The sequence below is a fragment of the Segatella cerevisiae genome, from assembly GCF_024054555.1.
GTDB lineage: Bacteria > Bacteroidota > Bacteroidia > Bacteroidales > Bacteroidaceae > Prevotella > Prevotella cerevisiae.
In genome coordinates this window covers 1-49,725 of the sequence record NZ_JAMXLY010000022.1, presented here as the reverse complement: position 1 = coordinate 49,725, position 49,725 = coordinate 1, and the positions used below count along the sequence as shown (strand labels likewise).

At 42.7% G+C, this 49,725-nt stretch carries 32 protein-coding genes and 1 pseudogene; 24 read left to right on the top strand and 9 right to left on the bottom strand.

The genetic code is table 11. The annotated features are described in order from the left end of the window. Nucleotides 1-1,490: 1,490 nt before the first annotated feature. The gene (locus NG821_RS07220) at nt 1,491-2,552 is read right to left on the bottom strand and encodes a glycosyltransferase family 9 protein (protein WP_252760987.1); all 1,062 of its coding nucleotides are present in this window, start codon (nt 2,550-2,552) and stop codon (nt 1,491-1,493) included. Nucleotides 2,553-2,573: 21 nt separating this feature from the next. Continuing rightward, nucleotides 2,574-3,185, bottom strand: a complete 612-nt coding sequence (locus NG821_RS07215) for a DUF4254 domain-containing protein (RefSeq protein WP_252760986.1) — start codon at nt 3,183-3,185, stop codon at nt 2,574-2,576. A 224-nt stretch (nt 3,186-3,409) separates the two neighbouring features. Between NG821_RS07215 and NG821_RS07210 the strand changes: the two genes are divergently transcribed. From NG821_RS07210 to NG821_RS07185, 6 genes are all read left to right on the top strand, one after another. Beyond that, nucleotides 3,410-3,658 (top strand): acyl carrier protein, encoded by a 249-nt coding sequence (locus tag NG821_RS07210; protein ID WP_252760985.1) that lies wholly within the window; start codon nt 3,410-3,412, stop codon nt 3,656-3,658. Nucleotides 3,659-3,679: 21 nt separating this feature from the next. Next, nucleotides 3,680-4,942 carry a beta-ketoacyl-ACP synthase II gene (fabF, locus tag NG821_RS07205; RefSeq protein WP_252760984.1) on the top strand — a complete coding sequence of 421 codons (1,263 nt, stop codon included), beginning with the start codon at nt 3,680-3,682 and terminating at the stop codon, nt 4,940-4,942. Further along, entirely contained in the window at nt 4,932-6,026 is a 1,095-nt protein-coding gene (gene rnc, locus NG821_RS07200; RefSeq protein WP_252760983.1) for a ribonuclease III, read from the top strand. Before fabF ends, rnc begins: the two co-directional genes overlap by 11 nt. Before the next feature lie 215 nt (nt 6,027-6,241). Beyond that, nucleotides 6,242-7,765, top strand: a complete 1,524-nt coding sequence (locus NG821_RS07195; RefSeq protein WP_252760982.1) for a GH3 auxin-responsive promoter family protein — start codon at nt 6,242-6,244, stop codon at nt 7,763-7,765. Between the two features lie 63 nt (nt 7,766-7,828). Further along, nucleotides 7,829-9,811 carry an Ig-like domain-containing protein gene (locus NG821_RS07190; RefSeq protein WP_252760981.1) on the top strand — a complete coding sequence of 661 codons (1,983 nt, stop codon included), beginning with the start codon at nt 7,829-7,831 and terminating at the stop codon, nt 9,809-9,811. Between the two features lie 28 nt (nt 9,812-9,839). Next, the gene (locus tag NG821_RS07185; protein WP_252760980.1) at nt 9,840-10,655 is read left to right on the top strand and encodes a DUF3108 domain-containing protein; all 816 of its coding nucleotides are present in this window, start codon (nt 9,840-9,842) and stop codon (nt 10,653-10,655) included. A gap of 663 nt (nt 10,656-11,318) precedes the next feature. On the opposite strand, the pseudogene rnr reads toward NG821_RS07185, so the two are convergent. Beyond that, nucleotides 11,319-13,505: pseudogene (gene rnr, locus NG821_RS07180) on the bottom strand (ribonuclease R); the annotation flags it as partial. A gap of 224 nt (nt 13,506-13,729) precedes the next feature. Here rnr and NG821_RS07175 point away from each other — a divergent pair. The 7 genes from NG821_RS07175 (at nt 13,730) to NG821_RS07145 (ending at nt 22,305) form a co-directional block, all read left to right on the top strand. Continuing rightward, the gene (locus NG821_RS07175) at nt 13,730-14,725 is read left to right on the top strand and encodes an NAD-dependent epimerase/dehydratase family protein (RefSeq protein ID WP_252760978.1); all 996 of its coding nucleotides are present in this window, start codon (nt 13,730-13,732) and stop codon (nt 14,723-14,725) included. Between the two features lie 215 nt (nt 14,726-14,940). Beyond that, nucleotides 14,941-15,918 carry a phosphatase PAP2 family protein gene (locus NG821_RS07170; protein WP_252760977.1) on the top strand — a complete coding sequence of 326 codons (978 nt, stop codon included), beginning with the start codon at nt 14,941-14,943 and terminating at the stop codon, nt 15,916-15,918. A gap of 104 nt (nt 15,919-16,022) precedes the next feature. Then, nucleotides 16,023-17,381, top strand: a complete 1,359-nt coding sequence (gene miaB / locus NG821_RS07165) for a tRNA (N6-isopentenyl adenosine(37)-C2)-methylthiotransferase MiaB (RefSeq protein ID WP_252760976.1) — start codon at nt 16,023-16,025, stop codon at nt 17,379-17,381. A gap of 156 nt (nt 17,382-17,537) precedes the next feature. Then, a complete protein-coding gene (locus NG821_RS07160) occupies nt 17,538-19,379 on the top strand; it encodes an ABC transporter ATP-binding protein (protein ID WP_252760975.1) in 1,842 nt (613 codons plus the stop codon). A gap of 122 nt (nt 19,380-19,501) precedes the next feature. Beyond that, entirely contained in the window at nt 19,502-20,437 is a 936-nt protein-coding gene (locus tag NG821_RS07155; protein ID WP_262921871.1) for a lysophospholipid acyltransferase family protein, read from the top strand. Between the two features lie 23 nt (nt 20,438-20,460). Next, nucleotides 20,461-21,498, top strand: coding sequence for a glycosyltransferase family 9 protein (locus NG821_RS07150; RefSeq protein WP_252760974.1), 1,038 nt, complete (start codon nt 20,461-20,463; stop codon nt 21,496-21,498). Between the two features lie 141 nt (nt 21,499-21,639). Next, nucleotides 21,640-22,305 carry a lipopolysaccharide kinase InaA family protein gene (locus tag NG821_RS07145; protein WP_252760973.1) on the top strand — a complete coding sequence of 222 codons (666 nt, stop codon included), beginning with the start codon at nt 21,640-21,642 and terminating at the stop codon, nt 22,303-22,305. Between the two features lie 148 nt (nt 22,306-22,453). On the opposite strand, the gene NG821_RS07140 is transcribed toward NG821_RS07145, so the two are convergent. After that, nucleotides 22,454-23,167, bottom strand: a complete 714-nt coding sequence (locus NG821_RS07140) for a glycosyltransferase family 32 protein (protein ID WP_252760972.1) — start codon at nt 23,165-23,167, stop codon at nt 22,454-22,456. Nucleotides 23,168-23,738: 571 nt separating this feature from the next. Between NG821_RS07140 and NG821_RS07135 the strand changes: the two genes are divergently transcribed. The 7 genes from NG821_RS07135 (at nt 23,739) to NG821_RS07105 (ending at nt 31,726) form a co-directional block, all read left to right on the top strand. Continuing rightward, entirely contained in the window at nt 23,739-24,788 is a 1,050-nt protein-coding gene (locus NG821_RS07135; protein WP_252760971.1) for a galactofuranosyltransferase, read from the top strand. Nucleotides 24,789-25,188: 400 nt separating this feature from the next. Further along, a complete protein-coding gene (locus NG821_RS07130) occupies nt 25,189-26,295 on the top strand; it encodes a DegT/DnrJ/EryC1/StrS family aminotransferase (protein WP_252760970.1) in 1,107 nt (368 codons plus the stop codon). Between the two features lie 90 nt (nt 26,296-26,385). Next, nucleotides 26,386-27,171, top strand: coding sequence for a glucose-1-phosphate cytidylyltransferase (rfbF, locus tag NG821_RS07125; RefSeq protein ID WP_252760969.1), 786 nt, complete (start codon nt 26,386-26,388; stop codon nt 27,169-27,171). Nucleotides 27,172-27,180: 9 nt separating this feature from the next. Beyond that, nucleotides 27,181-27,999 carry a LicD family protein gene (locus NG821_RS07120; protein WP_252760968.1) on the top strand — a complete coding sequence of 273 codons (819 nt, stop codon included), beginning with the start codon at nt 27,181-27,183 and terminating at the stop codon, nt 27,997-27,999. 31 nt (nt 28,000-28,030) lie between these two features. Continuing rightward, nucleotides 28,031-29,119, top strand: coding sequence for an NAD-dependent epimerase/dehydratase family protein (locus tag NG821_RS07115; protein ID WP_252760967.1), 1,089 nt, complete (start codon nt 28,031-28,033; stop codon nt 29,117-29,119). A 31-nt stretch (nt 29,120-29,150) separates the two neighbouring features. Then, nucleotides 29,151-30,446, top strand: a complete 1,296-nt coding sequence (locus tag NG821_RS07110) for a UDP-glucose dehydrogenase family protein (protein ID WP_252760966.1) — start codon at nt 29,151-29,153, stop codon at nt 30,444-30,446. A gap of 137 nt (nt 30,447-30,583) precedes the next feature. Beyond that, nucleotides 30,584-31,726 (top strand): glycosyltransferase family 4 protein, encoded by a 1,143-nt coding sequence (locus NG821_RS07105; protein WP_394802065.1) that lies wholly within the window; start codon nt 30,584-30,586, stop codon nt 31,724-31,726. A 147-nt stretch (nt 31,727-31,873) separates the two neighbouring features. Here the strand turns inward: NG821_RS07105 and NG821_RS07100 are convergent, their stop codons facing one another. From NG821_RS07100 to NG821_RS07085, 4 genes are all read right to left on the bottom strand, one after another. Then, nucleotides 31,874-32,089 carry a hypothetical protein gene (locus NG821_RS07100; protein WP_252760964.1) on the bottom strand — a complete coding sequence of 72 codons (216 nt, stop codon included), beginning with the start codon at nt 32,087-32,089 and terminating at the stop codon, nt 31,874-31,876. Between the two features lie 16 nt (nt 32,090-32,105). Continuing rightward, on the bottom strand, nt 32,106-32,915 hold the full coding sequence (locus NG821_RS07095; RefSeq protein WP_252760963.1) for a glycosyltransferase family 2 protein: 810 nt from the start codon (nt 32,913-32,915) through the stop codon (nt 32,106-32,108). Further along, nucleotides 32,908-33,954, bottom strand: coding sequence for a glycosyltransferase family 2 protein (locus NG821_RS07090; RefSeq protein ID WP_262921869.1), 1,047 nt, complete (start codon nt 33,952-33,954; stop codon nt 32,908-32,910). The genes NG821_RS07095 and NG821_RS07090 overlap by 8 nt, the downstream gene beginning before the upstream one ends. A gap of 270 nt (nt 33,955-34,224) precedes the next feature. Then, entirely contained in the window at nt 34,225-35,142 is a 918-nt protein-coding gene (locus tag NG821_RS07085; protein ID WP_252760961.1) for a DMT family transporter, read from the bottom strand. A gap of 197 nt (nt 35,143-35,339) precedes the next feature. Here NG821_RS07085 and NG821_RS07080 point away from each other — a divergent pair, with 197 nt between their 5' ends. Together NG821_RS07080 and NG821_RS07075 are read left to right on the top strand one after the other, a co-directional pair. Continuing rightward, nucleotides 35,340-37,799, top strand: coding sequence for a beta-galactosidase (locus tag NG821_RS07080; RefSeq protein ID WP_252760960.1), 2,460 nt, complete (start codon nt 35,340-35,342; stop codon nt 37,797-37,799). Nucleotides 37,800-37,901: 102 nt separating this feature from the next. Beyond that, entirely contained in the window at nt 37,902-38,984 is a 1,083-nt protein-coding gene (locus NG821_RS07075) for a glycoside hydrolase family 43 protein (protein WP_252760959.1), read from the top strand. A gap of 285 nt (nt 38,985-39,269) precedes the next feature. Here the strand turns inward: NG821_RS07075 and NG821_RS07070 are convergent, their stop codons facing one another. Continuing rightward, nucleotides 39,270-43,328, bottom strand: a complete 4,059-nt coding sequence (locus NG821_RS07070) for a hybrid sensor histidine kinase/response regulator transcription factor (RefSeq protein WP_252760958.1) — start codon at nt 43,326-43,328, stop codon at nt 39,270-39,272. Nucleotides 43,329-43,850: 522 nt separating this feature from the next. Between NG821_RS07070 and NG821_RS07065 the strand changes: the two genes are divergently transcribed. Continuing rightward, the gene (locus NG821_RS07065) at nt 43,851-46,997 is read left to right on the top strand and encodes a SusC/RagA family TonB-linked outer membrane protein (protein ID WP_252760957.1); all 3,147 of its coding nucleotides are present in this window, start codon (nt 43,851-43,853) and stop codon (nt 46,995-46,997) included. 35 nt (nt 46,998-47,032) lie between these two features. After that, nucleotides 47,033-48,808, top strand: coding sequence for a RagB/SusD family nutrient uptake outer membrane protein (locus tag NG821_RS07060; protein WP_252760956.1), 1,776 nt, complete (start codon nt 47,033-47,035; stop codon nt 48,806-48,808). Nucleotides 48,809-49,725 lie beyond the last annotated feature (917 nt).

The following is a 49,725-nucleotide window of genomic DNA, read 5'->3' as shown; positions in this document are numbered from 1 at the left end:
ACTTCATTTTTGCTTGCTTTTAACACTCAAAGTTACAAATTTTCCGTGAATTGACCAAATGTTACATCATGTATCTTACTGATAATCAATGAAATAAATGTTAAATCAACTTATTCAGCGGACCCTAAATAGACCAATAACTCCCCCATTTTAGCAGAACAAGGCAACAGAGTGCTTAAAATGCGCTTTGTCAGTGTTTATACCAATGAATGTTTCTAAGAATAAACAGAAAAAGTAAGTATTTTCCCCTAATCGACCTAGGAATGGCCAGATAGTATGCTTTTGACATAAACGTAAAAAGTGGGTATTCAACATTCTACTCCAAGCTATAGCGTATCGCCACTTGTCGGCAATGTATCAGAATAATCATCACAGATTCCTCAGTAGTTCTGTTGTAGAGACAAATCAAGAATCAGCCGAAAATGAATCTGTTTTCTGCCAATTCCTCCCTATTCCCTGAACTGTTTGTTCATTCTCCGTTCCCTGTACTGCTCCTTCTCCGTTCCCTATTACGGTTTTAGCTCAAGAATCTGTTGAGACATTCTGTTGACGTGGGTGAACAGGGTGTAATAACGTACGTCCTTAGGAGCTCATGTCGTACGTTCTTACAGTGTAAGGACGTACGTGAACAGAATTTCTTAAAATTCATCAATAGCATCTCATGAAGCGGAGAACGGAACGTATAGTCGTGCGACAACAAAACGGAAGGATAAGTTTTAATAAAATGGATGGACGCAAAACTTCAGATGCTAAGACGTGCACCAATAGAAGCGAAAAAAATCAAACTCTGTCAGACGAAAATCATTTTCAACATCAATGACAGAACTGATCAAGTCTTTCACAATGCCATGAATGTCGAGCAGAAATTTTATAGTGATAGGCCGTATGGATAAGATCGATTTAAAATCCGATTTCTATTAAACTCTTATAGGGTCAAAAGAAAGACGAGAATAATAGCCTTTATGCCTTTTCATTAAAGGATATCCACTAAAAAGAATCACTTCATTATATTATTATCTTATTGTTTTTAATATTTAAAAAAGAATGATGTAAGATAATATCAAGTGGATAAGTGAAAAACTTTCTGTTAAAATATTTTTTATTTGTGTTATCCTTGTTTGATATATGATTATCCACTTTTATGATTTCTTCATATTATTGATATCTAAGACTTTAAATATGTTATCCACAATTTCCTTTATACTGTGCAAAATGATAAGTTCATATCCTTTTAACTGTTGATTTCGTGGAAAAACGCGTTTAAACCTTTTCATAGATTGGGTGTTATACCCTCATAACTTGAGGGAGTCTTGGATATATGGATAACTGTGATTTTATGAATATGTTATGCTGTTATTATACCCAAAGTTATTCACAGGATAAGTGGATAAAAATGGAGTGAATGATATTAGGCATATAATATAAGGATATAAAAGTTATAAGGATTAGTTGAGTCCGATCAACTTACAGAAGTATTGATCGGATCCCTATTATTGCTCTTTTCTCTGTAAATTGATGTCGACACGATCGGCGACCATCTGAGGAAGGATATTCCTCAAACAAGCATAGTCACCCCTGAAGCAGGATTCTTTTCCAAAGATACTGCATGGACGACAGGGTAAGTCTAATTGAATAGCATTATCCGAACTTTGTCCCCACCCCATAAAACCTGCATAAGGATGTGTACCGCCCCAGATGCTGACCACAGGTGTATTGACCAATGAAGCCAGATGCATATTTGCACTGTCCATACTGATCATGACATCAAGATGGCTCATCAGAACGAGTTCTTTCTTTAAATCTTTTAGAAGTGCAGAAGCGTTGACACATGCCGGGTATTTTTCCACCCATTTATCAGAACATGCTTTATCTTCACCTTTTATACCTCCGAATAAGAATATCCGGCAGGAAGGATGACGGGTAATAAGAAGTTGGATGACCTTCTCCATTGATTCTAATGGATAGGTCTTGGTCAGGTGAGCTGAAAAAGGAGCTATACCTATCCACTGCTGGAATTTCTTCTTTATTTCTATACACTCCGGTAAGAGACGAAGATTTCCCCTTTCTGCTGGAAAGATAGACGTAAATTTAACTTCTATAGGATACCCGAGTTTTCTGAGAACATCTGCATAATTCTGTATTTCCGTAGGTTGTTGGATAAGTTGTTTGCCTTTCTTTGCAATCAATTTCCGTCTTCCTTTTCGGTGCTTATCAATATGCTCCACCCTAAAATGGCTGATGTTGAAGCGCAAACGGAGATAGTTGGAGCGGAGAACCTGATGGAAATCAGCTATGGCAGTAAACTGTTTGGCTAATAATCTGCGGTAAAGTGCATTTAATCCTTTTATGCCTTTATATTCATTCTTGACATCTGCACCCATAAAATTGACATTCGGGGCAAGGTTTTCAAAAAACGGTTTGGCAAATGGCCTGCTGAGTACGGTGATCCTTAATTGTGGATATTGTTTAGCCAAAGAATAAACTACAGGAACAGTCATGGCCACATCGCCTATTGCAAAGAAACGAATGATCAGAATATGCTCAGTTTTCATGAAAGATTAAACTTTATCTTCTTATTTTTTCATCCTCTTATAAAGGACCGGATTGGTATCAGCGTCATTGTACATTTTCATTTGGCGGTATACCTTCATCAATTTATTCCCTGCCTGAATGTCATCAAGAAGTTGATCTATGGCTAAAGACAAGTCTTTTTGCTGTTCCAACAGGATTTTAAGTTTATTCTGACATCTGTCCCGGTGTTCTTGTGAAGCGTCTTTCCTTTCAGCCTGCTCCTTCATGTGGTAGATCTTCAGAGCCAGTATACTCAACCGGTCGACAGCCCATGCCGGACTTTCCGTATTGAGGCGGGCGTCTTTCTTCACTTTCACATCTTTATAATAGGCTCTGAAATAAGAATCGATCTGTTCCACAAGGTCAGTCCTGTCTTGGTTGCTTTTATCAATCCGATGCTTGATTTTCATTCCCTTTTCCGGATCTATATTAGGATCCCGAATGATATCTTCAAGATGCCACTGAACCGTATCTATCCAGCATTTCAGATAGAGTTTGTTTTCAATGCTATCATTTGGGTAAGGGTTATCGATAGGTGTATCAACGTTATCTTTAATATGATAATCCAAAATAGCCCTATTAAAAATGTTGTTTGCGATTTTGGTAAATGACATCTGTTTTATGAGAATTTATTGATTTCGCAAAAGTAATTAATTTATTCTGAATATACAACTAAAACTTGAAAAAAGGCTTCGAAAACTGCACAATATCAGTAGGTTTGTGCAAAGAGAAATGCTTTTTTGTGAAAAAAGTTTGCTAATGTGAGGAAAAATTTGTTTCTTTGCACCCGATTTTTAATTAGAAATTATTTATAAACATTATTTTAAAGGTTACAATTATGTCAGAATCAGAAATTGAAAAGAAAGTAAAAACCATTATCGTGGACAAACTTGGTGTCGATGAGTCTGAAGTAAAGCCGGAAGCAAGTTTTACAAATGATCTCGGTGCTGATTCTCTGGATACTGTAGAGCTGATCATGGAATTTGAAAAAGAATTCAACATCTCTATTCCTGACGATAAGGCTGAGAAGATTGCGACTGTAGGCGATGCTATCAAGTACATTGAAGATAATGCTTCTGCCAAGTAATTAGTTACTTATCTACTGTAAATGGAATTAAAAAGAGTAGTAGTAACAGGAATGGGTGCTGTAACACCTTTGGGCAATACTTCTGAGGAAACTTGGAAGAATATTGTGGCAGGAAAAAGTGGTGCTGCACCTATTACCCAGTTTGATACAACCAAATTCAAGACCCATTTTGGATGTGAGGTGAAGAATTTGGATGTGAAGGATTATCTTGATCGCAAGGTTCTTCGTACCACAGACAGGTATACGCAACTGGCTATGATCTCTGCCATCCAAGGTGTAAAGGATGCGGGAATTGATTTAGAGACAGAAGATAAGAATCGTGTAGGCGTCATTTATGGTGTTGGAATAGGCGGTATTCATACTTTTCAGGATGAAGTCATGTATTATGCACAGAATCTTGATAAAGGACCGATGTTCAGTCCTTATTTCATACCGAAGATGATCGCTGATATAGCTTCTGGACAAATCTCTATTCATTTCGGATTTCATGGACCTAACTATACGACGACTTCTGCATGCGCATCATCTAGTCATGCTCTTGCAGATGCTTATAATCTGATCCGTCTGGGTAAGGCGAATATTATTGTAAGTGGTGGTGCCGAAGCTGCCATCTGTGACTGTGGTTTAGGTGGATTCAATGCGATGCACGCACTGTCAACACGTAATGACGACCCCGAGCATGCTTCCCGTCCGTTTAGTGGAAGCCGTGATGGATTTGTCATGGGTGAAGGCGCAGGTTGCCTCGTACTTGAAGATCTTGAACATGCCAAGGCTCGTGGTGCCCATATCTATGCTGAAATGGTCGGTGAGGGTATGAGTGCAGATGCTTATCACATTACAGCCTCTCATCCTGAGGGCTTGGGCGCAAAACTCGTTATGGAGGCTGCGCTTAGTGATGCAGGAATGAAACCGTCGGATATTGATTATATCAATGTTCACGGCACTTCTACACATGTGGGAGATATTTCAGAAGTAAAAGCTATTCAAAAAGTTTTTGGTGATTATGCTTATAAGGTGAATATATCTTCTACAAAGTCTATGATCGGGCATCTTCTGGGTGCTGCAGGAGCTGTAGAAGCGATGTTCTGCGTATTAAGTATCCGTGACAACATCGTTCCGCCTACGATTAATCATCAAGATGACGATATTGATCCTGATCTGGATTATAAAATGAACTTCACGTTCAACAAGGCTCAGAAGCGTACAGTCAATGTGGCTTTGAGCAATACATTCGGTTTCGGAGGTCATAATTGTTGTGTGATATTCAAGAAATATGTTAAATAATTTTTCTGAAAGGATAGGGCTCCTTTTCCGAAAGGAGAAGGAGCTCTATTTATCTTTACACCGTGTTCTTGGTTTTTACCCTCACAATATAACTTTCTACAAAGTGGCGTTGATGCACAAAAGCATCATGCATCGTAATGCAAAAGGAAAATTGATCAACAATGAACGCCTTGAGTTCTTGGGTGACGCTATCCTTGATGCGATTGTAGGTGACATTGTCTATCGCCATTTTCCCGGAAAAAGGGAGGGTTTTCTAACTAATACACGCAGTAAACTTGTACAGCGCAATACGCTTAATAAGTTGGCTGAGGAGATGGGAATCAATCAGTTGATACTTTCGAGTGGCCACAGTATTTCACATAACAGTTATTTGGGTGGAAATGCTTTTGAAGCTCTCGTAGGTGCGCTCTATCTGGATCACGGTTACGATGCCTGCATGAAATTCATGCAGAAACGGATACTGGCGCAAATGATCAATATCGATAAGGTCGCTTATCGGGAAGTGAATTTCAAAAGTAAACTGATAGAGTGGAGCCAGAAGAACAAGGTCAAATTGGTTTTCAACATCCTTTCCCAGACAAAAGACAACAACGGCAGCCCTGTCTTTCACTATCAGGTGATGATAGAAGGTGTCAAAGGCGGTGATGCCGAGGGGTATACGAAGAAAGAAAGTCAGCAAAAGGCTTCCAAGTATACGTTGGATAAACTTCGGACAGATGCTCAGTTCCTGGATTCTGTATTTACAGCCAAAGGCAATCGGACCAAGATGGAGGAGGAACCTGTAGAAAATGTACCTGAGACAAATCAGGACAATGATTTTATCTTATCAGACAAGGGGTCAGAAAAGCATCAGAATGTGTTCAAGGAAGAGGTGTTTCTCGACGAATCTGGAAAAAATTCACGTCATGCGCCAATGTATTCTTCTGATAATGAAGTAGCGGAAAATAAGAAATCAGAAGAGGAAACCAAGAAACAAGAGGCTCTTGATCTGAATGATATCCATATCAATGCTGACGATTCCTCAGATTCCAATGAAGATATTATATCTGCAGCTGAACAAGCCGCTTTTGACAAATCTGAATAAAAGACTTTTTGCTTTGTCCGAAAAGGAAAAGAGGTGATTTTGTGCTTCTTTTCCTTTTCGGTCTTTTCGTTTTAGTAGTGAATCATTGGAATCGATACCATCTGTTCTTGTTTCTCCTTACAAGCTTGTAGACCTCAATTATTAAAATTCGTGAAAACTGCAACTTTATCAAAAGTTTAAGTTACTTTTGTAGTTTAAAGTATAATTGTGTAACAATGAGTCTAACAAGCATAATAAGACCATTTTTTAAGCCCCGGATGAAAGAACTTGAGAAGCATAATTTTGCTGCGGAAGAGTTGCAGCGAAGCGTTCTCTGTCGCATTGTTTCTAAGGGACAAAATACGGAATATGGTATTAAGCATCTGCTTAATACGACTAAAAATTATGATCAGTTTGTTCAGAATGTGCCCCTTAACTCCTATGAAACCCTGAAGAATGACATTGATCGTATGCGCCATGGCGAGAGCGATATTCTTTGGCCTGGAATCGTAAAATGGTATGCTAAATCATCTGGTACAACTAATGACAAGAGTAAATTCATTCCGGTGTCCAATGATGGTCTGCATCGGATTCATTATAGGGGAGGCGCCGATGTTGTGGCGCTCTATTTGAGAAACAACCCTAAGAGCCGGCTTTTTGACGGCCGTAGCCTGATTCTGGGGGGCAGCCATGCTTCCAATTATAATCTGCCTGGAAGTCTTGTAGGAGACCTGAGTGCCATCCTCATTGAAAATATCAATCCTTTGATCAACCTTTTCCGCGTGCCGAAAAAGGGGACAGCCTTATTGAGTGATTTTGAAGTTAAGCGTGACCGTATAGCGCGTGAGACCGTCAATAAGAACGTCACGAATATTTCGGGAGTACCTTCCTGGATGCTGTCTGTTCTGGTCCGGGTGATGGAACTTTCGGGGAAAAAGCATCTGGAGGATGTGTGGCCCAATCTGGAAGTTTTCTTCCATGGTGGAATTGCTTTCACGCCTTACCGCAAGCAATATGAAGAACTGATCACTTCTTCTAAAATGCATTATATGGAGACGTATAATGCCAGTGAAGGTTTTTTCGGCATACAGGATGATCCTGATGACCGTTCGATGCTTTTGATGCTGGACTACGACGAGTTCTACGAGTTTATCCCGATGGATGAATTTGACAAGGAACAACCTACCGTAGTGCCTTTATGGGGCATTGAGACAGGTGTCAACTATGCAATGGTCATCACCACTTCCTGCGGACTCTGGCGTTATATCATAGGCGATACGATACAGTTTACGAGTAAGAATCCTTATAAGTTCATTATCACAGGCCGTACAAAGTATTTTATCAATGCCTTCGGAGAAGAACTGATCATGGACAATGCAGAGAAAGGCCTTGCCTATGCTTGTGAGAAGACAGGTGCCCAGGTTTCAGAGTATACCGCTGCCCCTGTCTATATGGACAATAAAGCCCATTGCCGCCATCAGTGGCTGATCGAGTTTTCCAAAGAACCGGCAGACCTGAAAGAGTTTGCTGAGATTCTGGACAGACGCCTTCAGGAGATCAACAGTGACTATGAAGCCAAGCGCTTTCATAATATTACCCTCCAGCCTTTGGAGATCATTAAGGCCCGTCCTGAACTTTTCAATGACTGGTTGAAATCAAAAGGCAAACTGGGCGGGCAACATAAGATTCCCCGTCTGAGCAATAGCCGAAAGAACATCGATGAACTTCTGGCTATGAATAAGGAACAGAAAGGGAAGTAGAGAGAAAGGGATGAACCGGTTTAAATTGCGATTCAAACAGAAGATTTATAGAATATTAGGTTCATGTTGATATCAGAATATCCTCATTGGAAACTTTTAACAAGAAAACAAGTTCATTGGTTAATTGACTCGTTTTTGTTACTAGTCCTGCCCTTGATTGTCAGCAGTTGCGCAAGAATGGGTCAGCCTGATGGAGGATGGTATGACGAGACTCCTCCGAGAGTGGTGGGAGCATCTCCTGCTGATGGCTCGACGAATGTGAATACCAAGAAGATCAATATCTTTTTCAGCGAATTCATCAAATTAGACAATGACCAAAGTAAGATTGTCGTCTCTCCACCTCAGTTGGAAGTCCCCGAAATAAAAGGTGAAGGGAAAAGTATCCGGGTGACTTTGGCTGATTCCTTGAAGAAAAATACGACTTACACTATTGATTTCAGTGATGCGATAAGTGACAATAACGAGGATAATCCGCTGGGAAACTATACCTATAGTTTTTCTACAGGTGATCATATAGATACGTTGCAGGTTGCGGGATACGTCATAGATGCAGAGAACCTGGAGCCTATCAAAGGCATTCTGGTGGGACTGTACAGTAATCTTGCAGATTCTGCATTTGTCAAACTCCCTATGCTTCGTGTCAGTCGTACGGACAGTAGGGGAAGGTTTGTCGTCAAAGGAGTCGCTCCGGGATCCTATCACGTCTTTGCCTTGCAAGATGCTGACGGTGACTATAAGTTCAGTCAGAAGAGCGAGAAAATCGCCTTCTCCCATGATGTCATTGTTCCTTCCTTCAAACCGGATATTCGGCAAGATACCATTTGGACGGATTCCCTGCATATCAAGAATATCGTCAATGAAAACTATACCCATTTCCTGCCTGACAATATCTGCCTCAGTGCTTTCTCAGAAGAGATGACAGACCGTTATCTGGTCAAGAACCAGAGGCAGGAGGCGGATCATTTTACGCTGTTCTTCAGTTATGGCAATCCGAAACTCCCTGAAATCAAAGGCCTGAATTTCAATGAAAAGAATGCCTTTATCGTAGAACCGACAGAAAAGAAGGATACCATCACTTACTGGCTTCGGGATTCCGCCCTTGTCAATCAGGATACACTCCGGATGGCAGTGAAATATCTCGCTACAGACAGTCTGGGGAAACTCATAGACAAGGCCGACACGCTGACCATCCTCTCCAAAGACCCTTATGAAAAACGGTTGAAACGGGAGCAGAAAACCCTCTCATCATGGCAGAAACAACAGAAAAAACTGAAAGACAAAGGGGAGCGTTATGACAGTATCATGCCTAAGCGTGCAATGGATATGCAGATCAATATCCCTTTCAATATGGCCCCTGACCAGAATATTGCGGTCACATTCCCCAAACCTTTGGCCAAGTTGGATACTTCAGCTGTCCATCTCTATGCCAAGCATGACACACTTTGGTATCGAGCCCCATTCGAATTTAAGAAAATAAGGTCGAGGGATTACCAGCTTTTGGCAGAATGGCGACCTGGGATAGAATACTCCCTGGAGATCGATTCTACGGCATTTACAGATATATACGGTACGGTATCAGGGAAGTACAAGCAAGGTTTTAAAATTCCTGCCGAAGACCAGTTCAGCTCTCTGTTTGTCACAGTGAATGGCATGTCAGATTCGACGGCAGTTGTACAACTTTTGGACCAGTCAGACAAGGTCATCAAGGAAATAAAGACGAAAAACGGCACTGCTGAGTTCTATTACATCAATCCGGGAACTTATTACATGCGGATGTATGTAGACAGGAACAATAACGGACTTTGGGATACCGGGGATTATGACCATGACCGGCAACCTGAACCGGTATACTACTATCCCGAGTCTATAGAGTGCCGAGCCAAATGGGATGTGAGCAGGGATTGGAATCCTATGAGCCGTCCTCTATATCAGCAGAAACCGAGTGCCATCACCAAACAGAAACCGGATTCGGAAAGGAAGATCAAGCATAGGAATGCTGAACGTGCCCATAAACTGGGTATTCCATACGATCCCACAAAAGAATAATGTAGATTAACTGATAATTTTTAATTGTATGAAGAAACTTAGATACTTATTCAGCCTGATGTTTTTCCTGACGGTTATATCAGCTTCAGCTCAGTGCGGATTTAGAAACACCGCATTCAAATCAGGTGAGTTTCTGATATATAATATGTATTATAATTGGAAATTTGTCTGGGTGAAGGCAGGAACCGCCAGTATGTATACCGTCGCCAGCCGTTATAATGGTCGGGAAGCTTACCGGTGCAGTCTGACGTGCAGTGGCAATCATCGTGTAGATGACCTTTATGTCTTGAGAGACACCCTTCTATGCTATAATACTTTGGATCTGGCTCCTCTGTATTACCGTAAAGGGGCCCGCGAGGGAAAGAGATACACTGTAGACCAGGTGTTCTACACCTATCCTAACGGCAAATGCCATATCAGGCAGCATCGGCTTCGCCATGACGGTAGATCGCAATGGCAGGCCAATACTTATAATGACTGTGTATTCGATATGCTGAGCATCTATTTGCGGGCTCGCAGTTTCAATCCCAAGGGTTGGAAGAAAGGATATGAGGTCAAGTTTCCTTTGGTCGATGGCAACAGCCGGAATGTGGCAGAATTGAAATTTGACAAGATCGAGAATATCAAGGCTGATAACGGACATACCTACAGATGCCTTCGCTTGGCTTATCTCGAATGGAACAAGAAAAAGAGAAAGATGGACCGGATCGTTGACTTCTATGTCACTGACGACCAGAATCATCTGCCTGTCGTCTTGGATATGTATCTCCGTTTTGGACATGCCAAAGCCTATTTGGTGGGTATGAGGGGACTCCGCAATCCGACAGCGGCTCAGGTGAGATAATTCGTGCGTTCTATAAGCCAATAGGTCCCTATTGGGCTCTTTGTATGCTGGCACTAAAAGGAGGGCTGAGATAAAGGATTATCCTTTTTCTCAGCCCTCTGACAGTTCTTGATGGAAGACCAATAAAATGATTTTTCAGGTCCGGAGAGACGGGATCTTCTGTTTCGAGAAAGGCAGCGTCTTGTTTCTCGAAAGAGAAGGTCGACTTTCGAGAAACTATCATCTTCTCTTTGCCTATTGTTTCCGGTCCTTTTTCATTCCTGACAGATGTGTCTACTTCCCATAAGAATGAAGTGAAGTTTTTGGTGTTCAAAAACTTATTCTTAAAGGAATTTACCGGACTACATTAAATGAATAAGGCTTTCCTTTCTCATTAAACTGAAAGGAAAGCCTTGATATGGTCTTACTTGGAAGTAAGGATTGCTTTAGAAAAGGCGAGGAAGGTCATTTTTCGGAATGCCTGTTATTTCTGTTATTCCTCTTTTTCTTGTCTTCCTTATTCCTCTTATTTCGATCTTCCTTATTCCTCTTATTTCGGTCTTCGTTATTCCTTTTATTCCGGTCTTCCTTGTGCCTTCTTCTCGCCCTATTGCCTTTCTTGTTGGAATTGTTGTCAGTGGAGGAGGATGATTCTGTCATGCCCTTATCCTTGTTGTTCTTCAAGAGCATGAAATCAAGTTGTTTCTTATCCAGATTAGCTTGTGCCACTTGGATATGGATAGAGTCTCCCAACTGGTATTTATGGTGATGGTGCCGTCCGATCAGACAGAAATTCTTCTCATCGAAGTCATAGTAGTCATCATCCAAATCCCGTATAGGAATCATACCTTCACAATGATTTTCATCGATCTCGGCATAGACCCCATAACTCGTGATACCGCTGATATGGGCATCATATTTCTCACCTAAGTGTGCCCCCATGAACTCGACCATCTTGTATTTGATGGAATCGCGTTCAGCGTTCTGGGCAATGATTTCCATATCCGAGCAATGCTCGCACAGATCCTCATAATGCTTTTCGTTGGCACTGCGTCCGCCTTCAGCATAGCGTGTGAGCAGACGGTGGACCATGACGTCAGGATAGCGGCGGATAGGTGAAGTAAAATGGGTATAGTAGTCGAATCCCAATCCGAAGTGGCCGATGTTATGGACACTGTATTTGGCCTTCATCATCGATCTCAAAGCCACAGTCTGAATCAACTTTCCTTCAGGTTTGTCCTCTACATCGTCCATCAGTTTGTTAAGACTGCGTGCAGTAGCACCTTTCGTACTGCTGCTCTTCATGCGATAACCGAATTTGACGACAAAATCTTTCAGTGTCTCAAATTTCTTCGGGTCCGGATTGTCATGGATACGATAGGGCAGTGTCTTTGCCTTTTTGCCTCTGGGCACTTTTCCTATGCTCTCAGCGACAGATTTATTGGCCAGCAGCATGAACTCTTCCACGAGTTTGTTGGCGTCTTTTGAGTGCTTGTAATAGCAGCGGATAGGTTTGCCAGTTTCATCAATGTCAAAGTGCAGTTCCTCGGTATCGAATTTGACTGAGCCCTCTTTGAACCGTTTAGACCTCAGTTTCTTGGCGAGTCGGTCAAGCATGATGAGTTGGTCGGCATATTGTCCCTTGTAACCGCCTTTAGGAGCAGGCGGGGCAGGTTGTCCTGTACCGTCTACGACACCATTGTCTTCAAGCAGTTGCTGGACCTCTTCATAGCAGTAACGCCGGTTACTTTTTATAAGCGTATGTGCGATATGAAATTTCTTTATATTACCTTCGTCGTCCAGTTCGAAAATCGCACTGTAAGCGAATTTCTCTTCATCAGCGCGCAAAGAACAGAGAAAGTTGCAGAGTCGTTCAGGGAGCATAGGGATAGTGCGGTCTACCAGATAAACGCTGGTGGAACGCTTTTGGGCTTCCTTGTCGATGATGTCACCTTCCTTTACGAAGTGAGAGACGTCTGCGATGTGGACGCCGACTTCATATAGCCCGTCTTTGAGCTTGCGGAAAGACAAGGCATCGTCGAAATCTTTTGCATCTTTCGGGTCAATGGTACAAGTCCATATCTTTCTGTAGTCTTCCCGTTCTTTTAAGTCTTTCGGGGTGATTTCTCCGGTGATCTTGTCGGCAGCCTGCTCTACGCTCTTAGGGTAGACATAAGGCAGTCCATATTGCGCCAGAATGGAGTTCATCTCTACGTTGTTGTCTCCTGCAGGACCTAAGATGTCCACCACTTCCCCTATAGGATTCTTGTGATTGGCATCAGGCCATTGGGTGATTTTCACGACAGCTTTATCGTCCGTTTTGCCCTTCTTCAGTTTCCGTTTCGGGATAATGATGTCATTGGTGAAGATCGTCTGGGGAGTAACAAGATAAGAAAGATCTTTGTCCACCCTCAGTTTTCCGACGAAAGTATCTTTTGCCCGTTGCAGGATTTCGATGACCTGTGCTTCTTTGATGCGGTTGGGACGTCTCGCCATTATGGATACCTTGACCCGGTCTCCACCCATAGCGAAAAGAGAATTGCGTTCAGAAACGAAGATGGGCAGTTCACCGCCATCAGGAATAAAGGAGTTCTTGCCATTTGCCTTTCTGACAAATTTGCCTTCCTGGACCTGTCCGTTCTGATTCAATTTATAGCTGGTCTCATCCACTTTAGTCAGGTAGTCGTCATAAGCCATTTGGTCCATGGCATCGATAGCCTGCATTTTCTGTGGGTGTGTATTGAGTTTTAAGAGATGGAATACTTCCTTTAAGTTAAATGTCTGACCCGGATTGCCGGAGAAGAAATCCTCCAGTATTTCAGTGATTCGCTTTTCAGACATTCTCTTTCCACCTTTTTTGTTTTTTCCCATATTTAGCTTAATTTAATTTATAGAGACAGTTGTTCTGTATATGGATACAAATTGTCCTACGGTTAAAGAAATAGATGCTTGGGGGTGAGAAGCGATGGTATATTCTTTCGATATTACAAATAAACAAAATAATTTGCAAATAACTTTGATTTGTTACGATATTTTCACATTAAATTTGTGTTTCACAACAATTTAGATTATCTTTGTTGCCTAATTTCGCATTTATGAAGATTTTGATCACAGGCGCTTCCGGCTTTATCGGTAGTTTCATCGTCGAGGAGGCTTTGAGAAGGAACATGGACACCTGGGCCGCTGTCAGGAAGACAACGAGCCGGCGTTACCTGCAAGATCCACGTATCCATTTCATAGAGATCGACCTGTCTTCGGAAGAGAAAATAGAGCAGCAATTGAGCGGGCATACATTTGACTATGTTGTCCATGCTGCCGGCGTCACAAAAGCTTTGCATGCCGCAACATTTTACGATGTGAACACTGAAGGTACAAAGCACCTTGTTCAGGCTCTCATGAACCTGAAAATACCCCTCAAGCGTTTTGTCTATATGAGCAGTTTGAGTGTCTTCGGCGCAATTAGGGAGAGGAAACCTTACAAAGAGATAAAAGAATCGGATGTCCCTCATCCGAATACGAATTATGGGAAGAGCAAGCTAGCAGCAGAAAACTTCCTGGATGCGTTGAACGGCCGTTTCCCTTACATCATCTTGCGCCCTACAGGGGTATACGGACCTCGTGAAAGGGATTACTATATGATGATGCAGAGCATTGAGCAACACGTGGATTTCGCGGTGGGTTTCAAGCGCCAGGATATTACGTTCATCTATGTGAGCGATGTTGTCCAGGCTGTCTTTCTGGCTTTGGATCATGGCACGTTGGGCAGAAAGTATTTCCTCAGTGACGGGAAAGTCTACCGCTCCCGCGATTTCAGTGATTTCATTCATCATGATTTGGGCAACAAGTGGTGGATCCGGCTGACAGTCCCTGTATGGGTCTTGCGCATTGTCACCTTCTTCGGAGAATACATCGGAAGACTGACGGGGAAGTTGTCTGCTCTGAATCATGATAAATACCCGATTCTCAAGCAGCGCAACTGGAGATGTGACATCAGGTCTGCCAGGATGGAACTGGAGTTTGATCCTCATGTACAACTCGAGGAGGGGACGAAACGGACAGTTCTTTGGTATAAGGAAAATGGTTGGCTGTAATCATGTTTTAAAATAACCGGGCTATAAGATCCGGGGCTGTAAAATGGAAGTTACAAAAGATAGATATGCTAAGGAAAAAAGAGTTGAGGCCATCTCTGAGAAATGTTCGGTTTCCTTTTGAAAACAAACATTTATAAAATCGTTTTTATTCATACTTTTGGGTGATACGTGTTCAGCAAATACGGTTGAAAACAATAATAGTTTAAGAAACGGAGATGACGACCATAAAGGAAATATTCAGATTAGAGAAAAATCCCAAGAAGGGGCTGTATCCTGTAGAATGGGCCACTATTATCTATTTGGCTTTCACGTTCTTATGGGTATTGTTCGCTTATACCAAGATGGAGAATCCGCATTCCATGATTTGGATGAGGGTCCGCATTTTGATTACGACCTTTGCACTTTGGACAGTGTACCGCCTCCTGCCTTGCCGGTTTATGGAGATCGTGCGTGTGCTGGTGCAGATGCTGTTCCTGGCACAATGGTATCCGGATACTTACGAACTTAATCGGGTGCTGCCCAATCTGGACTATCTCTTTGCGGAATGGGAACAAATCGTTTTCGGTTTCCAACCTGCACTGGTCTTTGCAAAGCACTTGCCATGGATGGTGGTGAGCGAACTGATGCACTTTGGGTATTTCATGTATTACCCCTTGATCGTCGCAGTATGCATCTATTATTTCCTCGCGGATTATAAAGAGTTCGAACGCTGCTGCTTTATCGTCATCACAGCGTTCTTCATCTACTATATCGTTTTTGATTTCCTGCCGGTTGCCGGTCCGACCTTCTATTATAACGTGATAGGGGAAGACACGATAGCCAAAGGGATATTTCCGAAACTGGGCAACTATTTCAATACACATACGGATTGTCTTCCTTCTCCGGGCAATCCCAATGGTTTCTTCTATCACTTGGTAGAGGATGCCCGTGCACAAGGTGAACGGCCGACAGCTGCGTTCCCGAGTTCGCATGTCGGTATTGCCACCATTTGCATGATGCTGATCTTGCATCTGAAAAACAGTAAATTCTTCTGGTGGGTATTCCCTGTCTATGCTTTCCTTTGTATGGGCACCGTCTATATCCAGGCACATTACATGATTGACGCTATTGCCGGATTCATTACCGGAATGATCCTCTATTTCGTTCTGCTGCTCTTGACAAGACACATGATAGCGGCGAATGCGGAATGTTAAACTGTAAAGGCTTTCAGGGTGTTGGCTGATAATCGGATATTTTTAGTATCTTTGTAGCCTGATTAATGAATGTGGTTGGAATATATTCGATAGGAAAGGGATAAATGGACAAGAAACTGTATATAGAGACCTACGGCTGTCAGATGAATGTAGCCGATAGTGAGGTCGTCGCTTCGATAATGAAAATGGCAGATTATGATACTTGTGACAACGAGGTGGATGCAGATGCCGTTTTCCTGAATACATGTAGTATACGTGAGAATGCAGAAAATAAAATATATAACCGTTTAGATTCATTGTATGCGGAACAGAAGAAGGGGAGAAAATTGATTCTGGGCGTTTTGGGTTGTATGGCAGAAAGGGTCAAAGATGATTTGATTCAGAATCACCATGCCAATCTGGTTTGTGGCCCTGACAGTTATCTGAACCTTCCGGATATGATCGCACAGTGTGAACTGGGGCATCCTGCTGAAGATGTCCGGTTGTCTACAACGGAAACTTATCGCAATGTGATGCCTCTGCGTATAGGCGGCAATCATGTCAGCGGTTTTGTGAGTATCATGAGAGGCTGTAATAATTTCTGCCATTACTGCATAGTCCCTTATACCCGAGGTCGTGAGAGAAGCCGTGATGTCGAGAGTATTCTCAACGAAGTGCGTGACCTCCATGACAAGGGTTTCAAGGAAGTGACCTTGCTAGGACAGAATGTGAACAGTTATGGTCTTTCACCTTCCGGACGGCACGAAGAGGGCAGGACTTCATTCGCCGAACTGCTGTCTAAGGTGGCTTCGGCTGTGCCGGATATGCGTGTGCGGTTTACAACTTCCAATCCTGAAGATATGAGTGAAGACATTCTCTATGCGATGGCAGGAGCCCCAAACCTCTGTAAGCATATCCATTTCCCTGTTCAGAGTGGGAGCAATAAGATATTGAAATTGATGAACCGCAAGTATACTAGGGAACAGTATCTGCGGAAAGTCGAGGCTATCCGCAGGATTCTTCCCGGTTGTGGTCTGACGACTGACGTCTTCTTGGGTTATCATGACGAGACAGAGGAAGATTTTGAGCAAACTCTCGACTTGATGAAAGAAGTAGGATTCGATTCCGCTTTTATGTTCAAATATTCAGAGCGGCCGGGAACCTATGCGGCTAAGCATCTCCCGGACAATGTCCCGGAGGAAGAGAAGATCCGCAGGTTGGAAATACTTATCAAATTGCAAAATGAGATCAGCGTCCGGCAGAACAAGAAGGATGAAGGCAAAACTTTTGAGGTCTTGATAGAAGGTTTCAGCAAGCGTTCTAGGAATCAACTCTGTGGCCGTACGGAACAGAATAAGATGGTGGTTTTTGACCGCGGTAATTATCATATAGGTGAATTCGTGAAAGTCAGGATTACAGGTTCTACTTCCGCTACGCTCTTTGGAACGGTGGAGCCTGGAGATGAAGAGAAAGTGGGAAATTAATCTTGAGGGGATGTACGACTCTGTAATCGGTTCAGGGACAAACATTTGTTCTAAAAGATGTTATTTTAGTTCTATAAAGTTTTATCAGTTAAACAAAGGACATAAAAACCGAAAATCATTTTGTAGTTTTGTGTTTTTCTATTATATTTGCAAATCATGAAGGAATTCCTGCTGGTGCTAAGGCGTTTTATACCCCCTTACAAGAAATATTTGGTATTGTCGATAGTTTTTAATATCCTTTCAGCAATACTGAACGTTTTTTCATTTGCTACGATTATTCCTTTGCTTCAGATCCTTTTTAGAACAGAAGGTGCTGTCAGGGCAACGGCAATGATGCCTTGGTCTTTGAGCAGGAAAGTTCTGGCTAACAATGCCAACTATCTGATAGAAGAGATGGTGCAGTATTTTGGTTCTACTTCTACGTTGCTGGTCCTCGGGATAGCACTTGCCGTCATGACTTTTCTCAAGACGGCGTCCTATTTCCTGTCTTCAGCGAGCATCATCCCTATGCGTACAGGTGTGGTGAGGGATATCCGCAATCAGATGTACAGAAAAATTGCGAGTTTGTCTCTGGGTTTCTTCAGTGAGGAGCGTAAGGGCGACATCATTGCGCGTATGAGCGGTGATGTCCAGGAGATAGAGAACTCGATCATGTCTTCTCTGGATATGCTTTTCAAGAATCCTATCCTGATTCTTTTCTATTTCGCTACCATGTTGCTGGTCTCGTGGCAACTGACTCTTTTCACCATCATTTTTGTCCCTATATTCGGTTGGTTCATGGGGTTTGTCGGCAGGAAACTGAAGGCACAGAGCATGCAGGCTCAGGGACTATGGAGCGATACGATGAGTCAGGTGGAGGAGACATTGGGAGGCTTGAGGATCATCAAGGCTTTCTGTGCCGAAGATATGATGGACAAGCGTTTTGATGCCATCAATTCTGCCTACCGCCGCGATGTCATGAAGGTGAATATCCGCCAGCAGTTGGCCCATCCTATGAGTGAGTTTTTGGGGACAGTGATGATCGTCATCGTCCTTTGGTTTGGGGGAATGTTGGTCCTCAACTACCAGACACTGAGCGGACCGGTCTTCATTTACTATCTGGTCATTCTCTACAGCATCATCAACCCTCTGAAAGACTTTTCCAGAACGAGTTACAATATTCCTAAAGGACTTGCTTCAATGGAACGAGTGGATAAGATCCTGAAGGCAGAAATCGAAATCAAAGAGAAGCCGAATCCTGTCATCCTGCCGTCTTTCCAACATCAGATAGAGTTCCGGCATGTCTATTTCGCTTATACTGATTCCAAGTCGAATGAGCCGCGGTACGTGTTGAAGGATATCAATCTGGTCATTCCTAAAGGTAAGACAGTAGCCCTTGTCGGACAGAGTGGCAGTGGAAAGTCGACGATGGTCGACCTGATTCCGCGTTATTATGACGTGCAGAAGGGTGAAATCCTTATCGATGGGGTCAACATCAAAGATCTTGGCGTACATAACCTCCGTTCTTTTATTGGAAATGTCAACCAGGATGCGATCCTGTTCAATGATACGTTTAGGAACAACATTAAATTCGGGTCTCAGAATGCGACTGATGAGGCTGTCATCCGTGCAGCTAAGATAGCCAATGCCTATGACTTCATCATGGAGTCAGAGAATGGCTTTGACACGAAAATAGGTGATCGGGGCTCTCGGCTGTCAGGCGGGCAGCGACAGAGGATCAGTATTGCCAGGGCAATACTCAAGAACCCGCCTATATTGATCTTGGATGAAGCTACTTCTGCATTGGATACGGAGAGTGAACGACTGGTACAGGACGCTCTGGAGCGGTTGATGAAGACGCGTACGACCATTGCTGTCGCCCATAGACTGTCGACGATCAAGAACGCTGATGAAATCTGTGTGATGCATGAAGGCGTCATTGTCGAGCGGGGCACACATGAGGAATTGATAGAGAAGAATGGATACTATAAGCGGTTGCATGATATGCAGCAAGTGTAATATAATCTGACTGTATGGACTTTTGTATGAAGGTAAATACATGGGAAGTGAACTGGTATTTTGAATATCTGAAAATAATCTTTTTAAGTCGAAACAGAGAGGAATAATTGAAGAAACCGAGTATGATAATGACGAAGATCGTATATGGCTTGTTTTATTTGATATCATTACTCCCATTTAGGGTGCTATATGCTCTTTCTGACGTCGGGTATCTGATCGTATATTATGTCTTGAGATACCGCCGGCAGATCGTACGCCGGAATCTCGTTTCTTCTTTTCCGGAAAAGTCGGAGAGTGGAATAATCGAAATAGAGAAGGGCTTCTACCATTGGTTCTGTGATTACTTCTTTGAGGCCACCAAACTCTTGAGTATCAAGGAAGAACATCTGAAAAAACGGTTTAAGGTCTGTAATGTCGATGAGGTGGAAGCTTGTTTTGATAACGGGCAGAATGTAGCGGCAGTCTTAGGGCACTACTGCAACTGGGAATGGCTTTCCTGTATGGGAATCTATCTACCCGGTAAGGTGATGGGACTGATCTACCATCCTCTTGCCAACAAACCGTTCGACGAACTCTTCAAGAAAATCCGCTCGTCTTCCCGAGGTAGTGTGGTGATCTCTAAGAAACATATTATCAGAAAACTCATAGAGTATCGGCAGAAGAAAATCATGAGTCTTTTCGGCTATATCTCTGATCAGGGACCGAAATGGGAGAATATTCATTTGTGGCTGAATTTCATGCACCATGATACAGGGGTCTTTACTGGGGCAGAACGTATTATGCGGAAGGTGAACGATGCTGTCTTCTATGTGGAGATGAGCCGGCCCAAGAGAGGATATTATAATGCTACTTTCAAATTGATCACTAAAAACCCGAATGCACTTCCCGAATACGAGATTACAAGAAGGTTTTTTGCTTTGCTGGAAAATACGATCCGCAAAGATCCCAAATTCTATTTGTGGAGTCATAACCGATGGAAGCGAACCCATGAAGAGTTTGACCGTAGATTTGAGGTGGTGAATGGAAAAGTGATAGAAAAGGCTTCTTCTAAAGGTTAAATTTACTGTTAAATCATAACATCTTGAAAATCCTGGTTGTTCGATTCCGACAGATGGGGGATGCGGTTCTTGCAACATGTGTCTTTAATACCATCAAGCGCAATGATCCTGAGGCGGATACGACTTTTATTCTGAATGAGCGGTTGGCACCTCTTTTCAAGGGTCATCCTGCCATAGACCATATCATAACCTTTTCAGAATCGGATAACGAAAATCTTTGGCGTTATCTGAGGAAGGTATGGCGGATCGTCCATCGCAACCATTATGACGTCATCATCGACATGAGGTCTACGCTTAAAAGCATGTTCTTTACGCTATTTTCACCTTCGACAGAATATCGGATAGGACTGAAAAAATGGTACACCGGGTTTGCCTTTAATTATTTTTTCGAGAAGACCAACAGGAATAAATGTATGGTCGACCATGATCTGATGCTCCTGTCTCCTCTGAACTATAAAGTCTTGGACCAGAACTTCCATATTCCCATCACCGAGAATGAGAAGGAGGAATTCAAGGATTATATGGTGAAGATGAAAATCGATTTCTCCAAGCCTGTGGTTCTCATGGGAGTCACTTCCAAACTCAAGAATAAGACGTGGTCTGAAGAAGGTATGGTCTATGTCGTCAGAAATCTGATAAAAACTTTTCCACAGGTTCAGATTATCTTTAATTATGCTTTGGGAAAAGAGGAACAGGCTTCCCGCAGGATTTACGAACTATTGGACAATGACCCTCATATCTTCATTGATGTCCGTGCCCAAAGCCCCAGGCAATTGGCAGCCATGGCTTCGTGGATAACTCTGTATTTTGGAAATGAAGGTGGGGCACGCCATATCATCCATTCACAGGACAAACCGTCTTTTGTGGTCGTGGCACCACAAAACAGCAAGAAGATGTGGTTGCCGCAGAACGGCATACCTACCGGAGGCGTGGGCATAGAGGATTTTGTCTCCCCTTCTCAACTTGCCAAGATTCCTACTGACAGACAGTATGATCTGATAAAAAAAGAAAAGGTCTGGATAGAATTTTTAAAGTTCATCAATAAATATCATATCCTCTGAGTCCCGAGAACTGGCTGTATGGATCAGAGTATAAACCCGGTGTTAAAAATGAGAATCTCTAAATTTCTAATTCGTTCAAAATATAAAACTTTAAAGCCTGTTGTTACTCATATCCTTTCTATATTTGAGTCGGAAGGAGAAGTGATCTACAATAAACGGAATCTGATTAAGGTCTTTGAGGTTGACGGACTGAAGATCAATGTCAAACGATACTGTGTACCATCCCTGTTGAACAGATGTGTTTATTCCTATGGTATCCGCAAACCCAAGGGACTGCGGGCCTACCAATACCCTGCCATCCTTTTGGAAAAGGGCATAGAAACTCCTGAGTCGATAGCTTATATCGAATACCGTAACTGCATTGGTTTACTGGGTTATACTTATTTCTTCAGCGTACAGTGCGATTATGAGCATACGCTTTATGAAGTGGGCAATGCCAAAATCGGTACTTATGAGGTGCTGGCAGAGAAAGTGGCACATTTTGCTGCGATGATGCACTTGAAAGGGGTCATGCACAAGGATTTCACACCGGGGAATATCCTTTGGAAGTATGATGATGAAGGCTATCATTTCTGTATCGTAGACATCAACAGAATGTATTTTGGAAAGGTAAGTCCGAAAAGGGGATTGCTGGACCTGAAGAAACTTTGGGGGCCGAAGCGGTTCATCGAAATGATGGTCAGTGAATATGCACGTGTGAGAAATGTTGATGAGAAATGGGCTTTGTCCATCGTCATGCCTGCTCGCGCACGTTTTTGGAGGAATTACCAGAAACGACATAAGGTTTCCTTTAAACTCGAACTCTAATCCTTGCCAAGAGAAATTCCCTTGCATGGGGTCTGTTATATATAACCTTGACAGATATTGACTGGCGGGAGGTGATCTTTATACTGGGGCGTTATCGGAAAACCTTATCCCTGTTATAGTCTGACGGTAATCGGTCAGTGGATATTTCTTAATATTTCTTGCAGATGAAATATTTGACGACATGATAATCGTGCTTGAGGAAGATCTCTACTTGTCTGCCCAGTTTATGTGTTTTCCAACTGTGATTGACCAGATGACGCGCAAAGGTAAGCTCTTGTTTCTTGTATTTCTTCCGTGGAGCTACATAGAATGTAGGGAAAATGGTAAGCCCGTCCAATTCCTGTTTCTTCATCATATCTTTATAGCCATGTCCAGCAGCAATAAGACCCATGATGTGAGGTGATATGGTCTCGTCCATAGAACCATTCTTGAGAAGGAAATGCCGGTTACTATAGTAATCTAACACTTCTTTGCAGAACGTATTCCCCTTTTCACCCATGATGAAAGCAGCCTGAAGAGATAAGGGTCCGTCACCTGCCTTTATATTCTCATTGAATGTAACAACCCCTTTTTCCGGTATCAGTTCATCAAAATTTTTATAGATGAGCATGTCACTATCCATATAGATCCCACCTTCATGGTAAATGGCGTAAAAGCGGATGACATCAGCCGCAAATGCCCATTTGTGGCAGCGGAGAGCTTCATTGACAAATGTGTTATGAATGGCTTTCGCATCTTCCATATTCCATCTTCTAATCTGATAGTCAGGCAGGAATTTTTTCCATGAACGGATACATGCTTTTATTTCTACTGGGAAAGCATCATCACTAAACCAGCATAGGTGTATGGTCTTAGGTGTCACTGATATAATTATTTGTTACAAAGATATGGAATTGTGTCTAAAGTTCCAAACTTTTCGCTATAAAACGATTCGGATATAATTTCAGACAACTGTGCCTGAAGTCCTTTGGAAGAAAGTGACAGATGTCCATAAAAAGATGGATAATGTTTGTATACGTCTGATGTCAATGCCCTCTCATGTGATTCTGATAGAAATAAAATATATGAATATATTTGGTAAATAGGGGCGTTTTTTGTATCTTTGTCGCAATAAAAACACATTACTACGAAAAGTACTGCTATGTTTACTGAGTAAAAATCACAGAAACTTATTGCCTTGCAGATGTTTTCAGCGCTATTATTTTGTAAATGGCAATCAAAATATAATACAAGATTAACAGCAGACCAGGAAAGAAATTGAATTTCAACATCTATTGGAATGCTTTTACGAAAAGATTCCGTAAATTTGCACTTACTTGTTGCATTCATCCAGGTAAGAATACTCATGGAAGGTTAAAAGACTTAAATGTATTCCATATAGAAACAAGTTATGAATGATCTGCCATTTAATATTAAAACAAGAATATATAAAGATGACAAATCGACTTTGCTATATTTCCCGTAATTATAGAGGTGTTACAAGTTCTGGAAGTAAGGCCAAGACCGATAATGAGATAACACTGCTTGAAATGGGGGCTCACAATTTAGGGCTTCCTTCTACATATTATCGGAGTAAGATCATTACTTTCTTTTTGGATCTATTGGGTATTTTCAAATTGGTGATGACGATCAAACCGAATGATATCTTGGTCCTCCAGTATCCTGTAAAGAAATACTTTTCCTTTATCTGCAATATAGCTCACAGGCATGGGGCTAAGACGGTTACCGTCATCCATGACTTGGGTTGCATGAGGCGTAAGAAACTGTCTGAGGATCAGGAGATTCACCGCCTGATGCACAGTGACTATGTTATTGCATCCAATGAATCAATGGCATCATGGCTTCGTGATCACGGTTATCAGCATCCTTTATATGCGTTGGGACTGTTTGATTATCGAAGTGAGGCTTGTGCCCATTTTCCGGAATTGATTAATGCCAGTCATCAGTTGTTTACGCTGGTGTATGCAGGGAGTCTGGCGATGCGCAAGAATAGTTTCCTGTTGAAAATACAACCTCAGATCAAGAATTACCAACTCCAGATTTATGGTGACAGAGACGGATTACCGGAATTGAAGGATTCGAATTATTTGCATGTCAACGGTTTTATGGATTCTGATGATTTCATCAAGCATGTGAAAGGTGATTTCGGGCTTGTCTGGGACGGTGACAGTCTAGATACTTGCAGTGGTTCATTTGGAGAATACCTGCATTGGAATAGCCCTCACAAGGTTTCCTTCTATCTTCGTGCCGGTCTTCCCGTTATTGTTTGGCAGGATGCTGCCGTTGCCCCGATTATCCAAGAAGAGGGCATTGGAATCTGCATCAAACGACTGTCTGAACTGAACAACCTTCTTCCGAAAATCTCTGATCAGAAGATTTACGAGATGCGGAAGAATGTTTATCGCGTCAGTGAAAGGCTGCGTAAGGGGGGCTATCTGAAAACCGTCCTTGAAACTGTCATGAACCGGGAAGCGGTTGAATAGACGGATGATAGGGAATGTTGAACTCCTTGTTCGAGGACCTGTAAATGCTTATTTGCTGAAAGGTAAGGACGATTTGTGCAGATGATCGGAATGTACCCGAATGAATTGGGATACATTTTCTATGATTTTCAACAATAAAAAGAATCTTTATTTGTGACTTCATATTCAATCCGTAATCTTTTTTATCGGATTGAAGTTGTCTTGTCTTTTGATCCGTCTATTATTGATGGAACAAGGGTAGATCAGCGGTTCAGAGAATCTGCAAAAGTCTTGTTAAATTACCTTTTTTTTCACATTAATCTTATCTCTATGTTGATAAATTTTGGTAAGTTTGCATAATAAGATGAATCTTGATATTATTTATTAACGGAAACGGAAAAGATAAAAGTAAATACGGAAAATGATAAGATTGTCAAAGTCTGTTGTAGGTGAAGCAGAGTCTACAGCTGTAGCTCATGTGATCAATGATATCGGTTATCTTGGCATGGGTGAAATAGTGGGACTTTTTGAAAAAGATCTGGAAAATTATATAGGTGGAGGCATGAAGTGCATCTGCGTGAACAGTGGTACGGCAGCATTGCATTTGGCTATCCAGGCTGTTACCAAACCTGGGGATGAAGTTTTGGTGCCTTCCTTTACTTTCGTTGCTACCTACCAGGCTATCACTGCTGCTGGTTGTATACCTGTAAGTTGTGAGATCGATCCGGACTCTCTGTTATTGGATTTGAAGGATGCAGAGCGGAGGATAACGCCCCGTACAAAGGTCTTGCTGCCGGTTTACTTTGCCAGTAATCTTGCACATATGGATGACTATCGGGAGTTTGCCCGCAAGCATCATCTGCGCTTGGTAGAGGATGCAGCCCATGCTTTCGGATGCCGTCATAACGGCAAATTGGTCGGTTCTTCCGGAGATATTGTCTGCTTCAGTTTTGATGGTATCAAGAATATCACATCAGGTGAAGGTGGAGCCATATTTGCTTCAGACCAAAAAGTCATTGATGCAGTGAGTGATGCCCGTCTTCTGGGGGTCATGAAAGATTCTGAAAAACGCTATAAAGGGCAGCGCAGTTATGTGTTTGATGTCGTAGCTCAAGGCTATCGTTATCATATGAGCAATATCTTCGCAGCCATCGGAAGGGTACAACTCACACGTTTTGAGAAGGAGTTCGTTCCCAAGCGGCAGCATATCGCACAATTGTATACCGAACTCCTCGGCCATAATGAAGATGTGAAGTTGATCCCCATGAACTATCATGAGATCGTTCCCCATATCTTCCCGGTTTTGATTTTACACGGCAAACGGGAAAAACTGATGAAGCAGTTGACGGAGCACGATATCCAGTTTGGCATTCAGTACCGTCCTAACCATTTGCTCACTTATTTCAAGACGGATTATCCTCTACCGATCACAGAAGACATTTACAAGAAGATCATTTCTCTTCCGATGCACCCTGAACTGACGGATGAAGATGTAAAATCCATTTGTTCCATTGTCAATAATCTGTAGAAATAGAGACCCCTCGTGTTGTCTTTCAAGATACCGGGGGATCTGACAATTAAGATTTAGCTGATTACCAATTAAAAACCTGCCTTGTCCATGAAAGTTGTAATTTTAGCCGGGGGATTTGGAACTCGTTTGTCCGAGTATACGAAATTAATTCCGAAGCCTATGGTAGAGATTGGGAGCAAACCCATTCTCTGGCATATTATGAAGCATTATTCAAACTACGGTTATAAGGATTTTGTCATTGCCTTAGGATACAAGGGGGAAGTGATCAAGAACTATTTCCTCCAGTACTATGTCTTAAGTAATGATTTTACGATTGACCTCAATGGAAATCATATATCCTACATCAGAGAAAGACCTTTGGATTGGAAAGTTTCTCTCGTGGACACAGGCGAGAACTCGATGACGGGAGGTCGGATCCTGCGTCTGAAAGATCTGATAGGAAAAGAAGATTTCATGTTGACTTATGGTGATGCTGTATCCAATGTGAATATCAGTGAACTGGAACGTCGCTATCATCAGTCAGGAAAATTGGCGATGGTCACAGCTGTCCATCCTACTGCCCGCTTTGGAGAACTCTCGATAGATGAGAACGATATAGCCCATAGTTTCAAAGAGAAACCCCAGGTCAATCAAGGTTGGATCAATGGGGGCTATTTTGTGCTGAGTCCAAAAATCTTCGATTATATCAAAGATGACTCTACTGTCTTTGAAAGAGAACCTCTGGAATCAGTGGCACGGGAAGGAGAGTTGGCGGTCTATAAGCATGAAGGATTTTGGCAATGTATGGATACTGTGCGCGACCGTGATTATCTGAATCATTTATGGGATGCCGGGAATGCACCTTGGACACAACCTTATTCCTCTGAAAAATAAAATTATATTATGGCAAATTACGAAATACGGCCTTTGCAAATGAGGATGCTGGACATCATTACAGCATTGGACAAGACTTTATCTGAACATGGAATACATTACGGCATGTTCGCTGGTTCTCTGATTGGAGCTGTCCGTCATCATGGGTTCATTCCTTGGGACGATGATATGGACGTACTGATGCCCCGGCCGGATTATGAACAGTTTATCCAACATTCCAAAGAATGGCTGCCGTCAAGATACGAGTTTGTCTGTGCCGAGAATGATCCGAAGTACCCTTTGCCTTTCGGCAAACTCCAGGATGCAGAGACGACATTGATAGAACGGCTTCATTTCCGTTATCTAGGGGGTGTTTACGTCGATGTCTTTCCTTTGGATGCTGTACCCAGCAACTGGTTGGCCCGGCATTGGCAGTATACCCGTTATGAATTTTACAAGCAGGCGCTCTATCTGGTTCATCGTGACCCTTACAAGCACGGCCACGGCATGAGCAGTTGGATCCCTTTGCTGACCCGCCGTCTGTTTACGATGCAGGCATTGCAGAAGAAGATCCGGAAAATACTGATCAGATATGATTATAATAAATGTAAGTTGGCCGCCGATTATACTGATGGTCTGCGGGGGGTGATGAGCAAGGAAATCAATGGCATATACGGACCGTATACCTTTGAAGGCAGAACCCTTCAGGGGATTAAGCGTTACGATGAGTACCTCACTCAAATCTATGGAGACTATATGAAGATTCCCGATGGCGAACATCAGCGTCAGCACAATTTCTTCTATCTCGACCTGAACAAGCCTTATAGGGAATACAAAGGGAAATATTGAGATTAATCTAATCGATATAAAATTCAAGATAATGACAGTATTGGAAAAGGATTTTGGACATACCTTAGAAGGGTTGTCTGCTCAGGAGAAGGCAAAATTGAATGGTGCCACCATTCTGATTACAGGTTGTGCCGGATTCCTGGGATATTATTATATGAATTTCTTTCAGGCAGAAGCTCGGCGATTGGGCTTGAAACGGGTGATCGGACTAGATAACTTTATGTTGGGTTATCCGGCTTGGATCGACCAATTGAAGAAGAACCCTTTGTTTGATATCCGCAAATTTGATATCATCAAAGATAAGATAGAGAATATAGAAGGAGCGGCTCAAGCCGATTTTATCATTCATATGGCTTCCATTGCTTCTCCTGTCTTTTATCGTAAATATCCGATAGAGACTTTGGATGCTAATGTCTGGGGACTGCGCTCTTTGTTTGAGTTCTATAAGAACAAGGCTATCAAAGGTTTTCTCTTTTATTCCTCCAGTGAACTCTATGGTAATCCGGATGCGGCACATGTGCCTACATCTGAGGACTACTACGGTTATGTATGCGCTACCGGCCCCCGTTCATGCTATGACGAGTCAAAGCGTTTCGGCGAGACCATGTGTATGTTGTTTGCCCAGCGCTACAATATGCCTATAGGAGTTGTCAGGCCCTTTAACAACTATGGACCCGGGATGCGAATTAATGATAAACGCGTACCTGCTGACTTTGCTCTTGACGTGATGGAAAACCGTGATATCGAGATTCTTTCCAATGGCTCACCCACTCGTACCTTCTGCTATATTGCCGATGCAGTCTGTGGTTACTTGAAGATATTGCTTCATGGTACTTATGACTATTTCAATATAGGGATGGATCGCCCTGAGATCAGTATTTCCCAACTTGCGGAAATTTATGCAGCTGCCGGCAAGGAAGTTTTCGGTTATACAGGCAAAGTGATCTATGCTGAATCCCATGATCATGCTTATTTGGTCAATAATCCTCAGAGACGCTGCCCAGACATCAGTAAGGTACGCCGGGTTCTGGGTTATGAACCGACAGTCTCAGTTGAAGACGGTGTCAAGCGTTTTCTCACTTTCCTCAAGGAGAGTGACGAGAAGGAGTACAAATGGTAAAAATCGTCAATATTATCTTTAAGACAGAAAAATGGTAATTACGGTATTCGGATTAGGTTTTGTCGGATTGACGACTGCCTTGGGGTTTGCGGAGTTTGGACATACTGTCTATGGCGTAGAGGTGGATCAGGAGCGACTTGAGACCATCAAAAAGGGTCATCTGCCTTTTCTTGAATCGGGTCTGGATGAGGCTCTTAAGCGTCATCTGAACCGGAATTTCCATCCTATCTCCCTCAAAGAACTGAGCGAACCTATTCAGAAGAGTGAGTGCGTCTATTATTGTGTGGGCACACCTTATGGCAAGGATGGTCAGGCAGACCTGACTTATCTTTTTAAAGCCATAGATGAGACCCTTGACCTGATCAAGGATGACCATTTCCGGGTTCTGGTCGTGAAATCGACCATTCCCCCTTCCACAACGGAAAACAGGATCATCCCGCATATCTGTGAGCGTGGTGTTGAAATAGGTAATTCGACCGCTGATACGGATCAGTCCGGAACATTGCATATTGGAATAGCCAATAATCCCGAGTTTCTGCGTGAAGGCCATTGCTGGGATGATTTCATGAATGCAGACCGTATCGTACTAGGCGTTTCTGATGACAAATCGGAAAAAGTGTTGCGTGAAGTCTATGCATCGACTTCTATCCCTATTTTCTGTGTGTCTCTGAATACGGGCGAGTTCATCAAATATTTGTCCAATACCCTTTTGGCAACCCTTATCAGTTTCTCTAATGAAATGTCAGAGATTGCCGATACGATCGGGCATATAGATATCGCCAAAGCCTTTCACATTCTGCATATGGACAAGCGGTGGGGAGGAGCCTCAATGTCTTCTTATGTCTATCCCGGATGCGGCTATGGCGGCTATTGCCTGCCTAAAGACACGAATGCGCTTTATGCAGTGGCCAAATCTGCAGGTTTTGATGCTTCCATTTTGAAGAATGTCATCAATACGAATGACAATATGCCTGAGTTTATGGCAAAACGAATCATCAAGGCTGCTGGAGAGAAGGGCAAGGATTCGAAGATCGCCATACTCGGACTGTCTTTCAAACCCGGATCTGATGATGTCAGGGATACGCCAAGTGCCAAGATCATACGTCAGTTGATCGGGCAGGGTTATAAGCATATCTTAGGGTATGACCCGGTGGCGAACGAGGAATTCAAGAAGTATTATGATCTGCCGCTCGTCTATTATGATCGTTTTGAAGCCATATTGAAGGACGCAGACATCTTGGTCATCGCAACGGCGTGGGATGAATTTAAGTCTGTCCGCTCATTGACAGATAAAAAGATAGTTGACTGCAGGTATATTTTAGATTGATCGATTGTATTTTTGGATGAAGCAATAATAGATGGTTACTTATAGATAACCGTATCATCTGTTAAATTTCGAATTTTCGAACGATTAAAAGGTAAAACAGGATATTTGTACTTGACATTTTTATATCTTTGCAAGTCATGGAAATGAAACGGCATTTGATTATCGGTTACGATGCCAAGCGTATTGTTTGCAATAGTACCGGGTTAGGCAATTACTCGCGGAACCTTGTCAATTCGCTCGTAACGGTAGACAGGGATATAGAATTCAAACTGTATGCGCCTTGTGAAGGCAGGCAAGAACTCCGGGAGCAAGTTCTTCCGGCTGAAAACGTTGGTTTCGTCTATCCTCATTCTATGCATTGCCGTCTGCAACGTGACCTCTGGCGATCCTCTGGGATCGTAAAAGACCTGTTGCGGGACAAAGTCAATCTTTTCCATGGCTTGTCAGGGGAATTGCCCCGTGGACTATATCAGGCAGGTATCCCCGGTATAGTTACCATCCATGACCTTATCTTTCTGCGTCATCCTGAATATTATCATTGGATAGATGCCAAGATCTATGCCCGAAAGTTCAGGATCACATGCCGGGAAGCCTCACGTATCGTGGCCATCAGTGAATGTACAAAGCGCGATATTCTTGCTTTCAGTGATTTCCCTGAGTCTAAAATAGATGTCATCTATCAAGGATGCAGTAAACAGTTTGGGGAAATCAGTGAGGAAGACAAACTCCGGGTCAAAGAAAAATACCATTTGCCGGAACATTATATTCTGAATGTAGGCACGATAGAGAAGCGGAAGAATGTCTTGCTGGCTGTTAAATCCTTGTTGAGGCTTCCTCAACAACTCTCATTAGTCATCATCGGCAGGGCGACGAAATACGTCACAGAGGTCCGGAAATTTATAGATAAGCATCAGTTAAGCGACCGTATCCGGTTCCTCTATAATATACCTAGTGAAGATCTGCCGGCTGTCTATCAGTTGGCTTCAGTCTTTGTCTATCCTTCTCGCTACGAAGGTTTCGGTCTTCCTATTATAGAAGGTATCCAGTGTGGCCTTCCAGTTATCGCCTGTAAAGGGTCGTGCCTGGAAGAAGCAGGAGGTCCTGACAACCTTTATGTCGATCCTGATGATGATGAAGGGATGGCTAATGCCATTAAGCGTTTCTCGGATGATGATTCTTTCCGCCGGCAGAGTATAGCCCGCAGTCAGAACTATATCCAGCGTTTTGAAAAGCAGGATCTGGCAGTCCAGATGCTGCAGGAATATCAGAAATTGCTTTGATGTCCATATCAATGAATATCGAACGCAATGAAAGGAATGGGCTTAAGAAGAGACCGTCTTTGCATAAAACGGAAAAAGACCTTTAATATAGATCGATGATCTATAAAAAAGGTCTTTCCAATCATGTCATAGAAGAATAACTTTCTACTATGGCTTGAGGGTAAATGCTTGATTGACACTATCCGGTTTGTCTATGAAATAAGCATATATAACGAAAACGACAATAGCTAAAGCGACAACAACAAAAAGGCGGGAAAGCCATTTGTTGATCTTTTCTTGTTTAATGTGCTGTCTTTCACTTTTGTGGAATGCCTCTCGTGCATCTTCGGGCTCTAAACTTTTTGTTTGTGATCTAAATTTCATAACTCTTTAATTTTCCTTATTCAATTATAGATTGTGTCTGTATATATTGATCAATCCCTTTTGGCGCTTTGATAATGCCTTGGGAATTGTTCGAATCAAATATTTTCTGATTGGCACTCATGTCTCTTTTTGTGCTCGCTTCAGGGTGCTCTAAATGATATTCAATGGCTTTGAACTTAACGAGTCTTTTCTTGATCCCGAGTCTGCGGAGCCGTGCTGTCAAATCAATGTCTTCAAATCCGTAACCGATGATCCTTTCATCATAACCATTGACAGCGTAAACGTCCTTTTTCCAGAATGCCATGTTGCATCCACGTTCCTTTTTGTTTTTCTTATAGTAATGAAAGAACGGAGTGAGCAAAGGGCAACGAAAAATGTTCAATTTGCGATGTGCCCCTTGTGAGAAGAAATTAAAATGGTAATTCTTCTCTTGTATGCATTTTTGGGTTAGTTCTTTAGAGAGTTTTCCCCTGCTCCCGTGCATATAATACCCTAGTCTGGCTTCTGAAATGTGGTCAGCAATGAAATGCTTTTCCAGAATGATGTCGCCATCCGTTTGAATGATATAGTCTCCCTCACAGGCTGCAAATGCCTTGTTCATGATGACAGTTTTCTGAAAACCCTTATCTTCGTGCCAGACATGTTTCAGAGTGAATGGCAGTTTGGTTTTCAATTCTTTCAGCATCGTCTTCGTATCTTCTCGTGAGCCGTCATCGGCTATAACGACTTCGTAAGGGAGTACAGTCTGTCTCGAAACACTTAGCAGAGTCAAGTAAAGGGCTTCTTTTCTATTATAGGTTGATATGACAAGACTGACTTTAATCATTGCAATTTGTGTGATCTAGAGATGAATTGGGATGCAAGGGTTGTTCGACAAGATGGTCAAGACTATTTATCTGTCTTTCAGAGGAATGGAGATATTCATGAAGTTTCTTCTGTGTGAAGAAAAAATAGCATATTCCCAGTCGTTCTGTAACAGTACATTTTTTTGCCATCTGATGAAACAAAGTTTCTATTTCAGGCTTGTAGATAATTTCACAATTCCGATACGTTTTGCGCAAAATATGCAATATAAGTTGACGCTGTGTCCTTTCACAAAAAGGATCGATGTTTTGGATAAAGTCAGACAAAATGATGGACCATGATCTGGCATCCAATTCATGACAGAGATGCATCACGGAATGAGGGTTCTGCCTATTGTAAAAATAGGTGACCTCAAAACAGAAGGCAATGGATTGCACATTTTTCGCCAGATAGAAAGACCAGTCTTCGTCTTCGTGTTTGATCCCGTTTATGAAATACAAGTTGCATCTTTGTATAAGGTCTAAGCGTACGAGTTTGTTCCAAGGTGTGACCGGGATAGGTTTGCGATGAAGGAATGCTTTTTTTATCCATTTCTTGTTAGCAGAGTATTCTGGTACATGTTTCCTATTGTAATAGGTAGAGACAGGTTCTTGGTCCACTTGCATGCCTCCCTGGACAATATCTACACTGGGGTATTTCATTGCCAGTTTAACAAGACTTTCGATACAGGTCGGGCTGATAGAGTCGTCACTGTCTATGAAATAGATGTATTTGCCTTTAGCGAGATCGATGCCGTGATTGCGTGAAAAACCAATACCTCCGTTTTTTTGTGAGTAGATCGAAATACGCGGATCTTCTTCTGCGATGTCTTCGCAGATGGACAGACTGTTGTCTTCGGAGCCGTCATTGATGATGATGATCTCCAGATTTTTGTAAGTCTGGCGAATGACGGACATTAGACACTTTTTTATATATTCATCAGTATTATAAACGGGTATAATAATGCTGATGAGTGGCAATATCCTTGTTTCTTCATCTATTATGTTTTTATACAAATCCATTATTGTCTCGTTTAATTTTTTGCAATATCTTGGTTGGGAACTGCAAAATTACTGATACTTATAATCAAAATCCAGTATGGATATCTATTTTTTATTAGTCCGGTTTAATGTAGATGTTTCGCCTTTTAACAGAATTGAAATATTCTAAGACGAAATTACACGAATCGCAGTTTCACACATTCTACTTGTTAAATGCATGGAGAACTCAAATCTTGCATTTCAATCTGATTTTTTTATCAGATACCGGATTTGGAAAGTTTAACTTGAAGCTTATTTGTTCTTATGACTGAATTTCATTTTATAGACTAGGCTAATATCTTTTCCTGCTATAATCAGGACAACAGATACGAGAACCAGTATGATGCCGAAAATGATTCTGGCATTGATCATTTCATTGAAAAAGCAGCAACCGATAATCAAGGCAGTGACCGGCTCCAGCGCTCCCAATATGGCGGTAGCTGTAGGACCGATGTATTTGATGGCCATTGTCAGGAAAATAAGTGAAATGACAGTCGGGAAGATCCCTAAACCAATTGCGTCTATCCAGAGACTGGGTTGAGGAATGGGCTGTAGACGGGTGCACCCATGAAGCATGATGATATAAAGTGACGTTCCAAAAAGAATAGCATAGAAATTGAGTTTGAAATTGGGCAGTTTATTCAGTGATGTTTTATCACAGCCCACCATATAGAGTGCGTAAGTGATCGCTGAAAGGAATGAGAATATGATTCCGGTAGAACTAAGAGGATCCCCCGTAGAAGTTTTTTCTGTCATGGAAATGCCGATGACGGCAAGACTGATGGATAGAATAGTGGACAAGTTCATCCGCTCGTGGAAAAATACAGCCATAATGATGGCGATCAAGATAGGATATACGAAAAGAATGGTTGAGGCAATGCCTACATCCATATATTTATAACTTAAGAAAAGGAACAGGGACGAAGCACTGAAGAGAAGTCCCAAGATAATGAGCCATACCAGGTCTTTACGCTTGACGAAAAAGGACTGACGTTGATACAACATGAGAAATGCCATTAAAACGGCAGCTATGCCATAACGGTAAAACAAGACGGAACCCACTGTCATGCCCGCTTTATAAAGGGGTATGGCAAATAAAGGATTCGTCCCATAACTTGCGGCGGATACTGCACCAAGGATATAACCTTTTGTTAGATTACTGATTTTCATTTCTCAGGGTGCAAAATTACACTTTTTCTTGTAATATACAAAAGAAATAGGCGTCTTATCTGCCTTGGAAGTAAACAAGAGACAATATTATGGATAAGGTTCTTGTTTTTGAAGATTTGATTTGGTGAATCCGGGAATTATAACTAATTTTGTCTTATAATATCAAGACTATTGAACCTTAACATGAAATTTTTCCTATGATATGTAAGAAAACGCTTTTATTATCTCTGGCTTTTTGTGGCCTGTTGCTTCCTGACTTTGCCCGGGCTTCTTCGTCTACGGTGTATCGTACTTCGTCACGTCTGATGGAAACCGGGAGACCTTATGTAGAAAGTCCGGTACAAGCTCGGAACCGACAGAAGTTGGTCAGCAATGCCAATGCAGATTCGAAGTTTGCTGTCGGTAACGGTACTTTCCTGTTGAACGGCAAACCTTTTGTCATCAAGGCGGCAGAAATTCATTATCCCCGTATACCTCGCGCTTATTGGGAGAACAGGATAGAGATGTGCAAGGCACTCGGAATGAATACGTTGTGCCTGTATGTCTTTTGGAATCTGCACGAACCTCAGGAAGGGAAGTTTGACTTTACTGCCGATAAGGACGTGGCTGCTTTCTGCCGGTTGGCACAGAAGCATGGTATGTATGTCATCGTCCGCCCCGGACCTTATGTATGTGCAGAATGGGAAATGGGAGGTCTGCCTTGGTGGCTCCTTAAGAAGAAGGACATCAAACTCCGGGAGCAGGATCCTTATTTCATGCAAAGGGTCAAGATCTTTGAAGAGAAGGTCGCTCAGCAACTTGCACCTTTGACGATTGCTCACGGTGGTCCTATCATCATGGTGCAGGTAGAAAATGAATATGGGAGTTATGGCGTCAACAAGCCTTATGTCCGGGCTATTCGGGATATGCTGAAAACGGATTGGGGGAAAGTCGTCCTCTTCCAGTGTGACTGGAGTTCCAATTTTGAGAATAATGGATTGGATGATCTTTTGTGGACAATGAACTTTGGCACAGGTGCAAATATTGACCAGCAGTTTGCCCGCCTGGGCCAGCTCCGGCCTCAGTCTCCTAAAATGTGTTCTGAATTCTGGAGTGGTTGGTTTGATAAATGGGGTGCTCATCATGAGACGCGCCCGGCTGCCGAAATGGTTGACGGGATCAATGAGATGCTTTCAAAAGGTATTTCCTTCTCGCTCTATATGACACATGGAGGAACGAGTTTCGGGCATTGGGCAGGGGCAAACAGTCCCGGTTTTGCTCCTGACGTGACTTCTTATGATTATGACGCTCCGATCAATGAGTATGGTCTGCCGACAGAGAAATTCTGGATTCTCCGGAAGGTCATGCAGAAATTCAGTCCCGTTAAACTCCCGAAGGTTCCTCAACCGGTAGCCAAGTTGATTTCCATTCCTTCGTTCAAACTTACTGAGCATGCACCTCTTATCAATGGTGTGGACAGCATGGGCTCAGGGCTGAAAACTTTCGAGGATATGAATATGGGTTGGGGAAGCATGATCTACACGACGACTCTCCCCCGTATCGATCATCCTACTGTGTTGACGGTCAATGGCCTCCATGACTATGGTCAGATCTTCATCAATGGAAAATGGATGGGGAAAATTGACCGGGTACTGGGTGAGAATGCGATAGCTTTGCCTGCTATGAATGCATCGCAGAACAAGTTGACGATCGTCGTAGAGGGAATGGGGCGCATCAATTTCGGTCGTGCGATAAAAGATTATAAAGGTATTACGGGTTCTGTAGCCTTGGAGAGCAAGGATTCTTTAGGAACGCTGAGTTATGCCCCGGAGCACTGGACGAGTTATACGATACCAGATACTTATGCCGATGCTGTCAAGGCTTTCCGAGTCAAGGGGAGTCAGAACCTTGTATCAAACTGGGAGAATTCTGCTGACGAGAACCGAATGGGTTATTATCGGGGCTATTTTAATCTCAAGAAGACTGGAGACACCTTTCTTAATATGGAGGCTTTCGGAAAGGGATTGGTTTATGTGAATGGCCATGCTCTGGGAAGATTTTGGCATATTGGTCCCCAACAGACGCTTTACCTTCCCGGATGCTGGTTGAAGAAGGGCAGGAATGAGGTCATTGTGCTGGATATAACCGGTCCTCAAGGAGCGCCTGTATGCTATGCTGAGAACCATCCTGAACTGAATAAACTGCATCTGGAGAAGTCGGCTGCTCATAACCAACCGGAAGACCAACCTGACTTGAATTCCAAGACGCCTGTGGCATCCGGTCAGATGAAACCGGGTAATGGCTGGCAGACCATTCATTTCGCACAACCGGTAACAGGTCGCTATCTCGCTCTTCAGATCATGGATAACCAGAATGGACAGGACGTCAGTTCTATAGCAGAACTCTATCTGAGAGATTCTGCCGGTAATCGCCTCAATCGTGACGGTTGGACCGTTAAGTATGCGGACAGCGAGGATGTCTTTAACAACCATACCGGAGAGAAGGCCTTTGATCTGCAGGAAAGTACGTATTGGAGTACGGTAAAAGGAAAATCCTTCCCGCATCTACTCGTAATAGATTTGGGATCTAATCAGACGGTTACAGGATTTGACTATCTGCCCCGTGCTGAACAGGGTGCTCCTGAAAGCATTGGCAGTTATAAAATCTTCGTTTATTGAGCATTCAAAACTCATCTCTTTCAACCGTACGATTCTATGCTGACGGTTGTGAGATAAGTGGAGGAAAAATAGAATTTGAGAACTGTAAATAAAGTCACTAGTATGATTCATAGATTTATTTCACCGGCGTGTCATTTAAGACGATGGCTGTCAATAGTGCTCGTGGCGGGATTGTGCACTGTGCCGATGTTGTCAATGGGTAAAAACCATTTTTGGAGAGACAAAGGCGCTTACTTGTTTACGTATTTTACAGATGCTACACATAGCTTATTCATGGGTATCAGTTATGATGGGTATACATTCACCGCTATAAATGATGGGCAACCTGTGATAGCCGGTGACACTGTGGCAGAGCAACATGGCATTCGTGATCCTCATATCTATCGTGCACCTAATGGCTGGTTCTATATGGCTATGACCGATTTGCATATCTATGCTCAGAAACTCGGACTTCGTCCTACACTTTGGGAACGTCCTGAGAAATATGGCTGGGGAAATAATCGCGGACTTGTCCTGATGCGCTCGAAAGATCTGATTCACTGGACACATACAGAAATTCGTTTTGACAAAGCGTTTCCGGATGAACTCAAAGATATTTGCTGTGTATGGGCTCCCGAAACGATCTGGGATCCGGAAACTAATCAGTTGATGCTGTATTTTACCATGCGTAAGAATCCCGATGATATCTGCCATTTATATTATGCTTACGTCAATGAGAATTTCACGAAACTCATTTCCAAACCCGTACTTCTTTTTAAGTTTAATGATCCTAAAGTTCCGACAATCGATGCAGATATCTGTCCTATGCCTGACGGTCGCTATTTCATGACTTATGTTGCTCAGGAAAATCCGGCCGGCATCAGATATGCTATCAGTAACCATATCAATCGGGGATATGTGACGACAGCTCCACAGATAGATTCGGAGAAGGGCGGTTGCGAAGCTCCTCAGACCTGGAAACGGATCGGTCAAAACAAATGGGTGACCATGTATGACATCTACAGTATCCAACCTCATAATTTCGGGTTTGTCGAAACCTCAGATTTCAGAACTTTCAAACCCCTTGGCAGATTTAATGAAGGGGTAATGAAAGCCACTAATTTCGTGTCGCCTAAGCATGGTTCTGTTATCCGGATTTCGAGAAAGGAAGCTCAACGTCTAGTCAGTTATTGGCAGAATCATTGAGAAGATAACTGAATAACCGGTGCTCGATAATAACCGGGTGCCCGCCTTCAGAAGTTTACTAAGGTGACTTGACGGCGTTGTCCCTTTATCGAGACCGACTTGAGACAATAGTAAGAGACAGTTTGCGAAATGCACCATAATGGTAGACCATTATGGTGCATTTTGGTAGACCATTATGCACCATTTTGGTATCTCCTCAATTATAGTAGGAAGTCAGACGACTTCTCTTCAGGTCGTATACCGGTTCTCAAGTCTTTTATACCCGGTTTCTCAAGGCAGATGACGTCATTTTTCCTTGTTTTGTGTGATGAAATCTTTAGGGAGGATATGGAAGACCCTTTTGAAACACTTTGAGAAATATTGAGGCGTGTTGAATCCAACCTTAATTGAAAGTTCTTGTATCGGGATATAAGGATTCTCCTTAAGCATCTGATACGCTTCTTTCAGGCGTATGTTCGTGATGAACCCGATGATACTTTGACCAGTCATCGCACGCAGTTTATTGTAGAGTGTCGATGGGCTGACCATCATGTCACTAGCAAATTCATCACGGCCGTAATCCGTATCCGAGAGGTGCTTCTTCACACAGGCAATTGCCTTTTCCATGAAGATCGTCTCCGGATTACTGTTATGCTGCTCTTTAGGCCTCAAATCAGTTTGTGATTCGAAACGCTCACGAATTCGCTGACGGTTGAGGATAATGTTGTTGATACGTATTTGCAGATCTCTCATCCTGAAAGGTTTGGTGAGATACTCGTCTGCACCGGAATTAAAACCGATGTTCTGGTCTTCTTCAGTGGTTTTGGCAGTCAGTAGGATGACAGGAAGTTGCGCAAAGTCCTTGTCACCTTTTATTTTTCGGGTCATTTCGATTCCGTCCATGACCGGCATCATCACGTCTGAAACGACCAGGTCCAACTCTTTCTTTTGGACAGTGTTCCATCCCTGTAATCCGTTTTTGGCCGTGAAGATCTGATATTCCTTACTGAGGAAGGCTTTCATGATGGCGAGCAGTTCCGTATTGTCTTCTACCAGCAGAATCTTATAACCGTCTTCAGGACCGTTCTCTTCGTCTTCGGAATCGGGAGTAACCGTCGGGAAATCACTGCCGGCATTTTCTGATAGCGGTTTAACTTCTTCAAGTGCCGGTTCATGGTCAATCTCCTGTTTACTGTAGTCCTGTTTCCTGATCGGCAGGATGATAGTAAAGGTCGTACCTTCTCCCTCAACGCTCTTGCAATCGATCCTGCCATGATGGAGCAGGACAAGGTCGTGCGTCAATGAAAGTCCTATTCCCGTGCCTTGAGTGGCCATTTTGCGATAGTCACCGTCCAAAAACCTACTGTACAGATGGCGGAGTTTGTCCTTGGATAGACCTATGCCGTTGTCACTGACCTGGAGTTTGGCGTGTCCGCCATCAGTTTCAAGAGAAACGTCCACCTCGCCTCCTTCCCTATTGTATTTGATGGCATTGGAGATCAGGTTGTATAGGATCTTATCCAGTTTGTCCGGATCGAACCAGGCGGGAGTCTTTTCTTCTGGGATATGCAGGATCAATTGGGTATGGTTTTTCAAAGTCATTGGCTGGATGTTCTCACAGATATTCTTAACGGTAGATGTCAGATCCCCTTCTGATACCAACAGTTTCAGTTGTCCTGACTGTGACTTCCTGACTTCCAGAATCTGTCGCAAGAGATAGGTCAGACGGAAGATATTGTTCAGGATGCTGTTGTAGTGGTTCTTATATTCCGGAGCGCGGTTTTGCAGATCCTCTACCGTAGCAGAGATGACGGTCAGCGGCGTGAGCAGTTCATGTGTGATATTCGTGAAGATGACGGACATCTGCAGACGGTTCTTGATCTTGAGGTAACCCTTGTACCAACTGATGACACCGTAGACAGCCAGGATAAAGAGAAGGACGTAGATGGAAAAGGCCCATCCCGTAGCATACCAGTGAGGCAATATCTGTATTTCGATGTCATACGGCAGATTCTGCCATTGACCATAGTGGTCGGCAGCCTTTATTTTCAAGTGATAAGTTCCGGAAGGGAGGTTCTGATAAGTGGCCTGATGAGCACCGTTACGGCAATATTGCCAGTCCTTGTCATAACCCGTCAATTGGTAAGCATATTTGTTATGTCTCAAATCAGAATAAGAGAGCAGGGCAAATTCTACACCGATCTTTCTTATAGATGCAGGAATGGAGATCTCTCGGGTATAGGTTGGGGTGATTTTTGAGATCTTTTTTCTCAGGGAAGAATCCAGTTGTGCATAGGATTCATTGTCAGCAATGATATCTGTGATGATCAGCTTAGATTTCCTATGGTTGGGAAAGGCTTCCTGTGTAGGGAAGGAGAAAAATCCTTTTCTGCCACAGATAAACATTTCATTCTTATATTGGAAAGAGGCATTGGGAGAGAAGAGGGCGTCATGGAGGCCGTCTTCATCCGAGAAACTCATGATGTCGGGGATGTCTTCTCCATGCCTGAATGAGAGTCTGATGAGTGCGTCATCTGTCGTGAGCCAGAGATTGCCTGATCGATCCTCATTGATGGAGAAAATACGGTCACCATTAATATGGTAGATGCGGTTCATAGGTTCAAATCGATCCTTGTCTCGGTTATATTTAAACAATCCGCCGCTGTTCGAAATGGCCCATAGGCGTTTCTTCTTGTCTTGGTAGCAGGCGGTCGCATCATCTACGGCATAATTATGATGATCCGGGCTATATTGATGATACCTGAGCCGGTTGGGGGTATAAGGATTTCCACTGATGCGGATGATCCCTTCATTGTCTGTGGCGAGCCATATATTTCCTTGTGAATCCTGGGTGATGTTCCTGACATCACATTTGGAAAATTGAGAATTCCCTTCATGAGGTAATAATCTGATACCTTTATTATTAGGATAGACGATACTGATGTCACTTCTAGTTCCTATCCACATGATTTTTCCAACTGATTCGAAGAGAGCCGAGACAAAATTGTCTGTAATATAAGGTGTATTATCAATTGTCAGTTGTTTAACTTGTCCGTCAGTTTTCTTGATCAGTATGCCGTAACTGTTGTTGGCAAACCAGATTTCGCCATTGTCTCTCCTCACGATCGATGAGACCTCTGCTCCCAAGACCTCTTGAGATAATGCACCGAAACCGGGAATGCTGTTCCTGAACAGACTTTTGCCGGTTTTCCGATTATACAAGGCCAATCCATAAGGATTCATTCCAAGCCAGAACCAAGTACCGTCTGAGGTATAGATAGAAGTAATGGAGTTGATGGAAAGAGGGAAGTGGGACGTATCGAGTGTCCAGAATTTGAATAAAGACGGATGCGTGTTCACTTGGAAAAGGCCATGATTGAAAGTACCTATCCAGATGTTCCCCTGATTGTCTTTACAGATATCATTGCTGAAATCGAGTGGACTGTCATTGGTCGAAGCATAATGCGTCCATTGTGCATGAGGATCATTGAGGTTCAGGGTACTGACACCCTCCCTCGAGCAAGCCCAGAGGATATTGGGCTGAGGCCCGTCTATTATCTTATAATAGGTGTCGAAATTATGAGGTTGATAAGGATATTGGTGAATCTTCGGATTCACATAGTTTTCAGGTTGATCAAGTCTTATGATTCCGAATCCCCACGTTCCGACCCAAAGCCGGTGCCATTTGTCGAAATGAAGGGAATAGGCGGAATTACGGGTATTCAGTTCAGGGTATTGATAGAACAAATGACTGCCGGGGCGAAATCGGATCAGCCCATTATTCCAAGTTCCGAAGAAAATATTCCCGTGTTCGTCTTCAGTAATAGATTTTACACTATAATTAGTTATTCTCTGGATTTTTTGTCCGGATTTTACTCTAAAAGTATTGGAGTGGTCATAGGTGTAGAATTTATTGGCTTGGGGAATATAATAAGACAGTCCACCGTCAGTACCTATCCAGATTTTGCCGTCCTTTGAGCAATAGATGGTATATATGATACGCTGATTATCTGTAGGTAAGTGGAAGGTATAGAATTTGCCGGTCCGCTTGTCCAACTTCATTAGTCCGTTACTGGTACCTATCCACAAGCAGTCATGATGGTCTTCGGTAATGCAGCGTATTTGGTTGTTAGGCAGTATGCCTGGAGAGAAAGCGTCAGATTTAAAGGTCTTGATACTATATCCATCATAAACCTGTAAACCGGAATTGGTTCCCAGCCACATTAATCCGACTTGGTCGAAGAAAACACATCGGAATTCATCAGATGTCGAATTCTTTGTAATTTGCGATACCTGGTAAGGAAATTTCTGAGCGTTGCATAAACCGCTGATGAGACAGAATAGGATTAAAGCATAATTTCTCATGGGACTGAGATCGTTTCGTTATTACTATGCAAATGTAGCAATAAAAAATAGATAAAACAGATTTTTTCACAATATGTTCCATCAATTTAATGAATAGTTTAGCCATAGATTGTTGATAATAATGATATTTGCAATTGGAAAGTGAACCTACATATTACCAAGAAGAACCTAACTTAATAAATGTACCAATGGAATATAATCATAATTTATTATTAAATCCTTTGACAGTTATTGTTACTGTAGAAGATACCGTGAAACGGTTGAGGTTATTTGAAGTACTCTTTCATCCGATTTGAGATTCCGCAAAGAGTCTCAATAATGTGAAATGGGTAGAGAAAAATGAGTTTAATTTAATTGATTAACCTAATAGAATAACATTTAGAAATGGTTTCCAAGGTAATTATTAAAGTAAAACTTATTAGACTGTAAGATAATCTACTAATGAGGTAGAATGTAGTTTATCCGGCTTTATTGATCATATTTTAAGATAAATAATTACTTAATGATTTAAATTTTATATTCATGAAAAATGCTAAGTTTAAGATCCTATTCTTAGGATTAGTAGTATTCTTGACATGTTCTTACGGATATAGTAAGGTGAAGGCATCAAGCCTTATCCGAATAGAACAGCAGGCTAAATCGATTACAGGCTATGTGTTTGATGAGAATGGTGAGCCTGTTATCGGAGCTACCGTGAAGGCTGCAGGTTCCACTAAAGGAACTGTGACAGACCTTGACGGAAAGTTCTCTCTTGATGTCCCTGTAGGGACTAATTTGTTTATTTCTTATATTGGATACAAACCTCAGACCATTAAGGCACAAAGTGCTTCTGTGAAAGTACATTTGGTGGTAGATGATAAAACCCTAAATGAAGTAATCGTTGTGGGATACGGAACTGTCAAGCGCAAGAACTTTACCGGTTCTGTTTCAACGGTCGATGTCGCCAACTCACCAATCTCTTTGTCTCCGACAACAAATGCTATGGATGCTCTTAGGGGAACAGTAAGTGGTATCTCTGTATCCCAGCAACAGGGTGCAGGCCAAGCGCCTTCCATGCAGGTCAGGGGTCAGAAGTCCATTAGTGGCAGCTCTGATCCTCTTGTCGTATTGGACGGCGTAATATATATGGGAAGCTATCGTGATATTGACCCTAATATCATTGAGAACATGAGCGTCCTGAAAGATGCTACTTCGCTTGCTGCCTACGGCTCTCAGGCTGCAAACGGTGTGATTATGATTACTACTAAGAAAGGCGTGGAAGGCAAGCCGAGGATCAACTTCAACACTTCTTGGGCATTTTCTACACCTACTTGTGAACCGGATGTGCTGAGTCCTTCCGATTATGTCAAAAAGGTTAATCTTTTAAGCGGCCTTGCCGAAGATGCTGACCCGACGTGGATGAATTCTTTTGAGTATAGTAATTACAAAGCGGGGAAGACCATTGACTGGTTTGACTATGTGACGAGGACTGGGGTAATGCAGAATTACAACGCATCAGTGTCCGGAGCCTCAAAGAATATCAATTATTTCTTTTCGGGTTCCTATGTCGATCAGTCCGGAGTCGTTATCGGTGACGACTATTCCCGTACGTCCCTGAACATGCACCTGCAGAGTGACATCACGAAATGGCTGCAGATAGGCACGGAAGCTGCCTATACCTACAATGACTATTCCGGTCCGACAACGTATGACCTTTATGAGGCTATCAGACTGAGTCCTTATGGTCAGGCAGAGCGCCCCAATGGAGCAGGCATAGAAAAATATCCTGTGAATGAAGGTGTATACAGGACGAATCCTTTATGGAGCGTCAAGAGCGGAACTATTGACGATTCCGATACTTATAATACGATGGACCTTCGGGGACATCTGTTGGTGAAATGTCCTTGGTTGGACGGCCTGTCTTTCAGAATGAACGGTACTTATTCCCTTGGACATGTCAACCGTGACTATTTCACTCATGAAGGAAACTATATCCTAGAAGGTGACAGTGAGGATCGCTATTCTCCGTCGACCATTTCTAATTATCTCTCCAAAGCCAACGGCTATACTGCCCGGACCAAGAACGTCTACTGGGTATGGGACAACATCCTAGACTACACGCATGAATTCGGCCAGCATTTCGTTGATTTGACACTGGTGTATACCAGAGATTCAAAGACCTATGACTACCGTTATTTCTCCGGTTCTGACTTCACCGCTTTGGGGAATACCACTCTGAGCTATTGGGGCTTGAATTATGCTGCGACCCAGAAGATCAACTCTATTAGTTATACCAAGCATAATGATGTCGGTTATCTGGCACGCCTGAACTATTCCTACAAGGATACCTATCATCTGGACCTGTCAGTACGCCGTGACGGCTCGTCTGTCTTTGGAGAGGATCATAAATGGGGTGTCTTCCCTGCAGTAGGCTTGGCATGGACCGTCTCGAACGAACCTTTCCTGAAGAAAGTCACACCGGTATCTTATTTGAAACTGAAACTTTCCTGGGGTAAGAACGGTAACCAGACCCTCAGCCCTTATGAGACTTTGTCCAAGATTACCCTTGGCCAAGCAGGAGGATACAGTTATCCCTTTGGCAATACGTCTGAAGTGAGTTGGGGACAGAGAATAACAGCACTCGGTAATAGCGAGTTGGCATGGGAGAAGACTCAGTCAATCAACTACGGTTTCGAGTTGGGCTTGCTCAAGAACCGTATTAATCTTAGTTTTGACGGCTACTTCTCCAAGACGACGGATCAGATATTCAGTCGCTCCATTCCTGTTATTATCAATGGTCTGACGAGTATGTACGCTACAATGGGACAGATCAACAACTTAGGAATAGAGTTCACCCTCAATACAAAGAATATCGAGACAAAGAATTTCCAGTGGGAATCCCAGTTGATCTATTCTTTGAACAGGAATAAGTTGAAGTCTCTCTATGGTGACGGCAAAGATGATATTACCAATAATCTGTTCCTGAACAAATCACTGGGTGTCATCTATGGTTATAAGAACATCGGTATCATTCAGTGTGCCTACGATGCCAACGGCAAGCCTGCCTATGATGCCAACGGCAATTTGGAGGTAGCTGCCGCAGACAAGGCTTATGCAGACGCTAACGGCGCCAAACCGGGTGACGTCAAATTCGAGGACATAGACGGTGACGGGAAGATCACTTCCAATGACCGTAAGATACTGGGCTATACTGTTCCGAATTTCAGGATGAGTCTTGGCAACACCTTGACATACAAGAATCTGCAACTCTACTTCCTCTTCACAGGTATTTTCGGAGGAAATGGATATGGCCGTAGTACAAATTTATATGCTTACCGTACAGCATCAGATGTTACTGGTGACAACAACCTGAATCACGGTTGGTGGACACCTGAGAATCCGAGCAATAAATATCCTAGCGTCAATTATACCAATGGCAACTATAAACCTCTTCAAGACTATGGTTTCGTACGTCTTTCCGACTTGACGCTGTCTTATTCGTTTACACAGCCATGGGTGAAGAATCTGAGAATCTCTAACCTTAAAATTTATATGGCTTGTAAAAATCTGTTTACTATAACGAATTGGAAGGGCGGAGACCCCGAAATCCAGCAAACTGTTGGAACGGGCTATAGCTATGGATATCCCCTATCGAGGACAGTATCATTCGGTATAAATCTTGCGTTTTAATTGAACCTTATATGATAATTTAATCTTATATCAATATGAAAATCAAAAATATATTAATGGTTTCGGCTATTGCCATGCTGGGCATAACGTCCTGCAACGACGATGATTTTCTCAAGGAAAATCCGAAGACTATTTATACAACATCTAATGCTTACAATACTGTAGATCAGGTCAAGGCTTGCCTGACGAATCTGTATGTACATATCCGTTACTGGTACCAGATCGACAACTTCTGGTGTGGCCTTGGTGCAGATGAGATGGATACTCCTTACTTCCGCAGTACGGGCAACGGGTACAGTAACTTCTCCAACTGGTCTTCAACTTCGAGTTCTTCCAGTAAGATCTTCGATGCCATGTATCAGTTGGTCAACTATGCTAACCAAGCATTGGAAGGATATAATTCTGCTAATATCACTTGGGATAATGCCCAAGAGAAAGCAGAAGCATATGGCGAAATAATGTTTTTTCGAGGCTACGGTTACCTGTCCCTTGGTGAGATGTTCGGGGGTGTACCTATTGTGGACAAGTTCTATGAGACACTTAAACTTGACTTCAGCCGCTCCTCGAGGGCAGAGACGTACAGGTTTGCGATCAATGATCTGAAACGTGCTGCCTCCAATCTGACTGATTATCCTTATGAAGCGGGGAGAGTAGCACGCGGTGCAGCCTGCCACTTCCTTTCCGAAGCTTACCTTGCCCTGGCTACGATCAATAACAACAATGCTGCCCAGTTGGATACAGCCATCGCTTATGCAGACACGGTCATGGCAATGCACCCCCTGATGACTTCCCGTTTCGGTACGAGGGCAGTCTCCGGAAACGTAAAGAACGGTATCGATTCCTACTATAAGGACGGCAATGTATTCTTCGACCTCTTCCAGGAGGGCAACTACGACTATTCGGAGGGCAATACTGAGGCAGTATGGACTTTGGAAAATGATTATACCGTTTATCATCAATATGGGGGTGACAACTATGTTCCGTCTCCACGAAATGCATCCCCTGTCCTGCGTGATGCGACTTGGGGCTCTGCTTATAAGAATACCGGCGGTGGCGCAGGCCCCTGGGCTTCGAACATCAACACTTCCGACTATCCCGGCGGAAACGTCTGTGCTTATCTCGGCGGTCGTGGCGTAGCTTCTTATGCACCTACCGACTATGTGATCGAACAGATTTGGAACAACGATGAGGGTGACATCCGCAATGCGCCCTGCAATATCAGGCGGACTTTCGTCTGCACTGACACGCTGAGCAGCATGTACGGCAAGGAATGTGGTATAGATATGCTTGACGCCACTTCTCAAAGAATTACAGAATTTTATCCAATATGGACAAAACTTGCTCCTGTTGACGACTGGGGATATGACGACATTAGTGACGGTGGAAATCGCTCCAATATGTATTGTGACCGCTATGCGGTACGTTCGGCAGAGACGTTGCTGCTCCGCGCGGAGGAGAAGCTCCGCAAGGGTGACAAGGCAGGCGCTGCGGCTGACGTCAACATCCTGAGGAAGCGTGCCCAGTGCAAGGTTCTGGCGACGGCTTCTGATATGACGCTGCAGTACATCCTCGATGAGCGTGCGCGCGAGTTGTACGGCGAAGAGCGCCGCTGGGTGACTCTCCTTAGAATGGGGGAAGACGGCATCAAGAGCATCAACGACCATGCCATGTATATTGCCTACCAGCCTTATTGGAAAGGGTACTTCAAGGCCTCCCAGCAGTCCATCACGAAGTGGACTCTGTGGCCGATACCTCAGACAGTGATAGATGGTAACTCAGATGCTAAGATTGAACAGAATCCGGGTTGGTAATTCTTGATTTTTAGATATAACTGATGAATAATAAGTTATAAGAATGTTCTAAAACAAACTATTTTAGTTATCATATTTTGATTTTTATCTCTCTTCATTCAGATAAAACTGGATGGAGAGAGATTTATAAGTTAGAGTGAAAAACAGAGGCTACTTTCTTATCGATATATTTAGTAGTGAATCATGTAAAATAAAAACACTTATAGTTGTTGCTGAAAAGGAAAGGAAAATAACTGATCCATAATAAATTTCTTAATCATCAGATTAATGAAAGTCTGATCTGATGATTTTTTTCATGTAAAGAGATAGCTGAAGACGGTTTGCCTGGTAATTAGAAATCGTACCCTTGTTTAGATGAAATCTATAACAGATATTTACGACGATCGTACCGCTGCAAATAGTCAGGAAAAAAACTGGAATGAACTTTACATAGGACGAGTGTGCCTCAATTTTTATATGTCTACGGAGTTGTACCAAACATATAAAAATGTATTTTTCATAATTTGTTCTATCAAATTAATGATTTGTTTAACATTAGATTGTTAATAATATTGATATTTGCAAAATTAAAGTAAACCTAAATTTATTTGTATAAATAAAATTGATATTAATTAACTTATCATGAAACTTGATATTAGCTTATTTCAGGGATCTTTGCCGGTCAATAGTACTCCAAAGATAACAGTAGAAAGAATCGATCCTTTAAAATCTCTATTTAAACAGAAGTGCATGGTTATTAATGAAATACCGATAGTATATAACTTATATAAATTGGTATATTCAGAGAGGATGTGGTAGCCTAATATTGGTTGACCACTTTTCTCCTTAAGCCTGAATTAAGTTGTTCATTATTTTCCTTAATCCTACATATGGTTGACATTTTATCTTCTAATCCTGATAAAGGTTGACTTCTATGC

Excerpts from the sequence above, each read along its gene's own strand:
- NG821_RS07220 (WP_252760987.1), bottom strand. The coding sequence starts at position 2,552 with ATGAAAACTGAGCATATTCTGATCATTCGTTTCTTTGCAATAGGCGAT.
- NG821_RS07215 (WP_252760986.1), bottom strand. The coding sequence starts at position 3,185 with ATGTCATTTACCAAAATCGCAAACAACATTTTTAATAGGGCTATTTTG.
- NG821_RS07210 (WP_252760985.1), top strand. The coding sequence starts at position 3,410 with ATGTCAGAATCAGAAATTGAAAAGAAAGTAAAAACCATTATCGTGGAC.
- fabF (WP_252760984.1), top strand. The coding sequence starts at position 3,680 with ATGGAATTAAAAAGAGTAGTAGTAACAGGAATGGGTGCTGTAACACCT.
- rnc (WP_252760983.1), top strand. The coding sequence starts at position 4,932 with ATGTTAAATAATTTTTCTGAAAGGATAGGGCTCCTTTTCCGAAAGGAG.
- NG821_RS07195 (WP_252760982.1), top strand. The coding sequence starts at position 6,242 with ATGAGTCTAACAAGCATAATAAGACCATTTTTTAAGCCCCGGATGAAA.
- NG821_RS07190 (WP_252760981.1), top strand. The coding sequence starts at position 7,829 with ATGTTGATATCAGAATATCCTCATTGGAAACTTTTAACAAGAAAACAA.
- NG821_RS07185 (WP_252760980.1), top strand. The coding sequence starts at position 9,840 with ATGAAGAAACTTAGATACTTATTCAGCCTGATGTTTTTCCTGACGGTT.
- NG821_RS07175 (WP_252760978.1), top strand. The coding sequence starts at position 13,730 with ATGAAGATTTTGATCACAGGCGCTTCCGGCTTTATCGGTAGTTTCATC.
- NG821_RS07170 (WP_252760977.1), top strand. The coding sequence starts at position 14,941 with ATGACGACCATAAAGGAAATATTCAGATTAGAGAAAAATCCCAAGAAG.
- miaB (WP_252760976.1), top strand. The coding sequence starts at position 16,023 with ATGGACAAGAAACTGTATATAGAGACCTACGGCTGTCAGATGAATGTA.
- NG821_RS07160 (WP_252760975.1), top strand. The coding sequence starts at position 17,538 with ATGAAGGAATTCCTGCTGGTGCTAAGGCGTTTTATACCCCCTTACAAG.
- NG821_RS07155 (WP_262921871.1), top strand. The coding sequence starts at position 19,502 with ATGATAATGACGAAGATCGTATATGGCTTGTTTTATTTGATATCATTA.
- NG821_RS07135 (WP_252760971.1), top strand. The coding sequence starts at position 23,739 with ATGACAAATCGACTTTGCTATATTTCCCGTAATTATAGAGGTGTTACA.
- NG821_RS07130 (WP_252760970.1), top strand. The coding sequence starts at position 25,189 with ATGATAAGATTGTCAAAGTCTGTTGTAGGTGAAGCAGAGTCTACAGCT.
- rfbF (WP_252760969.1), top strand. The coding sequence starts at position 26,386 with ATGAAAGTTGTAATTTTAGCCGGGGGATTTGGAACTCGTTTGTCCGAG.
- NG821_RS07120 (WP_252760968.1), top strand. The coding sequence starts at position 27,181 with ATGGCAAATTACGAAATACGGCCTTTGCAAATGAGGATGCTGGACATC.
- NG821_RS07115 (WP_252760967.1), top strand. The coding sequence starts at position 28,031 with ATGACAGTATTGGAAAAGGATTTTGGACATACCTTAGAAGGGTTGTCT.
- NG821_RS07110 (WP_252760966.1), top strand. The coding sequence starts at position 29,151 with ATGGTAATTACGGTATTCGGATTAGGTTTTGTCGGATTGACGACTGCC.
- NG821_RS07105 (WP_394802065.1), top strand. The coding sequence starts at position 30,584 with ATGGAAATGAAACGGCATTTGATTATCGGTTACGATGCCAAGCGTATT.
- NG821_RS07100 (WP_252760964.1), bottom strand. The coding sequence starts at position 32,089 with ATGAAATTTAGATCACAAACAAAAAGTTTAGAGCCCGAAGATGCACGA.
- NG821_RS07095 (WP_252760963.1), bottom strand. The coding sequence starts at position 32,915 with ATGATTAAAGTCAGTCTTGTCATATCAACCTATAATAGAAAAGAAGCC.
- NG821_RS07090 (WP_262921869.1), bottom strand. The coding sequence starts at position 33,954 with ATGGATTTGTATAAAAACATAATAGATGAAGAAACAAGGATATTGCCA.
- NG821_RS07085 (WP_252760961.1), bottom strand. The coding sequence starts at position 35,142 with ATGAAAATCAGTAATCTAACAAAAGGTTATATCCTTGGTGCAGTATCC.
- NG821_RS07080 (WP_252760960.1), top strand. The coding sequence starts at position 35,340 with ATGATATGTAAGAAAACGCTTTTATTATCTCTGGCTTTTTGTGGCCTG.
- NG821_RS07075 (WP_252760959.1), top strand. The coding sequence starts at position 37,902 with ATGATTCATAGATTTATTTCACCGGCGTGTCATTTAAGACGATGGCTG.
- NG821_RS07070 (WP_252760958.1), bottom strand. The coding sequence starts at position 43,328 with ATGAGAAATTATGCTTTAATCCTATTCTGTCTCATCAGCGGTTTATGC.
- NG821_RS07065 (WP_252760957.1), top strand. The coding sequence starts at position 43,851 with ATGAAAAATGCTAAGTTTAAGATCCTATTCTTAGGATTAGTAGTATTC.
- NG821_RS07060 (WP_252760956.1), top strand. The coding sequence starts at position 47,033 with ATGAAAATCAAAAATATATTAATGGTTTCGGCTATTGCCATGCTGGGC.